Source organism: Streptomyces sp. NPDC059169, assembly GCF_042755225.1.
Taxonomy (GTDB): domain Bacteria; phylum Actinomycetota; class Actinomycetes; order Streptomycetales; family Streptomycetaceae; genus Streptomyces.
The window spans coordinates 114,341-169,408 of the sequence record NZ_JBHZCF010000010.1 but is presented as its reverse complement, the minus strand read 5'-3'; the positions used below and the strand labels follow the sequence as shown (position 1 = coordinate 169,408).

The window sequence follows — 55,068 nt, the reverse complement described above, 5'->3', positions numbered from 1 at the left end:
AAGCAGGGCCGCAAGCGCTGACGGACCACGCTCACGGACGCTCCGGGGCGTCCGTGAGCGTGTCCCCTGGGTGTGCCGGGGCTGCGAACCGTCGGACACGCCCCGGAGGCGGACCGGCACGGAGAGCACACCGGGGGACGGGACCGACGCCCCGCCGGACGCGGCCACGCGTTCCATGCGGCACTCCCCCCTTCTCCGACAGAGCACAACGCGAATACGCCCGTAATCTGGTGTTACGCGCATTTTCTGCGAGCCTGGGGGAGATCATGGAACTTGGTTTTCTCAAACCGCTCTTCGAACATCCGGGCCCATGGGCCTCTGTGTACATCGACACGTCACGTGCGACCGAGGACGCAGCGAAGCGGCAGGAGCTCCGCGAGCGGTCCGTCGCCTCGCAGTTGATCGAGGCGGGTGCCGACGGATACACGACCAGGGCGGTCATGGACCGACTCGCCCAGGAGCCGGTGTCGGGCGCACCCCCCGGCCGCGCGCTCTTCGCCGCGGGCGCCGAGGTGCTCCTGGACATCCCGCTCGCCGTCGGCCCGGCCGCGAGCGAGGCCACGTGGTCCGTGCTGCCCCACATCGCACCCCTCGCCGAACTGCGCGGCGACGCACCGCCGTGCATGGTCGCCTACATCGACCGCTCCGGCGCCGACCTCGAGCTCCGCGACGGGACGCACCGCCGGTCCCTGGGCCAGGCGAACGGCAGGGAATGGCAGGGCCGCGGCCACCGCAGCGTTCCGGAGGACCGCCAGGAGTGGCACTACCGCAACAAGGTCGAGAACGGCTGGAACGAGACCGCCGACGCCATCGCCGCCGAGCTCGCCCGACAGTGGCCGGGCAGCGGCGCCCGGTTGCTGGTACTGACCGGAGACGCGCGCGAGCGCAGGGCCGTCCACAACAAGCTGCCCGAACAGATCCGGGCCGTCGCCGTCGAGGCGGGCAGCGGCAGCAGATCCCCCGGCAGCTCCGCGACCGTGCTGGACCGGCAGATCGCCGATGCCTGCGAACAGTACGCGAACGACCGGCTCCAGTCCGCGCTCGAGCGGTTCCGCATGGGCCGCGGCAGACCGGGGGAGCACCGCGAGACCTCCGTGGACACCGGTCTCGGAGGCGCAGCGGAAGGGATCCCCGCGGTCGTCGACGCGGTGCGCAGCCATCAGGTGGCCACCCTGCTGGTGGCGCGTGGCGCGTCGGACGCGTCCCGCGAGGTGTGGATCGGTCCGGGCGCGGACGACGTGGCCGTACAACGCGGTCAGGCTCGGGCGATGGGTGTGGCGAAACCCGTCCCGGCACGCGCGGACGACGCCCTGCTGCGGTCGGCAGCGGCGGGGGACGGCGAGGTGCTGATGGTGCCCGCGGGGGCGGACGGCCCCGCCGGTGGGTTCGGGGCGGTGCTGCGCTGGAGCGTGTGAGCGAAGGACCGTGGCGGTCGCGGCGAAGGGCCGGCCGGCGGAAGCGGTGGTACGGGCCGCGTCCGTGCGGGCGCCGGCACCCCGCGGTGCCCTCCTGCCGGAGAGCGGGCGTCCCGCCCGGGGCCGGGTGGGACGGCTCCGGTCAGGTGGACTCCGTCACCTTCCCGTCCGCCACCTCCAGCCGGCGGGTCGTGCGCACGGCGTCCAGCATCCGCCGGTCATGGGTGACCAGGAGCAGGGTGCCGCCGTACGAGTCCAGGGCCGACTCCAGCTGCTCGATCGCCGGGAGGTCCAGGTGGTTCGTCGGCTCGTCGAGGACGAGCAGGTTGACACCCCTGCCCTGGAGCAGTGCCAGCGCGGCACGGGTCCGTTCTCCTGGGGAGAGGGTCACCGCAGGGCGCAAGACGTGCGCCGCCTTGAGGCCGAACTTGGCGAGGAGGGTGCGGACGTCGGCCGGCTCGGTGTCGGGGACCGCCGCGCAGAAGGCGTCCAGGAGCGAGTCCGTGCCGTGGAAGAGCCGGCGCGCCTGGTCGACCTCCCCGATGACCACTCCGGAGCCGAGCGCTGCCCGTCCCTCGTCCAGGGGCAGGCGGCCCAGGAGTGCGGCGAGCAGGGTGGACTTGCCGGAACCGTTGGCGCCGGTGATGGCGACCCTGTCGGCGCAGTCGATCTGCAGCGAGACCGGCCCGAGACGGAAATCGCCACGACGTACCGCGGCTTCGCTCAGGGTCGCCACGACGGAGCCTGAGCGTGGCGCGGCGGCGATCTCCATCCGCAGCTCCCACTCCTTGCGGGGTTCCTCGACGGCATCGAGCCGCTCGATCATGCGCTGGGTCTGGCGGGCCTTCGCAGCCTGCTTCTCGCTCGCTTCGCTGCGGAACTTGCGGCCGATCTTGTCGTTGTCGCCGGCCTTGCGCCGGGCGTTCTTCACTCCCTTGTCCATCCAGGAGCGCTGCATCTGGGCCCGGCCCTCCAGCGCCGCCCTCTTGTCGGCGTACTCCTCGTACTCCTCGCGGGCGTGCCGGCGGGCCGTCGCCCGCTCCTCCAGGTAGGCCTCGTAGCCGCCGCCGTAGAGGGTGGTCTGCTGTTGGGCGAGGTCGAGTTCGAGGACCTTGGTGGCGGTGCGGGTGAGGAACTCGCGGTCGTGGGAGACGAGGACGGTCCCGGCGCGCAGCCCCCGGACGAACGCCTCCAGCCGCTCCAACCCGTCCAGGTCGAGGTCGTTGGTCGGTTCGTCGAGCAGGAAGACGTCGTAGCGGGACAGCAGGAGCGACGCGAGTCCGGCGCGGGCGGCCTGGCCTCCGGAGAGCGAGGTCATCGCCTGGTCGAGGTCGGCGGTGAGTCCGAGTGAACCCGCCACCTCCTCCGCACGCTCGTCGAGGTCGGCTCCTCCGAGGGCCAGCCAGCGTTCGAGCGCCGTCGCGTACGCGTCGTCCGCGCCCGGCACGCCGTCGACGAGCCCCTGCGTGGCGTCGTCCATCGCGGCCTGGGCGGCGGCGACGCCGGTGCGCCGGGCGAGGAAGCACCGTACGGACTCGCCGTCGCGGCGCTCCGCCTCCTGCGGGAGGTGCCCGACGTTGGCGCCGGGTGGCGACAGCTTCCGCTGTCCCCGCTCGGGCCGGTCGAGGCCGGCGAGCAGCCGGAGCAGGGTGGACTTCCCGGCGCCGTTGACGCCGACCAGGCCGATCACGTCGCCGGGGGCGACGACGAGGTCGAGCCCGGAGAAGAGCGAGCGGCCGCCGTGTCCGGCGGCGAGGTCCTTGGCGACGAGGGTGGCAGTCATGAGACGGCGATCCTATCCGGGCTCCGGGCTCCGGGCTCCGGGCTCCGGGCTCCGGGCTCCGGGCTCCGGGCTCCGGGCCGCAGGGTGCCGGGCCGCAGGGTGCCGGGCCGCAGGGTGCCGGGCCGCAGGGTGCCGGGCCGCAGGGTGCCGGGTCGCAGGGTGCCGGGTCGCAGGGTGCCGGGTCGCAGGGTGCCGGGAGTCGCTCGCACCCGGCCCTGCCGACGCTGTCCGGCCCGATCGGCCCCGCGATGACGGGATCCGGATCGGTGTGCCTGCCGAAGGCCCTCCGCGGACGGCTCACCGCACCACGGCTGCGACCAGCACGCTCCCCACGGCTCGTGCCACCAGGAAGGACCGCCGCCTCGTCGGCTGACCGCCCAGGGGGATGCGGTGCGTGCCCGGCTCCAGGGTGCCGTCGAAGACGTCGTGGACGTGTGTGCGGTGGAGCAGGTCCAGGCGGTACGCCACGATGCGTACGCGGCAGGCGCAGGTGACGGTCACCGCGGCTGCCCCCTCGACGACCGTCAACTCCGCCAGTCGACGCCGCTCGGACGGTGCCCGGTCGAGGGCGTGCTCGATCTGCGCCACGAGGAGCGGAACGACCGGGGCCAGGCCCTCGACGTACGCGACGTCCACCCCCGCTCCGGCGAAGGCCGCGCGCACGGCCGCCCGCTCCGCTTCGCGGACGGCACCGCCGAAGGCGACGGCCCCGTAGGTGCGGAGCTCCTCTGCCGGGACCCCCGTCGCGTCCTGGGCGATCTCCGCGCCGACTCCGATGCCCCGCAGCGCGGCGGCGAGCCGTGCCAGGACGGCGGCGCGCGGCCCGATCAGCAGGACGCGGCGACGCGGCCGGGCCTGCTCGTCCACCAACAGCCGCTCCAACGCGGCACGGTACTGGTCCGCGCGGAAGCGGAACGGCCCGATCCCGTGGTAGCCGCCCCGCTCCAGATCTGCTTCCTCGTCGGTCTGCCAGGCGAAGTCCCGCCAAATGACGTCGCCACCGTCCCGCTCGATGACGGCGGTCACGGCCCCGCATGCGAGCGCCTCGCACTCGGGACAGCCGTAGATGACGTGCCGGCCGTCGGGGAGCGGCGGGTCGGCTTCCAGGAGGAGGCTCCGCACCTGGTGGACGAATATCGACGGTGGCACGTCGGAGGCCAACGGCGAGACGGCGTCGAGGTCGGCGAGCCGGAAGAGGAGCGGGCGGCCGTCGACGATGAAGTCCACGAAGTCCCGATGGACTTGGTAACCACCGTCGACGAGGACTCCCCCGGCTCGCACCGCGGGGGCCAAGGCGAAGGTCGCGTACTCGGCAGACATGTCTGGAGTATCCCCACCTGCGTCGTGTTGTGACCACGCGCCGGGGAATCGGCCGGGCTGCAACCGCAGTTCGACCCGACCTCCGAGGGCGGAGACGACCCCGCCCGCCCGGCGCCCACCGGCCGCCTCGGCCCCTCGATCCCGACATCGAGCTACGCTCGGTCTTCGTGAGCGATGTGATCGTGGTGGGCGGCGGGGTCATCGGGCTGACGACGGCGGTGGTGCTCGCCGAGCGGGGACGGCGCGTGCGGGTGTGGACCCGCGACCCCGCCCCCGCGACCCCCTCTGCGGTCGCGGGGGCACTCTGGTGGCCCTACCGGATCGAGCCGGAAGCGCTGGTCGGCGACTGGTCTCTCGATTCCCTGCGGGTCTACGAGGAACTCGCGTCGCAGCCCGAGACGACGGGGGTGCGCCTGGTGGACGGCATGCAGGCCGGGGTCATGCTCGATGAACTCGGTTGGTGGGCACGGGACCTGCCGAAGCTGCGGCAGTTGGCACCCGATGAGCTCCCGGCGGGGTGTTCCTCGGCGGTGGGCCTGCGGCTGCCGCTGATCGACATGCCGGTGCACCTGGCCTGGCTGCGGTCACGGCTGGCGGCGGCCGGCTCCGCGGTGGAGATCCGCGGGATCGTCTCCCTCGACGAGGCGGCCGCCCGAGCCCCCGTGGTGGTCAACTGCACCGGGATCGGGGCGCGCGACCTGGTGCCCGACGACGGGGTGACGCCCGTCCGCGGCCAGCTGGTGCTCGTCGAGAACCCGGGCGTCGACACCTGGTTCGTCGCTGCGGAGGGCACCGCAACCACGGCGACGTACTTCTTCCCCCAACCCGGACGGCTCGTCCTCGGTGGCACCGCGGACGAGGGCTGCTGGTCCCTAGCCCCGGACCCGGCGGCCGCGGCGGCGATCGTCGGACGCTGCGCCCGGATCCGCCCCGAGATCGCGGACGCCAAGGTCATCGGGCACCGGGTGGGGCTGCGCCCGGTCAGGACGTCGGGCGTCCGCCTCGAAGCGGGTACCGGCCCGTCCGGGAGCCGACTGGTCCACAACTACGGTCACGGCGGCGCCGGCGTCACCGTCGCCTGGGGCTGCGCCCGCGCCGCCGCGGATCTCGCCGGGTGAGCGGGCCGCTCAGCAGTCCGGCACGGCCCTCCCCTCCGTGAGGCGGTAAGCGGCCCGCTCGTCGAGGAGCAACGGGACGAGCGCCCGCTGGGACTGCCGCAGAGGGACGTAGGCGCCGTGCCGGTCCGGCCGGGAACGGACGCCGTGCAGGGCGAGTTCGTCCTGCACGTCCGCGTACTGCTCCGGGGTGAGGCGGTAGCCGCAGGGCGGGTCCTCGATGACCTCCGCCGGGTCCGCGGGATCGTTGTCGGCGCCGCCGAGGTGGATCGGTCCGCGGTCGAGGAGACCTGCCGTCCGGGCGGCGGACGTGGCGGCTTCGATCCGGTCGCGCCGTTCTTCCGTGAAGGCGAACGCCGCGTGCAGCGCGACCAGCTGGCTGGTCACCCGACGACGGTTGTTGACCGCTTCGTCGTTCCTCTCCTCATCGGTGAGGGGGTCGGTGCGCGTCTCGACGAGCAGTCCGACGGAGTGCTTGATCCCCGCCGCATTGCGCAGGATCCGTTCCTGACCGTCTCCGGCGACCTGCTTGACCGGCTCGCCGGTGACGGGGTCGGTCCAGATCCCGTAGACGCCCGTGCTGAATCCGGCGTCGTGGGCCGCGGGCCGGACGTAGCGCTCGGAGAGGGTGCGCGCTTCCCGGTGCACCGGGGAAGCGGTGTTGAGGTTGCGCGGCCAGAGCGACAGCAGGTCCTTGTCGTAGAAGCGGGGGGTGCCCCCGTACTCGTGCAGGTCGTAGATGACGTCGGGGCGGTGGTCGCGGATGACGGCGGCCACGGCCCGTCCCTCGGCCGTCTTGAGGGCGATGTGGTCGCGGTTGACGTCGACCCCGTCGGCGTTGCCGCGGGTGTCGGCGGCCCGCCCGTCGGGATTGGCGGTCGGGATGACGAAAACCGTCGTGCGGCTGAGGAGCCGCCGCGTCCCGGGGTCCGCCGCGTACGCCAGGTCCCGGACGGTGCTGAGGCATGCCTCGCGTCCGGACGGCTCGTCGCCGTGCTGGCTGCAGACGAGCAGGATCCTGCTGGTGGTCGTCCGGGAGCCGCCTACGCGGACGAGCCGCACGGGGCGACCCTGTCCGGTGGTGCCGATGGTGCTGACGCCGACCCGGTCCGTCGCCCGGTCGACGGCGGTCAGGAATTGCCGCTCCTCGGCCTGTGTGGTCCAGCGTGCGCCGTCGGAGAGCTCGAATCCGGTGCGCGGCGCACCCCCCACCGGGGCTGCCGCCCCCATCGGGACGGCACTCCCGGGAGCGGCGTGGACGGGTGCGCTCAGCAAGGACGCGGCGAGGGCCGCCGTCGCGACGGCGACCAGGCGTATGTGACGGCTCATCGGCTGCTGCCTCCCGGGACCGGACGGTTCGGACGTGGTGCGTCAACGCCTTGGAGTCGCTTGCCGTACGGGGTCTGCGCCGCCGAGCCGGTACCGGTCACGGCTTGTTGGAAGGCTCCCCAGCCCCCCACGAGGGGGAGCCGCGCCGCGGTGCGCGCCAGGTCGAGGGTGAGGCGCGGCCGGGTGGACGGCGGTTCGACGAGGTCCTTGTCGGTGCCGCCGACGATGAGTGCCAGCCGGTGCCCGGCGGGGATGACGTGGTCCGTGGCGTGCAGGCCGAGGGTGATGGTGTAGGCCTTGCCGGGGGTGAGCGGACGCCCCCTGGCCGCCGAGACGTAGGTACCGAGATCCGCCCAGCCCCGGCTGATCACGGTGTAGCCGACGGCGGTGGTGCGTGCCGCGGTCTCCTTGAAGCAGGAGCTGTCGCCGCTGGTACCGGCCCCCCAGCAGGTGCGCTCGGGAAGGGTGGTGATGCCCTCGCCGGTGGCGGAGTAGTCCCGGATGGTGTCGGGCCCGAGATCGACCAGCACCGCGGTCAGGTGTGCGGTCGTGGTCGACGGTGTGGCGGTGACGGTGACCGTGGAGGAACCGGAGAGCCGGAGGGCGCGGGTCAGGCGGGGTGTCCTGAAGGCGACCTTCGCGGGCGTGGTGCGGTCGACGTCCCCCGCCCAGGAGGTCTCACCGAGTGCCGGATCGTCGGTGAACGTCTCCGTGGTGCCCGGCCGGGCGGGCGCTGCGCCGAGCGTCCCCACGCCGGGGACGGCGCCCCTCCTCGGGCGCAGGGTGGTGGGACTCGTGGTGCGGGGCGGCCAGACCCGGTCCGTGGACCAACGGCCGGGGGCGCGCTCGACGTCGGCCACCGGTTCGCGGTCGATCCCGTTGTCGTAGCCGAGCAGGTAGTGGTCGAACCAGCGGTGCAGGGTGGCGACCCAGTCGGCGCGGCGGAAGTCGAAGGGGTCGACGTGACCGGTCTGCGAGAGCCACACCTTGCGCTCCACGCCGTTCCGGGCGAGTGCGTCCCACCACCGCCCGAAGTGACCGGGCCGAACGTTCAGGTCCTGCATGCCGTGGACGGCGAAGACACTGGCCCGGACCTTGGCGGCGCGACGGACGTAGTTGCGCTCGCTCCACAGCCGGGTCCAGTCTCCGCTGCGCGGGGCGCCGTCGATGAGTCGCTGCTGAACGCCGGCGCAGCGTGCCCGCGCCTCGGCACTGTTGACGTAGTCCCCTAGCCAGTCGGGTCCGGATCCGTAGAGGGGGGCTCCCTGGGCGAAGAAGTAGTCGTACCACGAGGAGATGGCGGCGATCGGGACGACGGTCCTCAGCCCCTCGACCCCGGTTGCGGCGACGCCGTTGGCGATGGTGCCGTCCCAGCTCTTGCCGATCATTCCGGTGTCGCCCGTGGTCCAGTCGGCCCGGACGCGTCGGGTGCCGGTACGCGTGGTGTAGCCACGTGCGCGGCCGTTGAGCCAGTCGACGACGGCCTTGGCGGAGGCGATGTCCGAGCGTCCGCCCACGTCGCTGCACCCGTCGGACCGGTTGGTGCCGGCGAGGTCGACCGCGGCGAACGCGTAGCCCCGCGGGACGAAGTAGTTGTCGTAGAACAACGGGAACTGGACGGGTCTGCCGTCGGGTCCGTATGTCTTCTTCTGGCTCTCGTTGCCGCGCCCGCAACAGGAGTAATACGGACTGGCATCCATGATGACCGGTACTTTCCGGCCATGTTGTGCGGGTTCGCGGGGCCGGACGATGTCGACGGCCACGCGGTCGGACCGTCCGTCGCCGTCACCGTCGAGGCGGGTGTCCACCCATACGGATTCGCGGATCGCGTCGTCGAACGAGTACACGGGACGGCTCTCGGCGGGTCCGGTGCCCGCGGCGCTGCCCGGCGGCCCCAGGACGGACACCAGGGCGGCTGCGGCCACGGCTGCGATCACTCTGCACAGGACGCGCGGGTGCCACGCGGGAATCGGCATGGGGCGGAAGGTACTCCGGACGACTACGTCAGGACAGAGGGCATGACGAGCCATCAGCAGAGCGGAGTAATGGGCGGGGTACACCGCGGCATCTCGGCCGAATGGCGATCGCGTGACGGCCGGGGCCATGGACACGGCTGAGCGGAGCGCGCGTCAATAGGCTCCGGAGAGATCATCCGCCCCGACCACTTGGAGCATTCGTGCACCGCAGAATCCTCGTCCCGAGCGTACTTGCGGCTTCTCTTCTGCTGGCGATCCCGGCATCGGCGGCCGACCACGTCCCCGGGGCACCCGGAATCGGTGATCCCTACTACCCGGCCAGCGGCAACGGCGGCTACGACGTCTCGCACTACGACCTGCGGCTGAAGTACCAGCCGAAGTCGGACTTGTTGGAGGGCACGGCGACGATCCTCGCCACCGCCAAGCAGAACCTCTCCCGGTTCAACCTCGATTTCGGCCTGCAGGTCAGCGAGGTACGGGTGAACGGGAGGAAGGCGGCGTTCGCCAAGGCGGGGAACCAGGAACTGGAGATCACCCCGGCTGCGCCGTTGGAGCGGGGCAGGGCGGTCTCGGTGGTCGTCCGGTACGCGGGCAAGCCCTCCGAATTGAAGATCGACGGCTGGTCGGCCTGGCACCGAACCCCCGACGGCGGGATCGCCGCCCAGGAGCCGGACTCCGCGGTGTGGTGGTTCCCTTCCAACGACCACCCGCTGGACAAGGCCACGTTCGACATCTCGGTCTCCGTGCCGGACGGTACCCAGGCGATCAGCAACGGAGTCCTGCAGTCGCAGACGTCGCGCCTCGGCTGGACCCGCTACAACTGGCGGTCGAACAAGCCGCAGGCGACGTATCTGGCCACGCTCGCCGTCGGCGCGTTCGACATCACGACCGACACGACGGCGAACGGCCTCCCCGTCCTCAACGCCTACAGCAAGGACCTGGGGGACAACGCGGGTGCCGCGCGCGCGAGCGTCGAACGGACGACCGAAGTGGCGGAGTGGCTCGAAACGGTCTTCGGACCGTACCCGTTCGCCGCGCTCGGCGGTTACGTCCCCAATGTGACCAGCGGCTACGCCTTGGAAACACAAACCCGTCCCTTCTACAGCCCGCGGCAGTTCGCGAACGGGGCGAACGTCTCGGTGGTCGTCCACGAATTGGCCCACCAGTGGTACGGGGACAGCGTCTCCGTCAAGGGCTGGAAGGACATCTGGGTCAATGAGGGCTTCGCCCGCTACAGCCAGTGGCTCTGGTCGGAGAAGGAGGGCGAAGGCACGGCACAGGAGCTGGCGGACTACGTCTACGCACAACACCCGGCCGACGACCCGTTCTGGACGGTGAAGCCCGGGGACCCCGGGCCCGACAAGCAGTTCGACATCGCGGTGTACGACCGGGGGGCGCTCGCCCTTCAGGTGCTGCGCAACCGCGTCGGGGAGAAGGACTTCTTCGCGATCCTCAAGGGCTGGCCGACGGCGAAGGCGGGTGGCAACGCCTCCGTGAGCGACTTCGTGCAGTACGCGGAGAAGGTCTCGGGCAAGCCGCTGGCCGCTCTCTTCGACACCTGGCTCTTCGAGACCGTGAAGCCTGCCCCCACCGGCCCGGCCGGAACGAGTGCGGGCCGCGCCCGCGTCGACACCCGGCCCGCACCGCCGGCGTCGTACCGGAAGATCGCCGAGACCGACACCATCCACGCGCAGGAACACCACGGCCGCTGACCCGTGGCCAGGCGCCGCCACCCGGACGGGGCGGCGGCGCTTGGCGTTACCCTGGCTCCCCGTAACCCATGTCACCCGCCCGGACACCGACGGTGAGGAGCGACCCGTGCCCGATCGGAGCAGGGAGACCAGGCCGACCCTCGAGGCCGTGGCCGCCCGGGCGGGCGTCTCCCGCGCGACCGCGTCCCGTGTCGTCAACGGCGGCGCCGGAGTGCGGGCACCGCTGGCGGACCGGGTGCGCGAAGCCGTAGCGGAACTCGGCTACGTACCGAACCTCGCGGCACGGAGCCTGGTCACCCGGCGCAGCGGAGCCGTCGCCGTGATCATCGCGGAGCCCGAGTTCCGGGTCTTTTCGGACCCCTTCTTCGAGCGACAGCTCCGCGGAATCAGCCGTGAACTCACCGTGCACGACAGCCAATTGGTGCTCCTGTGGGTGGAAGGTCAGGACGACCACGAACGGATCGCCCGCTACCTCGGCGGCGGTCACGTCGACGGTGCCCTCGCCTTCTCGCTGCACGACCACGACGATCTCCCCTCCGTCGTACGCGGTTCGGGCGTACCCGCCGTGTTCGGCGGTCGCCCCGGTGGACCGGGGGCCGGATCGCAGGGCGCGGTGCCCTTCGTGGACTGCGACAACCGGGGCGGCGCCCGCGTCGCCGTGCGTCATCTCGTCGCCCTCGGACGCAGCCGGATCGCCCACATAGCGGGACCGTCCGATCAGACCTCGGCGCGGGACCGCCTCGACGGCTATCGCGACGTACTGCCCACCGCCGACCCCTCGTTGACCGTGCACGGCGACTTCACTGCGGCGAGTGGAGCACGGGCGATGGCAGGGCTGCTCGACCGGGGTGCCGCGCCCGACGCGGTCTTCGCCTCGAACGACCTGATGGCTTCCGGAGCACTGACGGTGCTGCGTGAGCGTGGGCTGCGGGTGCCGGAGGACGTCGCGCTGGTCGGATTCGACGACATGACCCCGGTGGCCGAGGCCACCGATCCTCCCCTGACGACTGTCCGTCAGGACATCGAGGGCAACGGCAGGTTGATGGTGCGGTTGCTGATGCGCGCACTGGGCGACGGCGGTGGGGACGCCGCACCGGCATCGGTGATCACCCCGACGACGCTGGTGCACCGGGCTTCGGCGTGACTCGGGCCGCGCCCCGAACCCTGCGCCGGGCTTCCCTGGCGAGTGGCAGGTAGCGCCACCGCTCGGGCAGCAGCGGCACGGTTGCCCGCACCACGAGCCCGAAACGGCGCAGCCGACGCTCTTGAGGGGCACTCCACTCGAGTCCTATCGCCCGACGGGCGTCCGGCGGCATCAGGCCGACGGTGACGAAGCGCCGGAAGCGCGCGAGCGGCGGTAGGAGCACCGGCCAGAACGCCCGCAGCAGCAGCCGGATCGCCAGCGGGCCACGGTCCGGCGGAGGTACGCGGGCGTGGGTCTCGACCAGGTCCCGCACGACGGCGGTCGCCTCCAGCTCGTCTGCGAGGACCTTGTGGTAGTACGGCCAGAACTCTTCGACGGTCTGGGGCATGTCGCGGTCGCGGATGCCGAGCACGCGGCCGACCTGGAGCCATTCCGCGTACAACTGCCGCTCCTGTTGCGAGGTGAGCGGCCGGTGCAGGTACCGGGAGGCGTACTGGTACACCGGGAAGCCGGTGGCGTGCACCCAGGCGTAGTACTCCGGGGTCAGCGCGTGGTAGCGGCGGCCACGGGTGTCGGTGCCCTGGATCGTGCGGTGCAGCTGGCGCAGTCGGCGCCCCTCCTCGGCGGCGGCCTCACCGCCGTACACCCACAGCTGGAGCGAGCGCAGGGAACGCTCACCACGACCCCACGGGTCGGTGCGGAAGACGGAGTGCTCGTCGACACCGGCGCCGACGGCGGGGTGGGCGACCTGCATGGTGAGGGCAGCGGGCAACATCAGCAGCCCCCGGACGTCGCCGGCGAGGCTCCACAGCACACCGCCGGGCGGCGGAGGCGCGGGCTCGGACTGCCTGCTCATCGGTGCTCCCAGAGTCGGCGGGACGCGGGGCTCCGTCCCCTTCCCTCCGTCTCCAGTATGCGATCTCCGGGGACGGGACGATTCCCGGGGGGGGACCGCAGCGGCCCCGTTGGTGCGGCAGCGGCGGCCGACCGGACGTGTTCGCGTGATCGTGGACCTGCGGCAAGAAAACCGGCACCAAACGGTTACCCGAAGGTAACTGCCGCTGCTTTGATGTGCGCGCCGGACATCACCCCCCTCACATCCGGGAGTTCCAGTGCCGCACTCCACGCTCCGCCGTCTTTCCGGCGCCGCCCTGTCGACGGCCCTTGCCGCCGCCCTGGCGGTGGCCGCGCCCTCGGCGTCCGCCGCAACCACGCCACCGGTACCCGCCGCGCCCGCTCTGAAGGTGCTGACGTACAACGTGTTCCTGTTCAGCAAGACCCTGTACCCGAACTGGGGCCAGGATCACCGGGCCAAGGCGATCCCGGCCGCCGGCTTCTTCCAGGGCAACGACGTCGTCGTGCTCCAGGAGGCGTTCGACAACTCCTCCTCGGACGCTCTCCAGGCCAACGCCCGTGCCCAGTACCCGTACCAGACCCCGGTGATGGGCCGCAGCAAGAGCGGGTGGGACGCGACGAGCGGCGCCTACTCCGCCCTGACCCCGGAGGACGGCGGCGTCACGATCCTGAGCAGGTGGCCCATCGAGCGCAAGGAGCAGTACGTCTACAAGGACGCGTGCGGCGCCGACTGGTGGTCCAACAAGGGCTTCGTCTACGTGGTGCTGAACGTGAACGGCACCCGCGTGCACGTGGTCGGCACGCATACCCAGTCCACCGATCCGGGATGCGGGACCGGCGAGGCGGCTCGGATGCGCAGCCGCCAGTTCCGGGCGATCGACACGTTCCTCGACGCCAAGAACATCCCGTCCACGGAACAGGTCATGGTCGCGGGAGACTTCAACGTCGACTCGCGGACACCCGAGTACGCCACGATGCTGGCCGACGGCGGCCTGACGGCTGCCGACGCCCGCACCGGACATCCGTACTCGTTCGACACGCGCGAGAACTCGATCGCCTCCTACCGCTACCCGGACGATCCGCGCGAGGACCTCGACTACGTCCTGCACCGGGCGGGCCACGCCAAGCCGTCCGGCTGGACCAACGGTGTGGTCAAGGAGCAGAGCGCCCCGTGGACCGTCTCGAGCTGGGGCACCTCGTACACGTACACGAACCTGTCCGACCACTATCCGGTCACCGCAGGCGCGCAGTAGCACGACCGGAAGCCTCCGGGACGCACCGGCCGGTCGGGCCGGTCAGGGGTCGCCCTGCGACGGTGGCTCGAGGCCGTTCCGGTGACGTGGTGGTGCCCGTGACCCGTCATGGACACCACCACGGCGAGTCATTCCCCCTCACCCGGTGACCGCCTCCGCGCCGCACCGCATCGCCGCCGGCAGCCGCGAGCGGACCCGGCGGGAGCGCGCTACCGGTGGGCCCCTGCGACGTTGTACACGTAGAGGGCCACGAGCCCGGCGATGCCGAGGATGACCGTCCAGGCGGCGAGCCCCGTGTGGCGCGCGCGTCCGCTGCGGTGGGAACGGATCCTCCGCTCGCGCGGCCCACGGCCCCCGGGCCGCGACCGCCCCCGCGGCGTCCCCGGGGGTGCCGCATCGGCTGCCGCCTCGGCCAGCAGCCGGCGGCAGACAGCGGCCAGTTCGCCCTTACCCGCCCCCAGGCTCACCACCGACTCCGCCCGCGCCGGAGCCGTGGTCCCTCCGTGGAGGATGCGTCCGACGCGCACGAGAACCTCGTCCCGCCCACCGCTGGGGGCGAGACTGATCCAGCGTTGGACGTGCTCCCCCCGGATGACGACTCCCCCTGCCCGATCGCGATAGACGGTGTGCTCGCGCCACAGGACCTCAGCCAACTCGACCGCGGTTTCCCTGAGTTGCGTGTGCATGCGCTCCCCTTCGCCATGCTCCACATTCGAACAAACACCGCACTCTAGCGGCAGGTACACACCAAGGAAGACGGGGGGTCTAGCGACCGTGGTCGTACACCGTGACGGCCACCCCGCGCGCGACGAGCCGTTCGACCACCAGCGGCTCCACCCGCGACCACCGGCCTCCCGCCAGACCGCAGCCGATCCGGGGCATGTGCACCGACGCACCGAGCTCCAGGGCCTTGTCCCGCGACCGCAGCGTCGTCGGAGCCCCGTTCGTGTGCTCCTCCGGCGAAATCGCGACGGTACGCCCCATGCCGATCAGCCGGCCGGCGCTCTCCGTCGTACCCGTGCCACCGATGCGGCAATGGCTTTCACAACTCTGGTGAGACAGCAATACTGTTGCACTGGCACACAGCACGCGGGAGGCAAGGGAGACCATGGCGACGGAGGAGACCGACGAGCCGACACTGACGGTCGACGAACTGGCCGCCCGCGCGGGTGTCACCGTCCGCACCATCCGCTTCTACAGCACCCGGGGGCTCCTGCCTCCCCCGACGATCGGTCCGCGACGGGTCGGCCACTACGGCGCGTCCCACCTCTCCCGGCTGGCCCTCATCGAGGAGCTGCAGCGCCAGGGTATGACCCTCGCCGCGATCGAACGCTACCTGGAGCAGCTCCCGCCCGACCTGAGCGCCCACGACCTGGCGATCCACCGGGCTCTGGTGGCGTCCTGGGCCCCCGAGTCCGCTGAGGAGACCAGCAGGCAGGAACTGGAGCGCCGGGCCGGTCGACCGCTGTCGGACCAGGACGTCGACCGACTGGCCGCGATGGGCGTGGTCGACCGCGCGGGCGCGCCGGACGCGTACCGGCTGGACGGCGGCCTGCTGCGGCTCGGCGTGGAACTCCTGGACGTGCCCATCGCGCACGAGACGATCCTCGCCTCCCGCACCGTACTGCTGGAGCACGCACGGACCGCGGCCCACGAGCTCACCCGGCTGTTCCGCGACGAGGTGTGGGATCCGTACCGGCAACGCGAAGCCGACCCGGACCACGTGGCGGCCATGAAGTCCCTCTCCGCTCACATGCAGCCGATGGTGATCCAAGCCCTGGTGACCGCCTTCCAGCGGTCCTTGAGGGAGGAGCTGCGTGCGGCGTTCGGCGCGAGCCCGGCCGACTGACGGTGGGCCAACCCGCGGGCCAACCGAGCGGGGCCGGCCGGGCGCGCAGAAGCCCGCACCCGACACGGACCCGCGCCGCAGTCGGAACCGCTGGACGTGCGCGGTACGGGCGCAGCAGCCCCTGGACGCGGAGGGGCCGCCGGGACGGCCCCTCGCTCGCGGCGGGGCCGCCCGTGCCGTTGCCCCCTGTCAGTCGGTGAAGGTCTCGCCCTTCTCCGCCTTCTCCACCAGCAGCGCGGGCGGCTCGAAGCGCTCGCCGTACGCCGCCGCCAGCTCGCGCGCCCGGGCGACGAATCCGGGCAGACCGTTGCCCACTCCGGCGCCCCCCTCGTACCCGTTGATGTACTGGAGCACGCCGCCCGTCCAGGCGGGGAAGCCGATGCCCATGATGGAGCCGATGTTGGCGTCGGCGACGGAGGTCAACACGCCCTCCTCCACGCAGCGGACGGTGTCCAGGGCCTCCGAGAAGAGCATCCGCTCCTTCATGTCCTCGAAGGGGACGTGGACGTCGGGCTTCGCGAAGTGCTCGCGCAACCCCGGCCACAGACCGGCCCGCTGACCGTCCACGTAATCGTAGAAGCCCGCGCCCCCGCTGCGTCCGGTGCGTCCGAACTCGTCGACGAGACGGTCGATGACGGCGTCCGCGGGGTGGCCCGTCCAGGTGCCGCCGGCCTCCTCCACCGCCCGCCTCGACTCGCCGCGGATCTTCCGCGGGAGGGTGAGGGTCAGCTCGTCCATCAGGGAGAGCACCTTCGCCGGGTACCCCGCCTGGGCCGCCGCCTGCTCGATCGACGCGGGCTCGACGCCCTCGCCGACCATCGCGACCCCCTCGTTGATGAACTGGCCGATGACCCGCGAGGTGAAGAAGCCGCGCGAGTCATTCACCACGATCGGCGTCTTGTTGATCTGGCGCACGAGGTCGAAGGCGCGGGCCAACGCCTCGTCGCCGGTCCGCTCACCCTTGATGATCTCGACCAGCGGCATCTTGTCGACGGGCGAGAAGAAGTGCAGTCCGATGAAGTCGACGGGCCGTTCCACACCGTCGGCGAGGAGGGTGATCGGCAGGGTCGAGGTGTTGGAGCACAGCAGCGCGTCGGGCTCGATGACGTGCTGGATCTCCTGGAACACCTTGTGCTTGAGCGCCGCGTCCTCGAAGACCGCCTCGATGACGGCGTCGCAGCCCGCGAGGTCGGCAGGGTCGGCGGTCGGGGTGATGCGCGCGAGCAGCTCGGCCCGCTTGGCTTCGGTCGTGCGGCCCCTGCTCAGCGCCTTGTCCAGCAGCTTCTCGGAGTAGGCCTTGCCCCGCTCGGCGGCATCGACGCTGACGTCCTTCAGGACGACCTCGATCCCGGCCTTGGCACAGGAGTAGGCGATGCCAGCGCCCATCATGCCGGCACCCAGGACGGCGACCTTGCGCACGGGGCGCTGCTCGATGCCCCGGGGACGATTGGCGCCCGAGTTGACCGCCTGAAGGTCGAAGAAGAACGCCTGGATCATGTTCTTGGCCGTCTGCCCGGTGAGCAGCTCGGTGAAGTAGCGCGCCTCGATGACCTGGGCGTTCTCGAAGTCCACCTGCGAGCCCTCGACCGCGGTCGCGAGGATGTTGCGGGGCGCCGGGTAGGGGGCACCGTTCAGCTGCTTCTTCAGGGTGGCCGGGAAGGCGGGCAGGTTGGCGGCGAACTTGGGGTTCGACGGCGTACCGCCCGGGATCTTGTACCCCTTGACGTCCCAGGGCTGCTGCGACTCGGGGTTCGCGTCGATGAAGGCGCGCGCCTTGGCGAGCATCTCCTCCTCGGTCGCGGCGACGTCGTGGACCAGACCGTTCTCCAGGGCCCGCTGGGGGGTGTACTGGGTTCCCTGCAGGAGCACCTTGAGCAGGGCGTCCGCGATGCCCATGAGCCGCACCGTCCGGGTCACCCCACCGCCTGCCGGCAGCAGGCCCAGCGTCACCTCGGGCAGGCCGATCTTGGATCCGCGTACGTCGAGGGCGATGCGGTGGTGGCAGGCGAGGGCGATCTCGTAGCCGCCACCCAGCGCGGCACCGTTGATGGCGGCGACGACCGGCTTGCCGAGGGTCTCGATCCGGCGCAGCGCATGCTTGATGCCCATGCCCATGTCGAAGGCCTGCTGGGCGTTCTCCGGCCCGACCCTGATCATGTCCTTGAGGTCACCGCCGGCGAAGAACGTCTTCTTGGCGGAGGTGACGATGATGCCGCGGATCGTGTCCTTCTCGGCCTCGGCCCGGGCGGCGATCGCCGTGATGGACTCCCTGAAGGCCTGGTTCATGGTGTTGGCGGACTGGTTGGGGTCGTCGAGGACGAGGGTGACGACCCCGGTCTCGTCCTGCTCCCAGCGGATGGTGGTGCTCGTCGGCGTTGCGGTCATTGCTGCTTCTCCGTACGGGGGAAGAGGAGGGACGGGACGGTCAGAGACGCTCGACGACGGTGGCGATGCCCATGCCGCCGCCGACGCAGAGCGTGGCGAGGCCGTAGCGCTTGTCCTGACGCTCGAGCTCGTCGATGAGCGTGCCGAGGATCATCGCGCCGGTGGCGCCCAGCGGGTGGCCCATGGCGATGGCGCCGCCGTTGACGTTGACCTTGTCCAGGGAGATCCCCATGTCCCGCACGAAGCGGAGGACCACCGCGGCGAACGCCTCGTTGATCTCGACCAGGTCGATGTCGTCGATGGTGAGTCCGGCCTTGGCCAGCGCCTTGCGGGTGGCGGGCGCCGGGCCCGTGAGCATGATGGTCGGCTCGGATCCGGAAACGGCGGCCGAGACGATGCGGGCGCGGGGAGTGAGCCCGTAGCGTTCGCCGACCTCCTTGGAGCCGACCGCCACGAGCGAGGCACCGTCGACGATGCCGGAGGAGTTGCCCGCGTGGTGGACGTGGTCGATCTTCTCCACCCAGTGGTAGGTCTGCAGGGCCACGGCGTCGAAACCGCCCATCTCACCGATGGTCGCGAAGGACGGCTTCAGGGCCGCCAGCGAGTCGGCCGTGGTGCCCGGGCGCATGTGCTCGTCGTGGTCGAGGACGGTGAGACCGTTGCGGTCCTTGACGGGGACGACGGACCGTTCGAACCGGCCGTCCTTCCAGGCCGCGGCCGCACGCTCCTGGGAGAGCGCCGCGTACTCGTCCACGTCGCGGCGGGAGAAGCCCTCGACGGTGGCGATCAGGTCGGCGCCGATGCCCTGGGGTGCGAAGTTGGTGTCGAAGTTGGTCATGGGGTCGGCGAACCAGGCGCCACCGTCGGACGCCATCGGTACGCGCGACATCGACTCGACACCGCCGGCCAGCACCAGGTCCTCCCAACCGGAACGGACCTTCATCGCTGCCATGTTGACGGCTTCGAGACCGGACGCGCAGAAGCGGTTCTCCTGGACGCCCGCGACGGTGTCGGGCAGTCCGGCCGCGATGGCGGCGATACGGGCGATGTCAGAGCCCTGGTCACCGACCGGGCCCACGACGCCGAGCACGATGTCGTCGACCGCGGCCGGGTCCAGCCCGGGGAAACGGGCGCGGATCTCGTGGATCAGGCCGATGACGAGGTCGATCGGCTTGGTGCCGTGCAGGGCGCCGTTGGCCTTGCCTCGGCCGCGCGGGGTGCGGATCGCGTCGTACACATACGCTTCGGTACTCACAACAGAGCCTTTCGCATCACGAATGGGGGAGGAGCCGGTGGGGCGGGATCAGGAGAGCAGCGAGCGGCCGATGATCTCCTTCATGATCTCGGTGGTACCGCCGTAGATCGTCTGGATGCGGCCGTCGGTGAAGGCCCTGGCGACCGGGTACTCGGCCATGTAGCCGTAGCCGCCGTGCAACTGGAGGCAGCGGTCGGCGGCACGCTTTTGCAGCTCGGTCGCCCACCACTTGGCCATCGAGGCGTGCACCGCGTCGAGCTTCCCCTCGGAGTGGTCGACGATGCAGCGGTCGAGGAACGTGCGGGTGACAGCGCACTCCGTGGCCATTTCCGCTATCTCGAAGCGGATGTGCTGGAGCTTGGCGAGCGGGCGACCGAACGCCTCGCGCTCCTTGACGTACCGCGTGGTGATCTCCAGGAGGTGCTCGGCGGCAGCGATACCGGCCACGGCGATGTGGAGTCGCTCCTGGGCGAGGTTGGTCATCAGGTGGACGAACGCGCCGTTCAACTCGCCGAGGAGGTTCTCCTTCGGCACGCGGACGTCGGTGAAGAACAGCTCCGCCGTGTCCTGCGCCTTCTGCCCGATCTTGTCGAGGTTGCGGCCACGCTCGAAGCCTTCCGCTCCGCGTTCCACGACCAGGAGGGAAAGTCCCTTCGCCCCGCCTTCCGGGGTGGTCTTGGCCACGACGATCACCAGGTCGGCGAGTATGCCGTTGGAGATGAAGGTCTTGGAGCCGTTGAGCAGCCAGTGGTCGCCGCGGTCCTCAGCGGTGGTGCGGATGCCCTGGAGGTCCGAGCCGGCACCCGGCTCGGTCATGGCGATGGCCGTGATGGTCTCGCCGCTGCAGAAGCCGGGTAGCCAGCGCCGCTTCTGCTCCGGTGTGGCCAGCGAGGTGAGGTACGGGCCGATGATGTCGTTGTGGAGGCCGAGGGCGAGTCCGGCCACGCCGGCCCGGGTGAACTCCTCGGCGAGCACCGCGCTGTAGCGGAAGTCGGAGTTGCCGCCGCCTCCGTACTCCTCGGGGACGGCGAGGCCGAGCAGCCCTTGCCTGCCCGCCGCCAGCCAGGCTTCGCGCGCGACGATGCCGTCCTTCTCCCACTGCTCGTAGTGGGGCAGCACTTCCTTCGCGAGGAAGGCGCGGACGGTTTCGCGGAACACGTCGTGCTCGGTGTCGAAGATCTGCCGTTCCATGTCCCTGTCCCCTACGTCCGGCCGTTGGTGGTTTCGATCGGTTGGCCCTGGAAGGCGCGGGGTTCCACGACCCACGGCCCTCCGGTGCGGCCGGTGCTCCGGACCCCCGGGCGGTCCGGCGGCAGCGGTCCCATCAGCGCGCCCCTTCCTGATCGGCCCGGATGCCGGGCACGTCCCAGTCGCGGGCCACGTCCTCGGTGTCGGCCCCGGGCTGCGCCGGGGGCCTGCGCACGCTGCCCGGAGTGGCGGAGAAGCGCGGCGCGGGGGCCGGCTGGGTGATCCCCCCATGCTCGGTGAAGGTGCCTCGGGCCGCGAGATGCGGGTGGGCCGGGGCCTCGCGCAGCGACAGCACGGGCGCTACGCACGCGTCGGACCCCTCGAAGACCGCGGTCCATGCGTCGCGGGTCTTCGTCCGGAACCTGGCGGCGACGGCGGCACGCAGCTCGCCCCAGCGGGCGAAGTCCTTGCGGGTCGGGACCTCGTCCCGGATTCCCAACAATTCGATGAACTCGTCGTAGAAGGCTTGCTCGAGCGGCCCCACCGCCATGTACGCCCCGTCGGCGGTCTCGTAGTTCCCGTAGAAGGGGCAGCCGCCGTCGAGCAGGTTCGAGCCCCGGCGGTCCTGCCAGCCTCCGGCGGCCATCATCCCGTGGATCATCGTGGCGAGGTGCGCGGCGCCGTCGACGATCGCCGCGTCAACGACCTGTCCGCGGCCGCCCTCCGTACGGGCGTGCTGCAACGCGGCCAGAACGCCGACGACGAGGTAGAGCGAACCGCCCGCGTAGTCGCCGACGAGGTTGGCGGGCACGGCGGGCGCCTCGTCGGGCTTACCGATCATGCCGAGGGTGCCGGTGATCGCGATGTAGGCGATGTCGTGGCCGGCCCGCTGGGCGAGCGGTCCGGCCTGGCCCCAGCCGGTCATCCGGCCGTAGACCAGTTGGGGGTTACGGGCGTGGCAGTCCTGCGGCCCGACGCCGAGCCGCTCGGCCACGCCCGGTCGGTAGCCCTCGATGAGGATGTCTGCGCGTTCGACCAGATCGAGCACCCGCTGTGCCCCGCCGTCCGCCTTGAGGTCGACCATCACGGACCGTTTGTTCCGGTTCGTCAGGTCGTAGGCGGGATCGATCGCCAGCCCCGCGCCTCCGGGACGGTCGACGCGCACGACGTCCGCCCCGAGGTCCGCGAGCAGCATGGCGGCGAACGGGCCGGGCCCGATACCTGCCAGCTCGACCACGCGCACGCCGGTCAGCGGACCGCCCGGCGGACCGTTCCCTGTCGCTGCCATCAAGCCCCCAGCACTGTGACACAACTGATGTAACATCAGTGATGTTAAGAACGTGTTCCACTCCGCACAAGCCCTCCGGCGAGCAAGCGCTTAGTGTTTTTCGCCGCATTCTCGCGGGATCCGGGCGGCTGGCGCCGATCGGCGCGCCGCACCGGCACCGGGAGACCGCTCAGCGCGCGTCGAGCTCCGCGACCAGCTTCTTCGTCGCGATCGCCCGGTAGCTCTCCTCCACCCAGTCGCAGAGCACGTCCACCGCGGGAGCCCCCTCAACGGCCAGCGGAATCCGCACCCAGCCGGCCTTGCCGAGGCCGTAGCCGGACGGTTCGGCACCCGGGCTGGACAGGGCGTGGGCGTGCACCGCCTCGTCCCGGAGCTTCACCACCAGCCCCAGCGGGTAGCTGCCGTCGGCTACCCCCAGAAAGACGAAGATCTTCTTGTTGACCTTGACGACCGTCTCACCCCAGGGGAACTCCTCGCCCGCGGCCGGCAGGCCCAGGGCAAAGGACCGCACCCTCTCCCATTTCGCCAGGGCGCCTTTCGGCGGTGCCGCCATCCGTACCTCCCGGTAGCGCGCGCTGTTCCGTCTCACGCTAGCCTCGGCCACCGACATCGGCGTGGGGCAGTCGGGCGGAGGGGTCAGTGAACCGGAAGAACGGGCCACAGCGGGCGTACGACATCGTGCTCTTCGGAGCCACGGGCTTCGTCGGCACGCTCACCGCCGAGTACCTCGCCGCGCACGCCCCGGAGGACTGCCGCTGGGCCATCGCAGGGCGCAACGCGGACAAGCTGGAGCGGCTGCGCGAGCGGCTGGCCTCGGCGAACCCGGCGTGCGCCGACCTTCCGATCGTCGTCGCCGATGCGGCGGACCCCGAGTCGCTGCGCGGCCTGGCCGAGTCCACCCGTGTGGTCGCCACGACCGTGGGCCCGTACGTCTGGTACGGGGAAGCGCTGGTCGAGGCCTGCGCCGAAGCCGGGACGGACTACGCCGACCTCACGGGCGAGCCGGAGTTCGTGGACGACGTGTACGTCCGCTACGACGCACGCGCCCGTGAAACCGGCGCCCGGATCGTGCACGCCTGCGGCTTCGACTCCGTGCCGCACGACCTGGGGGTGTACTTCACGGTCCAGCAGTTGCCCGAGGACGCACCGCTGCGCGTCGACGGCTTCGTCCGGGCCGGCGGGATCTTCTCGGGCGGCACCTTCGCCTCCGCCGTCACCGCCATGGGACGACAGCGGCAGGCAGCCCGCGCGGCACGCGGACGACGGCTGCACGAGCCCCGACTGGTCGGCCGGCGAGCCAGGGCGCGGCTCGGTGCACCCCGGTTCAGCAGGGAGACCGGCGCCTGGGCCCTGCCGCTGCCCACCCTCGACCCGAGGATCGTGAGTCGCTCGGCCGCCGGTCTGAGGCGCTACGGCCCCGACTTCCAGTACCGGCACTACGCGTCGGTCAAGACGCTTCCGATGGCCCTCGGCGGCCCAGCGGCCCTCGCCGCCCTGACGGTGCTCGCCCAACTCCCGGCTGTCCGCGACTGGTTGATGGACCGGTACGAGCCGGGGCGGGGTCCGAGCGCCGAACGGCGCGAGAAGAGCTGGTTCCGGGTCCGGTTCGTCGGCGAGGGCGGCGGGCGACGCGTCTTCACGGAGGTGTCCGGTGGCGACCCCGGCTACGACGAGACCGCGAAGATGCTCGCCGAGTCGGCGCTCAGCCTCGCCCTCGACGAGCTGCCGCAGACCGCCGGCCAGGTGACCACGGCCGTCGCGATGGGCGATGCGCTCCTCTCACGGCTGCGTGCCGCCGGCATCACCTTCCGCGTCGCCTACTCCCGATAGGACGTTCGCCTACTCCCGCCGTTCGCCGACTCCCGACAGGTGGTTCGCCGACTCCCGGTAGGTCGGTCGTGAGCGTCGGACCTGCGCTGGGGCGCCCGGCCGGCGGGTTCCGCGCAGGGGCGCCCCGACCACCGGGGACGACCTGACGACGGTGGCGTGCGGCGCACGGGGCGCAGGGACGGGCGTCTGCCAGGATGCCCGGATGACCGAGCTTCCGATACCCGCCCCTCGCCCGCTGCTGCTCCGCCCCCAGGACGGTGAGTTGATCGACGTGGCCGGAGTGGCGCACTTCTTCCGGCTCACCGCTGAGCACACCGAGGGCCGGTTCGCCTTCGAGGAGTTCACCCTCGCGCCCGGTACCGTGGGTGCCCGCCCGCACGTCCACACCGCCCACGACGAGTACTTCTACGTCCTGGAGGGCGAGTTGACCCTCCACGACGGCGAGGGGGAAGTGGCGGTGGGCCCCGGGCACCTGATGGCTGCCGTGCGCGGCACTCCGCACGGCTTCCGCAACGCGGGCTCCCGCACCGTGCGCGCACTGTGCCTGTACACCCCGGCCGGCTACGAGGGGTACTTCCGGGAGGTCCACGCGGCGGTCGCCGCGGGTGCGGCGGTGACGGACGAACTCCTCACCGAGTTCCGCAGTCGCTACCGGACGGTCCCGCACGACCCGCACGAGACGTGACGGCGCCACCGGCCCGGCACGACGCCGTCCGGACGGGCTCCACGTCCCCGACCCTTCGCCGCAGCCACGCACCGGCCCCGGGGCCCTGCTCAGGTGATGGTCTCGCGCAGCACCCGACGGCAGAGCGCATCCGCCCGGCGCGTCGACTCCGGCAGCCGGAAGTTCGGGGACAGTGCGAGGGTGTGGGCGCAGGCGTTGTCCAGGGAGACCCGGTGACCGACCGAGACGAAGACCGGTTTGACCCCGTCCTGGGTGCGCAGGGCCCGGCCGACCTCCTCCCCTGCGTCCGCGAGCAGCGGTGAGGCGTCCCCCCGCCGCCCGCCCGGCTGGTCGTAGGTGAAGGTGAAGGGGTTCTTGGCGACGCCCACGACCGGCAGTCCCGTCACCACGCCGAGGTGGCTGGCGAGACCGAAGCGGCGGGGGTGGGCACGACCGTAGCCGTCGCAGACGACGAGCCCCGGGGCGGAGCGCAGCGACTCCAGGGCGGCGAGCACGGTCGGAACCTCGCGGAAGGCGAGGAGACCCGGTACATAGGGGAAGGCGACCTCGCCGACCGCCGTGGTCTCCTCGACGACGTCGAGGGTGCCGGCGTCGAGGACCACGGCGGCCGCGACGACGACATCGCGCTCGTCGTCGTAGGCCACGTCGACCCCGGTGACCAAGCCCGTGCCCGGCAGCGGCCCCGTTTCGTCGAGCACGACCCGGGCGCGCAGCTCGTCCTGGACGGCCCGGGCCGCGGTCTCGTCAGCAGGTGTCCTGATGGTGGTCATGGTGGAACCCACCCTAGACACCCCGGCTAACCTGACGATCATGTACGTACTGGAATTGACCTACACCGCGCCCGTGGAGCGCGTCGACGCGCTCCTCGACGCGCACGTGGCATGGCTGGACGCGCTGTACGAGCAGGGCGTCGTCATCGCCTCCGGACGCAAGAACCCGAGGGACGGCGGCGTGCTGCTGGCCGTGGGCGTCGACCGCGAGCGGGTCGAGGAGATCACCGCGTCCGACCCGTTCACGGCCGGCGGCGTGTGCGAGTACCGGATCACGGAGTTCATCGCGACCAAGACCGCACCCGCGCTCGCGGCGTACCGGGAGCAATCGCCGGCCTGACGAGGGACCCGGTCGGCGGTCCACGACCGGGGCCCGGCAGGTCAGCGGTCCCATCGCGCCACCCGGCCCTTCTCCCCCGAGGCCCAGCACGCGGGAGCCCTGTGTCCCCAGGGGACGCGGGCACCACGGCCCGGCGCGCAGTCGACCGTGTCGTAGGAGCCGGTGTCCACGGTGCGCCAGGTGCGGCCGCCGTCCGTGGTCAGGTCGGTGCCCGTGGGTCCGACCGCGAGCGCAGCGGCGCGGCCGTGCGGGAGCCAGGCGACACCGGAGCGGTACGCGGGCGGCGGGGTCGCCGCCTGCCGCCAGCTTCGGCCGCCGTCGTTGCTGGCTGCGGCCGCCTGCGGTGACGCCTGCCCCGTCCGGTAGTCGCCGCCGACCGCCAGGCCGCGGTGTCGGTCGCGGAAGGCGAGCGCGAAGACTCCACGGGCCGCGTCGCCCGCCGGGACCGTCGACTCCGCCGCGGTCCAGTGCCGCCCGCGGTCGGCGGAGTGCAGCACGCGCGCAGTGGCTCCGCCCCCGGTGGCCAGCCAGACGTCCCTGGGCCCGGCACTGACCAGGCACTGGCCGCTCGCCGCGAAACCCGCCTCGCCGGTCTGCGCGACCGGCATCCCCTCGCCCGGGAGGACCCGCCAGGACGTCCCCCCGTCAGCGGTGGAGAGGATGCGGTACTTGCCGTCGACCGGATCGCTCACGGCCAGTCCGTGCTCCGGGTCGAAGAAGGTCATGCAGTCGTAGAAGGCCCTCGGGTCGGTGTTGCGGAAGGACTCGCTCCAAGTCAGGCCGCCGTTCTCGGTGCGGAGCACGCGCGACGCCTCACCCTCCCCGATGGCCAGTACCACGGCCCGCCGGCCGTCGAAGGCCTCGATGTCGCGGAACTCCAGCTCACCCGCACCGGATGGGGAGACGTCACCCCAGCTCCGCCCTCCGTCCGTGGTCCGCAGTACGGTGCCGTGGGAACCGGCGGCCCACGCCGTCTCCCGGCTCACCGCGGCGAGGCCCCGTAACCGCGCGTCCGTGCCGGTCTGCTTGACGTCCCAGTGTGGTGTGGTGCGCGCCGTGTGCTGCGGCTCGGCCTGCGCCGGACCGGCCAGGGCGGCGACCAGTGCAGCCCCGCACAGCCCCAAGGACGTCCACCGTCTCGACTTCCCCTCACGTCTCATGGCGCGCGAACCTAGCCGAGACCCGGGGTCCGGTCCAGAGCGCCTCGATCGGTGACGCAACTCACCCTGTCCTCCGATGCACGCATCGGTCGGTTCTGCCGTCCTCCTCTGTGCAAGGAACACGTCGGCCGTGCCGCAGCGAAGTAAGGGAGCGGGCCTTGTCCAGCGTCATCGAGCAGGCCGTTCAGGCCCGTCTGGTCGCCTCGGCACCCCAGATGGAGACCGTGCCCGCGATCCTGCGTTACGACCGTCGCGACCCGTTTGCCGTGAGCATGGCATTCCCGCCGCCGGCGACGCTGGAAGGAACCGAAGTGGCGTGGTCCTTCGGCCGCGAACTGCTCGCGCGCGGCCTGGAGGAGCCTGCCGGGGTCGGTGACGTGCGGATCCGACCGTACGGCTACGACCGGACGGTCCTCGAGTTCCACGCTCCGGAGGGCACCGCCATGGTGCACATCCGCACGTCCGACCTGCGGCGCTTCCTCAAGCGCTCGCTGGAGCTCGTCCCGGTCGGCCGTGAGCACCTCCACCTGGACCTGGACGAGGACCTCGCCGAGCTGATGCGCAACATCTACTGAGCGTGTTCTTTGACCCGTCAACCGCTGTAGGGCGATGAGCGTCTTCTCGCGGCGGACGGTCTTGCCGACGTCGTAGCAGGGTGCCCGGCGCCTGTTCCTGGTGCCGGGTGGTCGTCCAGGCCCCGTCCGGTGGGGTTCGCTGCCCTGGCGGGACAGGGCGTGTGCTGGCGGAGGTTCCGAAACGCCCGTCGGACTCGGGCAGGCATGAGTCGGCTCGGGTGCGACCGGCCTCTCCCAGGGGTGCCGAAGGTCCCGGGCCGGCGGGCGGGCGAGCCGCAGCACGCGGTCGCCGCGGATCCGCCCGGTCGACTCGACGGGCAGATCCCGCAGGACCCGGGCCAGGCGGGTCACGTCGTATCCGGCGTCCGTGACGATGACGATGTCCAGCTCGCCGGGCTGCCACTGCCGCGCGGCGATGAGCCGTTATCAGACGGAGGCCGCCTCGACGTCCGGCACATGACCATGTGGGCGAAGCAGTTCGAGGCGCCGTTCGAGGCGTGAGGCCGCTCAGTCGGGCAGCGCGACGGTGAGGTCCACCTCGACCAGCTGCCCTGCGAAGCCCAGCTGTGCAACCCCCAAGAGCGTGCTGGCGGACGTGAAGGCCGGTCCGAGGGCGGAAGCGGTAAGCCGGTTCCAGGCGAGGCTCAGGTCCTCCCTGTCATTGCTCCGCACGTAGATCACCGAACGCACCACGTGCTGCGGCTGAGCATGTACCGCCGCAAGGGCAGCAATCGCGTTCACGACAACCTGATCAACTTGCACCTCGAGGGAGCCCGGGCCGACGAGAGAACCACCCGGGTCGAGGGGGCACTGCCCGGCAAGATAGGCAGTTCGGCCGGTCTCCACCACGGTGATGTGGTGGTAGCCCGGTGTCTCATGCAACTGATCGGGGTTGATGCGGCTAATCTTCGATGTCATGCCATGAGTCTGACCAGTCTGCCCCCGACACGCACCGAAAATTTGTCCTACTGCCGACCGTCCGACGCGGCGCGAGGTAAGAGAACAAGCTGAGACGGGGACCCCCACTGCGCCCCCGCTGGCTCGGCACGGGCGGTCGGACGGCGAAGTCGAACGTTCCGGGTCGGTCCCGTCGCCGAGCGGCGGCTGTCCGCAGGCCCCGGAACGCGGAGCCGACCCGCCCCCACGCCCAGAGGCGTCGGCCGTGCGAACGGGCCGGCGTCAGCTGCTGCTTGCCGATCGACGGAACACGGAAAAGCGATTGCCCGCCGACCGGCAAGGGCGTAATTTCTTCCTCGGCCCCACAGTCGTCGGATCGGAGAAGGACATTGCTCGTCTGAGGTCTTGAGACACCGCGCGACGCGGCTTTCCGCCCGCGTGCCCGTGTGCGACCTCGGCGTACGAGCCGTCCCGCTCCCACGCCCCGGGCCCCTCTGCCGTCCCGAACGGTGTCTCACCCGTTGCCCCAACCCTCCACCGCAACAGGGAGACCCTCATGTCTACCGTCCACACCCATGTCATGTGCTCGTCGCTGTCGTTCAGTTGGCCCGATGGCACCCAGGTCTTCGAGGACTTCCAGCTCGCCGTCGGACCGGGCAGGACCGGCCTGGTCGGCCTCAACGGCTGCGGCAAGTCGACGCTGCTGCGCCTGATCTCCGGAGATCTCAGCCCCACCGGAGGCTCCGTACGGACCGTGGGCGAGGTCTCCCGTCTGCCGCAGAACCTGGTGCTCGACACCGCATTGCGCGTCGACGAGGCGCTCGGGATCGCGGCCACGCGGGCCGCCCTGCACGCGATCGAGGGTGGTGACGTACACGAGCAGCACTTCACGCAGGTCGGCGACGACTGGGACGTGGAGGAGCGGGCGATCGCCACGCTCGACCAACTGGGGCTCGGGCACATCGGCCTCGACCGCACCGTCGGCGAGGTATCGGGCGGCGAGTGCGTCCTGCTGCGCCTCGCGGCACTGCTGCTGGCCCGTCCCGACGTGCTGCTGCTGGACGAACCGACCAACAACCTCGACCTGTACGCGCGTCGGCGGCTCTACGACGCCGTGGAGGCCTGGTCCGGGGTGATGGTCGTGGTCAGCCACGACCGGGACCTGCTGGAACGGGTCGACCAGATCGCCGATCTCCGGGACGGCGAGGTGACCTGGTTCGGCGGCACCTTCTCGGACTACGAGCACGCTCTGGCCGTGGAACAGGAAGCCGCCCAACGCATGGTGCGCGTCGCCGAGGCCGACGTCCAGCGACAGAAGCGTGAACTCGTGGATGCACAGGTCAAGTTGGCCAAGCGGAAGCGGTACGGCCAGAAGATGTACGACAACAAGCGAGAACCCAAGATCGTGATGGGTGCACGCAAGCGACAGGCGCAGGTCTCGGCGGGCAAACACCGCATCATGCACACGGAGAAACTGGGCGAGGCCAAGGAGCGGCTCGCCGAGGCCGCCGACGCGGTGCGGGACGACGACGAGATCCGCATCGAACTCCCCCGTACGAAGGTGCATCCGGGCCAAGGCGTGCTGCGGCTGTCCGAAGTGGCGTTGGCGCACGGGCCGCGGATGGAGGGCGAGTTCGACCTGTGCGGACCCGAGCGGATCGCCCTCGTCGGACGCAACGGGGCCGGCAAGACGACGCTGTTGCGGACGATCGCGGGTGAACTGGTGCCGCAGGAGGGGGAGGTGACGGTGCACGTGCCGATGCGCTTCCTGCCGCAGCGGCTCGACACGCTCGACGACGGACTGAGCGTCGTGGAGAACGCGGCCCGGTTCGCACCCGCCGCGACGGACAACGCCGTCCGGGCGCGGCTCGCACGCTTCCTCTTCAAGGGCGCGCGCGCCGACCGGACGGCCGGGTCCCTCTCGGGGGGCGAGCGGTTCCGTGCCGCGCTGGCGGCGCTCCTGCTGGCGGAACCCTCACCGCAACTGCTCATGCTGGACGAGCCGACGAACAACCTGGACATGGCGAGCGTCCGCGGACTCACGGCGGCACTGGAGGCGTACGAGGGAGCACTGGTCGTGGCGAGCCACGACGTGCGGTTCCTGGAGACCCTCGGCATCACCCGCTGGCTACTGCTGGACGGCGAGCTCCGGGCCACGACGGCCGCCGAGGTCCGTGCGGTCCTCGGCGAGGAGTGAGGGGCGGCCCTGACGCGGGAGCCTCCATGCCTTTCGTCAAAAGCGTGGGGTTCCGGGTTCGTAGGAGGTGCCGGCGCGGAGCATCGCGAACAGCACCTCGATGCGTTGTCGGGCGAGCGGGAGGAGGGCTCGTGTGCGGGTCCTTCCCCCGGCTCGGCAGCGGTCGTAGTAGGTGCGGGAGGCGGATTCGTGCAGGGCGGCGAACGCGGACAGGATCATCGCGCGTCCGAGCTGCCGGTTCCCTCCTCGCGGGGGACGTGCAGCGCTCTGCTGGACGGTGTGGTCGAGCAGACCGACACGATGCACAAAGTCCTGGTCGACCAGGGGTTCCAGAAGAGCGTCGTCGAGCACGGCAAACGGCACGACGAGATCGTCGAACGCAATCCGGCCGGCAAGGGCTTCGACCCGCAGGCCGAGGGGTGGATCGTGGAGCGGACGAACGGGAAACGCCCTACGTCTCGTGGAGCCCCGGCCCGGCGGACCAGCCCACAGCACCGTGACGAACGGAGTGTTCACTACCTTTGCGAAAGAACCGCTGCACCCCGAGCGTTCTGAAGACTCCGCCAGGAAGGAACCGGCAACCATGGCTTTCATGCCCGGTGCACCCCACACACACGGGATGCACGGCACCTCTCAATCACCTGACACACCGCTCGCCTCGATCACTCAGGAGATCCTCGACCGCTACGCAGACGACCCGGCAGCCGAGGACTGGACGTACGAGGCAGACTCGCTCGCGCCACTGCTCTGGCACGGTTCCCGCGCCGATGCCGAGGCACTGCTTCAGGCATTTCTCCAGGACCCCGAACGACGTGGTGGTCTGGTGCCCGTCGTCGCCGCGCACGGGGACAGCGCCATGGCCTCTCGTCTGATGGACGCCTGCGCCGACGGGGATCGGCTGCGCGACGGATTCCCGGGCACGGTCCTGCACGCCCTTGGGTACCTGGGTTTCGAGCCCGCCGAGCGCCTGCTGTGGACGTACGCCAGAGAACGGACCGCGGAGGCTGCCGACGCCTGCCTCGGTCTGCTGCATCTCCCCTGCTACGACCTGCGGGACGAGATCGCGGAGGAACTGGAAAAGATCTGCGGTTCCGGCCTTTTCAACGAAATGCTCCCCGCCCTCGCTACGAAGACGGGAGATCCGTCCTGGCTGCCACGGCTCATCGACTGGGGACGGACATACGCCTCCGTCGACTGCAACGCCGGGCTGATCGTGGGCATCGCGCTTCATGGCCCCGAAGCCCGCTCCGATTTCCTGGACTTGCTCTGGAGCCCGGCGTGGGAGGCGTACGACGCCGGGACCGGGGTTGCGCCCTTTACGTACGCGGGCACCCGCGTCTTGGGACTCGACATGCGGGAGATCTACACCCACATGTCGAGCCGCTCCGATGGCGATCCCTGGCCCCGCTTCAGAACGATGATCACGCTCCTCAAGATGTGGATCTGTCGGCCTTGGCCCGGCATTCGCGCTGCGCTTCCGCGGCGGGAGAGTGCCGCCGAACTTCTTGACCTCCTCTACCACTCCTACGGTCCGGACGACGAGGACCTTTCTCTCCTCGCCCGCGCCCACCGAGCGTTGCCCGGGGAACTCGACCTCATCGCCGAGTTGACAACCCTGAAGGCCGTCCTCGAAGCCACGGTTCGCCATGAGCGCGAACTCCGCGTGTTCGCGGCACGACCGACTCAGTCACGTGAGGCGAAACGGCGAGGCTAGTCGATCCAGAAGAACAGCAGTTCGTGCACGTCCTGCTCTCTTGCCCCTCCGATGGCGGAAACGTGCAGGCCGTCGACGAAGACGGATCCGGCAGCGGAATCGATCCAGAGGAAGCCGGCCGATTCCAGTGCCTGACGGATCGCGGGACCAAGGCGGTCGGGGTGTTCGCAGGCGACGTACGGTCCGAGGGTGCTGACGAGGAGGCGATTGCGGCCGTCCTCGAACCCGATCGCGTGGTAGGTGAAGAAGCCGTTTCCCCCGTGGTCCTGTGCAGCGGATACGGGAGGATCAGCCGACAGGCCCGCCGCGATCAGCGCCTGTGTCGCCCTGCGCAGTTGTCCAACCTCGTCGACGACGGCGGGTGGCTCGGTGAAGAAGGATTCTAGGCGCCAGCGGGGATCGGTCTGCATGCTGGTCCTGTCGGGCAGGTACTCGTGCAGGATCGCCCGGCGGACCTCCTCATCGAGGCCGGCGACCTCGACCCGCCCCAAGGCGTTGTACAACTCCTCCGCGTCCTCCTCGCCGTCGGCGTCGCCGCTCCAGTACAACGCGCACACAGCCCAGAGCTTCGCTTCGACAGTCGGGGCCCTGTCGAGGTAGGCGCGGAGCCGGTCCTCGTCGTGCCTGAGGAACGCGACGGTGCAGGCGACCGTCCGCTCGGGGTCGGCCAGGGCGTCGGTCACGTCCTCACCGGCGTGATGGCGCACTCGGAGGGCGTCGATCCGGTCCTGGACGTTCCCCTCGTCGAGGCCGACGAGGAGAGTCACCAGTCCGTATCGTGCCAACAGCGCGTCCAGCCCTGCTTTGCAGGGCCGTGCCACGCGCTCGTCCGGCCAACCCGCTCGGCTCGACAGCCCTGGCAGTGCCGAGCGGTCGCCGAGAGTCGCACGTGCCTTGAGGACCGCCGCGTACACACGGTGACTCTCCTTCCGCCGGTCCTCGTGCATGAGCCACGGCAGTAGTTCCACCCGGCCGGAGAGGGCCTCGATGAGCGCTTCGCGCACATCGTTTTCGACGGATGCGTCGTGGATGCTGCCGATCAGTTCAGGAACGCGCGCCTCAGGCACCCGCCCGGCCAGCGCGGTCGCACAGGGCTCGCGTCTCCACCATGGAGTCTCCCGGTCCAGTACGAGTGGGAGGAGCTCGCCGACGTCTACCTCCCGAAGGCCGGACCTGTCCGCCCGCGCCGGTTCCGGTATCAGCTGTTCGATCTTGGTCATCGGGGAAGACTACGGCCCGCCGCGAGACGGACTCCAACGGTTTCAGGGTGCTCGTGCGGATTGCTCCGCGGGGACCGACGGAGGCTCCGGAGATGCCTCCCTGGGGTGCGGTCGGGCTCAGGCGCATCGCCTCACCCGCAAAGGCATACGCCGACAGCAACGTCGGGACCGTAGCGGCGAAGGTCGGGTAGCCCGGGTCTGAGACGCCCCGGGCTGCGAACAGTTGCCGAAGCTTCGGGTGACACGTACCCATCACGAGAGACCAAGGGCGTGTCCCACGTGGCGTTGTGAGGGTGCTGCTCACGGCGCCGCGTCTCACCGTGCGCCGCTATGCTCGCTCTCGTGGGCGAGATCGTGGTGGTGCGCGACGGCTCGGGGCCGGAGGTCCTGCTGGTACATGGCGGTGCCGGCCCGCGGACGACGTGGGGCGCTATCGCTCCGCTGGCCGCCCGGTGGACGCTCGGATACGTCCATCGCCGAGGCTATCCGCCGAGTCCCCCGCCGCAGGAGCGTCAGGACTTCCAGGTGGACGCCCTGGATCTGGCGCCGCTGCTCGTCGGGCGCCCGCACGTCGTCGCCCACTCCTACGGCGTTCTCGGGACGTTGATCGCGGCCGCTGCCGCGCCGGGCAGCGTGCGCTCGCTCACGTTGATCGAGCCACCCCTCAACTACCTTGTCCCTGACGATCTCGAGGTGGCGCGGCTTGGGCGCATCGGCGATGCGGTCCTCACTCACGGGATGGATGTGGACCCGACCGAGCTGCGCGAGTTCCTCCATCTCGCGGGCGCACCCATCGGGGACGGACCGCTCCCCGAGAACGTGGTTGCCGGCGTTCGGCGGGCGCACGGTGGTCGGCCGACCAGTGAGGCGCGCCCGCAGCTCGACACGATCCGGGACGCCGGAGTCCCGGTACTCGTCGCGTCCGGGGACCACGCGGACGCGCTCGAGCGGATCTGCGACGCTCTCGCGGATGCGCTCGGTGGCACACGCAGCGTGCATCCGGGCGCTGGTCACTTCGTCGCCGCAGCACCGGGCTTCGCCGAACAGCTGGAGACCTTCCTTCGCAGGGACGTCACGCGGTGAGGTTCTTCCAGCGCCTCATGCGGGCGAAGGCATGCTCGACGCGGGCCCGGGCCTTGCGGTGCAAGGTGTTGTGCTCTTCCTTCCAGTCGGACGGTTCGCTCTGCCCGCGTTCGCGGCGGTGCGGGAGGGGCTACCCAGTCCCTCCACAGCCGCCGTCGGCGACCACCGTGGTGTTCCCGACCGTTCCTTCGCACCGGACAGGACCCACGCGCCGAACGGCGGGGCGAGCTGCCGTTCCGCCTCCTCGCGCCGCAGCGCCGTCACCAGTGCCGCATCAGACAACGTTCGCCCTCTTGTGGCGAGGAGGCCGGGTGCTGCGGCCGGCTGTTCCGGGCGGTCAGAACGACCACGTGGCTGATCGCGTACAAGTCCGGGAGACCGATGACGACGAGGGGCAGCGGCTGCTGCGGTTCATCCGCAGGGGCACGGGTTCGGTGGTCGGGACCTGGGCCGCGGCGGACGATGTCGAGATCGCCTGACACCCCGACCAACACCTCCTGGCTCAACCGGATCGAGGCCCGATTCACCGCACTGCGGTACTTCGCCCTCAACGGCACCGACCACGCCAGCCACAAGAAGCAGGGCATCACGATCCGCCGCTACATCATCCGGCGGGACGAGCACGCCGCCGACGAACGGCTACGCAAGCTCGTCACCAGGGCGAACGTCGCCTGATGAGCACCAGGTGTCCGTGCGACCAGCCCCGCCGAGGTCGACTCACCCGCGTCCTGTGCGCGGGCGTGTCCTGCGTTCAGGCCGCGGCGCGGAAGACGTACGCCGTCATCGCGGCGGTGACCGGCCCCGGGCCCAGACGGGCTGTCATCTCTTCGACGACGGTGGCCCGGGCGGCGGGTCCGTCGCCGCGCTCCTCGACAGCCGCACGCACCGGTGTCCCGGTGAGGTACCCGGTGGCAAGGTCGGCGGTCGACGCGGCCCGGCCCTGAAGTGTCAGCTCCTGCACGTCCTCGACAGCGAACCCGGCGGCCGCCAGGTCAGCGGCCACGACAGCGGGGTCGGCATAGCCGTGCGGAACCGTCTGGAAGAACCGCGGCGGGTCGACCGGAAAGGCCCGCTCCAACCCGGCCTGCAGCGCGACTTCGAAGGCGTGCGTCCCGAGCGGGCCCCAGGTGTTGAACAGGAACCGGCCGCCCGGGGCCAGCACCCGGCGGACCTCGGTGAAGGCCTCGATGCGGTCGGGAAAGAACATCACGCCGAACTGGCAGACCACCAGGTCGAAGTCTCCGACCGGGAACGGCAGCCGCTGCGCGTCGGCCTGCCGCCACACCGCGCCAGGGGCCCGGGTCGACCCGAAAGCGACCATGGCCTCGTTCAGGTCGGTGGCCGTCACCTCGGCCGAGGGTGCCGCCGCGACCAGGCGGGATGTCAACACGCCGGTTCCCGCGGCGAGTTCGAGGATCCGCCGAGGGTGGAGTGCCGCCGCCCGGGCAGTCAGGTCCTCGGCGAAGGGCCGGAAGACCACCGGCACGAGGTACTGCTCATAGGCCACCGGCATGGATTCGGACCATCGCCGGTCGGCATTGGTTCCTGTCACCCTCATGACGGTAGCGCCGCGTCAGGAAACCTCTTCCTTGCCGCGCCGCCATGCACCCTGGAGCCAGACCCACCTGACGAAGCCGCAGGGCGAACGCTCCCTGACACGGCACCGGCTTCCCGAACTGCCGCGGGCTCAGCCCGGTGAACGGACGTGTCCAGGGCGGCTGCAACGCCGCGGTCACACCAGACGCCGAGTGATCACGTCACCGGTGACGGGCATCGACGCGGTGTCGTCAACCGATCCCGGTGATCACCGACGCCAACGAGGAGGAACACCCCCAGCACCCCCACGGCACCGTAGGGTCGCGCCTCACCCCGGGCATGTGCAGCAGGTTGACCGGCACGTAGTCCGTGCCGTCGGTGACGTGCACGGCCCCGACCACGTCCTCGCCCAGCTCCAGGACGTCGGCGGTGAGCTTCGGCAGTTCCGGCTCGTCGCTGACCACCCTCCGCGAGAGCAGCACCTCCCCCTCGCCGTTCAGGACAACGGCGTGATGGTGGACCCTGCCGATGTCGGTAACCGCCCGGTTCCAGGCCGTGGCTCCTGTGGTCGTTCGACGTCCGTGGGGGGGTCTTTACGGGATGGGGCTGGGGGGACTAATGATGGGCGCGGTTACCCCCGAGCCCGCCCCTGGAGAACCCGTGCCGAGCAGAAAAGCCCTGATCCGACGCCCGAGTCCGCGCCTGGCCCAAGGGCTGGTCACCCATGCGGAGCGCATCCCCGTCGACGCCGACGCGGCGCTCGTCCAGTGGGAGGCGTACGCGGAGGCGCTGCGCGCCAACGGCTGGGAGACCGTCGAGGCCGAACCTGCGGACGACTGTCCGGACGGGGTCTTCGTCGAGGACACGGTGGTGATGTTCCGCAACGTGGCGCTCATCGCCCGCCCGGGCGCGGAGTCCCGCCAGCCGGAGACCGCCACGGTCGAGGAAGCCCTGGCGAGGCTCGGCTGCTCGGTGAACTGGGTGTGGGAGCCAGGCACCCTCGACGGTGGGGACGTCCTCAAGATCGGCGACACCGTGTATGTGGGCCGCGGCGGGCGGACGAATGCGGCGGGCGTCCGGCAGTTGCGGGCCGCGTTCGAACCGCTCGGCGCCCGCGTCGTCCCCGTGCCCGTCACACGCGTCCTGCACTTGAAGTCGGCCGTGACGGCACTGCCCGACGGGACCGTGATCGGGTACGAGCCCCTGGTGGATCAGCCGTCGCTGTTCCCCCGCTTCATGCCCGTGCCGGAGGAATCGGGAGCGCACGTCGTGCTCCTCGGCGGCCAGAGGCTGCTGATGGCAGCGAGTGCTCCCAGGACTGCGGAGCTGTTCGCCGAGCTCGGATATGAACCCGTTCAGGTAGACATCGGCGAATTCGAGAAGCTCGAAGGATGCGTGACCTGTCTCTCGGTGAGGCTGCGGGACCTGCACACATAGCGGTGCGTAATCGGATGTAACAACCCCAGGCTTGGCCGACGGCCGGCCGGGCTTTAACCTACGGTTTCGTAACCTACGAGGCCGTAGGTACTTCGCATGCCCTCGTTCGTCCAGCGGCTTGCCCACGGCCGCGTGGGTCGCCGTTCACCCGCACATCCGTCCCAGGAGCCCCCGTGACCCTCACCTCTCCCCACCTCGGCAGTTCGGAAGCGTGGACCGACGCCCGGCTGCTGTACGCGCTGGAAGAGGTGGTCGAGAAGGAACTCAACCGCCATCTCAAGATCGCCAAGGATTGGATGCCGCACGAGTACGTGCCGTGGACGGAGGGACGGAACTTCCCCGGCCTCTTCGAGGACGGCGAGGCGTGGGAGCCCGGCCACTCCAAGGTGACCGACGTCGGCAGGACCGCCCTCGTCGTGAACCTGCTGACCGAGGACAACCTGCCCAGCTACCACCACGAGATCGCCACCCTGTTCGGCCGGGACGGCGCCTGGGGCACCTGGGTGCATCGGTGGACCGCCGAGGAGGGTAGGCACGGCATCGTGATGCGCGACTACCTGCTGACGTCGCGCGCCGTCGACCCGGACAAGCTCGAGCAGTTCCGTATGGCGCACATGTCAGAGGGCTTCGAGTCGGACAACCGCCACTCGATGCTGCACTCGGTGGCGTACGTCGCGTTCCAGGAGCTCGCGACGCGCATCTCGCACCGCAACACCGGCCACCAGTCGGGCGACCCGGTCTGCGACCGCATGCTGGCCCGCATCGCCACCGACGAGAACCTGCACATGGTGTTCTACCGGAACCTGCTGGGCGCCGCGTTCCACATCGCCCCGGACCTGACCATGCAGGCCGTGCGGGACGTCGTGGTCGACTTCCGCATGCCGGGGCACGGCATACCGGGGTTCGAGCGAGCGGCGGCCCAAATGGCGATCGGGGAGATCTACAACCTGCGGATCCACCACGACGACGTCCTCCAGCCCGTGCTGCGCTTCCTGAAGGTCATGGAGATCGACGGACTCGGCCCCGAAGGCAGGAAGGCACAGGAGGAACTGGGGCTCTACATGGACGGGCTGGACTCCGAGGCCCGGAAGTTCGACGAGCGCCTCGCGGCACGCAAGGCGCGCCTGGCGGCACGCGCCAAGGACTGATCCGGCAGCAGCCGCAGAGGAGCGCACCGGGACCGCGGCACCCACGCGTCGTCCCGCACCCGCCCGGTGCACGCCCGGGTGCGGGACGGTCGCCCGCGCTCGGGCCGTCGGACCGCGGGGCCCGGGCGCCTCAGCCCTGCGCCCTGCGCAGCCTCAGTCGCTCCTTCTCCGACAGCCCGCCCCACACGCCGAACCGCTCGTCGTTCGCCAGCGCGTACTCCAGGCACGCCACCCGCCCCTCGCACGCACCGCACAGCTTCTTCGCCTCGCGGGTGGAGGCTCCGGGAGCCGGGAAGAAGAACTCGGGGCCAGCCTGGGCGCACAACGCCGTCTCCTGCCAGGAGAGTTCGTGATCGGTGGTCGAGACAGTGGTGTTGATCGGCATGAAACACAGGTTGCCCCGTGCCGATAAACACCATGTCAATGAATGATCAATGAGAACGTGCCTCACCGTTGCGGCGGCCGGCACGTTGTCCGTGCGAGCCGCAGGAACGAGCCCGGACCGCGCCTCAGGACGGGGACTGTGCCGCGCTCTTGATCACAGCGAAGCGTGCGCCGTACGGGTCGGCGAGCTTCGCGATGCGTCCGACGTCCTCCAGGTCCGTCGGCACCATGCGGACCGTGCCGCCCAGTTGCTCCGCCTGGGCCACCGTCGCGTCCGGATCCGTGACCTCGAAGTACGGGAGCCAGTAGGGACCATCGGCAGCCTCGGCCGGGTCCGCCCCCAGGGGTACGAGCCCGCCGAACATGCCTTCCTTGCCCGCCCCCGCCGGGTTGACCGTCGTGTACGTCTCGTCGCCACCGCCCGGGATAGGGACTCCGTACTCCTCCCAGCCGAAGACGGAGCGGTAGAACTCCATGGCGGCGCGGGTGTCCGGGGTGTAGAGCTCCGCCCAGCAGAGCGTGCCGGTCTCGTTCACGACGTCGAGACCCTTGTTCGTCCCAGGCTGCCAGGTCGAGAACACGACGCCCGCGGGGTCGGAGAACACCGCCATGCGACCCAGGTCCCAGACATCCATCGGCCCCGACTCGACCGTGCCGCCGCCCTCGCGCACCCGTTTGGCAGTGTCATCGGCGTCGGTCGACTGGAAGTAGACGTTCCAGGCGGACACGCCCTGCTCCGGCGGTACGGTCATGCCCCCGGCCGCCGTCTTCCCACCCAACTGGAACATTCTGTAGCCGCCGGCGTCCGGGCCCGCCGACCGGAAGGTCCAGCCGAACAGCCCTCCGTAGAAGCTGCTGGCGCCCTCGATGTCCGGTGTTCCGAGGTCGATCCAGTTCGGGGAGCCGGTGAGATAACGGGTGGTGAGCATGGTGCGTCGCTCCTTCGTGGAGGGGGCCCGTCGATCCGCGTGGTCCTGCCCCCACGAGTCTGCTACCGATCCCGGCCTGCCGCACGCAGTGCGGCAGGCGCGGCGTGGTGCCCGCGGGTTCCGCGACGCCGGTGCCCGGTGGGGACGCGGCGGAACACGGGTGGACCGCCCGATTGCCGCCGCCGACGACGCCGACGCCGAGCCGGTTGGCATACGCCCACGCGTGCCCGAGTGAGCCTCCCCGGGAGATCGCCGGACGTGCGGTCCGCGTTGGGTCCGTGCAGGAGGTGTCGTCCACCTGTTGGCCGGTGCCGGGACTCGGCGCGGCGTCGCGGCGTGTCCTGTGCGATCACTCGTCACGGTGGTCCGGGCGCGCGTCGCCCTCCTGTGCCCGGTCACTCGGGCAAGGTGGGCAGATGCACCACCGGATCAGGCCCCTGGCCCTTGTCGTCCTCCTCGCCGCGACCGGCTGCGTCTCCGTTCCGGCCGCGCCGACGCCTACGGCACCGGGACGCGTCCCGGCCGGATCCCGCCCCCCGGCCCCGGTCGGATCCGACGAGCCGTCCAGGCCCCCGGCGCAGGGGGAGCTCGCGCCGGGTGGCGAGGCGCCGGGCTCGGAGCCGACGCAGGCGCCGCAGACGAGGAGCGGGGACGTGCGGGGACCGGGCCGGCGGGAGGAGGGGCCCCTCCGTGCGGAGTTCCCGGGTCCGGCACGGGAGCCAGGGGCGCGTGCGCACGCGACGCGGACCGAGGGGGCGCAGCAGGAAGCGGTCGGACCCCGCAGAAGGGGCTCCCGTCCGGTCGTCCGCCCGACTCGCCCAAGGGCGGGGTACGACATGCGGGACGTGTGCGAGGCCGCCTACGGGGTCGCGGATCCTTCGCTCGTCGAAATGTGCCGCGCCCACTACGGTCGCTGACCGCCCGCACCGGGGCGGACCCGTCCGTCACCCGGGGCGTGTGCGGTCGGCGTCCGGCGGGCGACGCCCTCCGCCACAGGAACGCGCGGCGGAGGGCGATCCGGTCGCCGACTACGGGTGCCCGGGGCGCGGGTCGGGCGCTCCCGTCGGTTGCCACGGCCCAGGGTGCTCGACACCAGGTCGCCGGGGGCGTCCAGTTGCAGGAGGGTGCCACGGGCCGCGGGACACGACCACGGTCGTGCCCGGCGGGAGGTGCACCGTCTCCCCCGCCGTCCCCGGGCCTGCGGGGCGGGAGCGGAGGCGCAGGCCCCGTCCAGTCAACGCACCGCCTCCTCGGCCCCGGAGGCATCTCCCCGTGGTCGGCGTGCACGTCGGCGTCGGTCTCGGCGTGGAACGTCGCCGTCTGCCAGGCTCCGGTGTCGCTGCTCGTCCACGACTCCCGACGGGCCTCGCGCCGGGCCGCAAGGGCCTTCGGCCGCCCGGGTGACGGGAGTGTCAGTGGCACCGGGCACACTGACCGAGGACCGGGCGGTCCGGGAAGGCGAAGGCTACCGATGGGACGGGACGGGACCACGATGCTGACCAGCGGATCCACTGCGGCGGCCGATGCCGCCGATCACCGCCACCGGCCGGGCGGGGGACGGCTCCCCGCCGACCTCCTCGCCTTGAAGAACCGGGTTTACGACCCGTGCGGGTTCGTCTGGTCGCACCCGGTACCGGAGGAGGAAGGGGCCGCCTATGCGGCGCACGGTTTCACGCTCGACGGCGCCTCCGTGAGGTTCCGGGTGGCCGGGACGACCCCGACGAAGGCGGGCCACTTCGTCACGGTGTGGAAGAGGTCGCCGGACGGCCCCATCCGGCCGTTCGACTCCGATGACCCCGTCGACCTCTTCGTCATCAGCGCGCGCGACGGCGACCGGCACGGCGCCTTCGTCTTCCCCCGCGCCGTGCTGCGCGAACAGGGCATCGTGGCGGGCGGCGGTTCCGTGGGGAAGCGGGCGTTCCGCGTGTACGCACCGTGGGTGGCTCCAACGAGCCGTCAGGCCCTCAGGACCCAGGCATGGCAAGTGGAGCACTTCCTCCACATCCCCGGGAAGGAGCCGGTCGACGCGGACCGGGCCCGGGCGCTCCACCGCCCACCGGCCCGGGAGTGACCGTCCGTCCACTGCGCCGCCGGCATCCGGGTATGCGCCGCGCCGGACTTCCTCGCCCGCCCGCCCCGCGGGGGCGGCGGCCTCCGTACGGCCTCGGCCCGTTCCGCCCCTCCGGCCGTCACCCGATCGCCCGGTCAGTCCTCGCGCCGCGCCCGGCTGGGTTGGACCCGCTTGGGCTCGCCCGGCATCTTGGGGTACTCCGGCGGGTAGGGCAGATCGCCCAGGCCGTGCTCGGCCTCGTCCCTCCGCGCGAGCTCAAGCAGGCTCTCCAGGCTGAAACGATGGTCATCCATGTCGGCGTGCACGTCCCCCACCTCGGCGTACCGGCGGGGCATCGTCGTGATGTCGAAATCCTCGGGCACGGCGTCATCGACCTCGTCCCAGCGCAGCGGAGCGGAGACCGGAGCGTGCGGACGGGGACGCACGGAGTAGGCGGAGGCGATCGTGCGATCACGGGCGGTCTGGTTGTAGTCGACGAAGATCCGCTCACCGCGTTCCTCCTTCCACCACTTGATGGTGACCCGGTCCGGCATCCGGCGCTCCAACTGCCGCCCACAGGCGATGGCGGCCCTTCGGACCTGCGTGAAGGTCCAGCGCGGCTCGATGGGCACGAACACGTGCAGCCCACGTCCGCCCGAGGTCTTGGGCCAGCCGCGCAGCCCCGCACCGTCCAGCACCTCGCGCAGTTCGTGGGCCGCACGCACCGCATCGGCGTAGTCGGTTCCGGGCTGAGGGTCGAGGTCGATCCGCAGCTCGTCGGGGTGGTCGGTGTCATCCCGGCGCACCGGCCAGGGGTGGAAGGTGACGGCGCCGAGATTGGCGGCCCAGACCACCGCGGCAGGTTCCGTGGGGCACATCTCGTCCGCGGACCGCCCGCTGGGAAAGGTGATGTGCGCGGTGGGGATCCAGTCGGGCAGGTACTTGGGTGCGCGCTTCTGGAAGAAGGACTCCCCGGTCACTCCGTCGGGGTAGCGCTCCAGAGTGGTGGGCCGTTCCCTGAGTGCGCGGGTGATGCCGTCGCCGACGGCGAGGTAGTACTGGACCACGTCGAGCTTGGTGTAACCGCACGCGGGGAAGTACACCTTGTCGGGATTGGACACGCGCACGGTGCGCCCGTCCACTTCCAGTTCCACCGCTCCCGCCATGCCCGCCAGCGTAGGCCGTGCCCCAATCCCTCGCATACCGGACAATTCACCTATGGATCTCCCGGTGATGCCTCCTGTGAAGCCGATGCTCGCGAAGTCCGTGGCGAAGATCCCACCCGGGATGCAGTACGAAGCCAAATGGGACGGCTTCCGCGCCATCGTCCACCGGGACGGCGACGAAGTGGTGATCGGAAGCCGCACCGGCAAACCCCTCACCCGCTACTTCCCTGAGCTGGTCGCGGCACTGCGCGCCAACCTGCCCGGCCGGTGCGTCGTCGACGGGGAGATCGTCATCGCGCACGGCGGACGGCTGGACTTCGACCGGCTCACCGAGCGCATCCATCCGGCCGAGTCGCGGGTACGGAAGCTCGCCGAGAAGACACCTGCGAGCTTCGTCGCGTTCGACCTGCTCGCGCTCGACGACACGGCGCTGCTGGACGCTCCGCTGGCCGAGCGGCGGGCCGCGCTCGCCGATGCCCTGCGGCACGCACGTGAACCGGTCCACATCGCGCCGGCCACGACGGACGCCGCGCTCGCCCACGAGTGGTTCGAGCGGTACGAGGGAGCCGGCCTCGACGGGGTGATCGCCAAACCGCTCGACCTTCCCTACCGCCCGGACGCCCGACTGATGTACAAGATCAAGCACGAGCGGACGGCAGACGTCGTCGTCGCCGGCTACCGCTTCCACAAGAGCGGACCGGTGGTCGGCTCGCTGCTCCTCGGCCTGTACGACGACGGGGGCGACCTCCAGCACGTCGGCGTATGCGCCGCGTTCCCCATGCGGCGCCGCGCGGAACTGGTCGCCGAGCTGGAACCGTTGCGCCTGGTCGACGCGTCGGACCATCCGTGGGCGAGGTGGTCCGACGAGACAGCGCACGCGTCCGCCCGGCTGCCCGGCGCGCCGAGCCGCTGGTCGGGGAAGAAGGACCTGTCGTGGGTGGCACTGCGGCCGGAACGGGTCCTGGAGGTGGCCTACGACCACATGGAGGGCGACCGCTTCCGGCACACCGCCCAGTTCCGCAGGTGGCGCCCCGACCGCACTCCCGGGAGCTGCCGCTACGCCCAGTTGGAGGAGCCGGTGCGGTACGACCTCTCCGAGGTGCTGGCACCGCCGCCGCCCCCCGGATGACCGGTCGGGTACCGGAAGCGGCCGCTTGCTCCCGCGGGGCAGAAGCGACCGGTCGATCGCGAACGGTTGCAGCACAGAGACGGACCCGCCGACGAACCGTGAATCCCATCCGGTACGTATAGAAGGAGAACACTTCCGATGCCCGGCGCCCCCGGGGCACATCAGCAAAGGACTTCACGTGACCGCGTCGAACATCGTCCCCGTCCCGATCCCCGACAGTGTCGCAGCACTGATCGGGTCCTGCATGCCGACGGGCGTGCTGCAGGCGGAGATCGACGCCGAGTGCGCGGCGCGCGAGGCGCTGCGCTTCCGGGCCCCGTTCTGCAGCGAGGACCAGGCCGACCGCGAGCACGCACTGTCGGTCCTGGCCAGGGCGAACAAGGTTCTGGCGGCGTACAACCCCCGGCTGGTGCTGCGACCCGGCGGCAGGCGCTGACTCCAGGCTGCCCTGCCGCCGTGCGGCGGGGCACCGGGCAGTCCGCGCCAGGCCCGGCAGGTGCCGGGCTCAGTCGACGAACGTGCCGTCCACGTACACCCAGGCACCGTCGTGGCGCTCGAAGTGGCTGCGCTCGTGGAGTTCTCCGGGCTCGTTCCCCACGGTGTAGCGGGCGATGAACGTCACGGTGCCCGTGGTGTGGAACATGCTGCCGTCGGTCGCCTCCCGGACTTCCAGCCCGGCCCATCGCACCGCGGGGTCGAACTCGACCGACGCTGGACGCTTCTCCGGGTGCCAGGTGCGCAGCAGGTACGCCTGGTCGCGGACGACGAAGGCGCTGTAACGGGAACGCATCAACAGTTCGGCGGTCTGGGCGACGGACTGCCCGGAGTGGAACCTTCCGCAGCAGGAGCCGTAGACGGCGGGCAGACCGCAGGGGCAGGGGGACTGGGCGGTGACGGCGGACGGCCGCCGGGGGGTGGTGGTGCGTCGGGCCATGGACCCATTGTGTCGGGCGATGTGCGTCCGCCGTGACGCGCATCCCGATCTCTTCCTCTCCGGCGGCTGCGTCGGCGTCGATGACGGGTCTGACCGCGATCGAAGGGGCCAACGCATCGGCCCGCGCGGCGGCGAACGCACCCCTGGACCGCATCGGATCACCCGCCTCGCACTGCACGGTCCGGTGGCCGGCTGTCCCGGGGCCGCTCCCGCGCTTCGGCGCACCACGGGCCGCAGACGGTGCCGGACGCCCGTCGGTTCTCGCGGGAACGTCGCGAAGGTGACAGCGTGGGGACTGCCGACCGACGGCCGGAGCGCGGCCTGATTCCCGGAATGCGCCGGGGAACGAGGAGGGTCACCGGATGAAGCTGACGATTCTCGGCGGCGGGGGGTTCCGCGTGCCGCTGGTGTACGGCGCGCTCCTCGGCGACCAGGCCGAAGGCCGGGTCACCCGCGTCACCCTCCACGACGTGGACGCCGGCCGGCTCGACGCCGTCTCCACCGTGCTCGCGGAGCAGGCGGCAGGGCTGCCGAACGCTCCGGAGGTCACGGTCACCACGGACCTCGACGAGGCCGTGCGCGGCACCGACTTCGTCTTCTCCGCGATCCGGGTGGGTGGGCTGGAGGGCAGGGCCGCCGACGAGCGGATCGCGCTCGCCGAGGGCGTGCTCGGGCAGGAGACGGTCGGCGCCGGCGGCGTCGCCTACGGCCTACGGACCGTTCCGGTCGCGCTGGACGTCGCCGGACGGATCGCACGGCTCGCGCCGGAAGCCTGGGTCATCAACTTCACCAATCCGGCGGGCTTGGTCACCGAAGCCATGTCGCGACTGCTCGGCGACCGGGTCATCGGGATCTGCGACTCGCCCGTCGGGCTTGTCCGGCGCGTCGCCGGAGTCCTCGGCATCGACCCGACCGCGGCGCGCGTCGACTACGTCGGCCTCAACCACCTCGGCTGGCTGCACGGGCTGCACGTGTCCGGACGCGACCACCTGCCGGGGCTGCTGGCCGACTCGGACGCCCTCGGCTCCTTCGAGGAGGGCAGGCTCTTCGGTGCCGACTGGCTGCGCTCGCTCGGCGCCGTCCCGAACGAGTACCTGCACTACTACTACTTCCACCGCGAGATGCTGCAGGCGTACCGCAGCAACGACCGGACGCGCGGTGCGTTCCTGCGCGAGCAGCAGGCAGGGTTCTACGCGCGACCTTCGCTGGCGAGCTGGGAGTCGACCCGCGCCGAACGCGAGGCCACGTACATGGCCCACAGCCGTGCGGCGTCCGGCGCGGGCGAGCGCGCCGCGGCGGACCTCTGCTCCGGTGGCTACGAGCAGGTCGCCCTCGCCCTGATGCGTGCCGTAGCCGGGGACGAGCCGACCACCCTGATCCTCAACGTCCGCAACCGGGGCACCCTTTCGGCACTGGACGAGGACGCCGTGATCGAAGTGCCGTGCCTCGTCGATGGATCGGGCGCGCGCCCGTGCAGGGTTGCCCCGCTGCCGTACCACGCAGTCGGTCTGGTCGCCTCGGTCAAGGCGGTCGAACGGGAAGTCCTCGCCGCGGCGAGGACCGGTTCGCGCGCGTCCGCCGTGAAGGCGTTCGCTCTGCACCCCTTGATCGATTCGGTCACCGTCGCCCGCCGTCTCCTCGACGCGTACACGGACGAGCACCCCGGCCTCGCCTATCTCAACCGGAAGTAGGTGTCAGTCAGATGCACGACGAACGTCGGAGGATCGAGGATCGTGTCAGGCGGGTGCTGGAACAGCGGATCTGGCCGCTGGTCCACTCCGCAACCGTGCCGCTCGCGGTCGAGGCCTGGCAGGTTCCAGACGAGCCGGTGCCGTTCGAGGAGGCCCTCCTCGCCCCGTACGAGCCGTTCGCCGTAGGCAGTCCGTGGGGACCCTGCTGGGGCACCACCTGGTTCCGGGTGCGGGGCGAGGTCCCGGCGGACTGGGCCGGACGGCGTGTGGAGGCCGTCTTCGACCTGGGCTTCTCGGGCGGACGGCCGGGCCAGCAGGCCGAGGCACTGGTGCACCTGCCCGACGGCACACCGGTGAAGGCGGTCCAGCCGGAGAACCAGTACGTCCCCGTCTCCCCCTGCGCGGCCGGCGGGGAGCAGGTCGCGTTCCTCATCGAGGCCGCGTCCAACCCCGACATCCTCGGCCGCGGCTTCCTGCCCACCCGCCTCGGGGACGAACGCTCCGCGGGCGGGGAGCCGCTCTACACGTTCACGCGGGCCGATCTCGCCGTCCTCGACGAGGACGTCTGGCACCTGACGCTCGATCTGCAGGTGCTGGGGGAACTGATGGCGGAACTCGGGGACCACGAGCCGCGTCGCCACGAGATCATGCTCGCACTGGACCGTGCGCTGGACGCGCTGGACCCGGACGACGTGTCCGGGACGGCCTGCGCGGCACGTGCCGTGCTGTCCGGGCCCCTGTCCTGCCCCGCGCACGCCAGCGCCCACACCGTCTCGGCGGTCGGCCACGCCCACATCGACAGCGCGTGGCTGTGGCCCCTGCGCGAGTCCCGGCGCAAGGCGGCCCGCACCTTCGCCAACGTGACGGCGCTGGCCGCGGAGTACCCGGAGTTCGTCTTCGCCTGCTCGCAGGCGCAGCAGTACGCCTGGGTGCGGGACGAACATCCGCAGGTGTGGGCGAGGATCCAGGAGGCGGTGCGCAACGGCCAGTGGGTGCCGGTCGGCGGCATGTGGGTGGAAGCCGACGGCAACCTGCCGGGCGGTGAGGCACTCGCCCGACAGTTCGTGCACGGCAAGCGTTTCTTCCTCGACGCCTTCGGGATCGAGACCGAAGGCGTCTGGCTGCCGGATTCGTTCGGGTACACGGCTTCCTATCCGCAATTGGCGAAGCTCGCCGGGATGAAGTGGTTCCTGACGCAGAAGCTGTCCTGGAACCGGACCGACAAGCTGCCGCACCACACCTTCTGGTGGGAGGGCATCGACGGCTCCCGGATCTTCACGCACTTCCCGCCGGTCGACACGTACAACGCGGTCTTCTCCGGGCGGGAGATGGCGCACGCGGTGCGCAACTACCGGGAGAAGGGCCGGGGGACGCGCTCGCTCCTGCCCTTCGGGCACGGTGACGGCGGCGGCGGGCCGACCCGCGAGATGCTGGAACGCGCACGGCGGCTGTCCGACCTGGAAGGATCGGCGAAGGTCGTGATCGAACATCCGGACGCCTTCTTCGCGGCCGCGCAGGCGGAGTACCCGGACGCGCCCGTCTGGTCGGGCGAGCTGTACCTGGAGCTGCACCGGGGGACGTACACCTCGCAGGCCCGCACCAAGCAGGGCAACCGCCGCAGCGAACACGCTCTGCGCGAGGCCGAGTTGTGGGCGACCGCCGCCGCCCTGCACGTCCCGGGGTACGCCTACCCGTACGAGGCGCTCGACCGGTTGTGGAAATCGGTGCTGCTCCACCAGTTCCACGACATCCTGCCGGGCTCGTCGATCACCTGGGTGCACCGGGAGGCGGAGGCCGAGTACGCCCGGATCGCCGCCGAGTCGGAAGCACTGACCGCACAGGCGCTGGAAGCGGTGAGCGGCGCCGGTCCCGTCGAGGCGTGGGTGTACAACGCCGGCCCGGTGGACCGTGCGGAGGTCGTGCGACTGCCCGGAGCGCTGGCCGTGGTGCTGGATCCGGGGCTACCCCGACTGTCGGACGGGTCGGCGGCGGTGTTCGTCACGGCACCGGCGTGCGGCTCGGCGCGGGTCACCGCCGACGCGCACGTTCCGCACCGGGTCACGGTCACCAACCGCGTCCTGGACAACGGACTCGTGCGGGTCGAGTTGGCCGACGACGGCACCTTCCGTTCCGTGCATGACCTGGTCGCGGATCGCGAGGTCCTCGCGCCCGGCGGTCGGGGCAATCTGCTGCGGCTCCACGACGACCTGCCCAACCGCTGGGACGCCTGGGACATCGACGAGCACTACCGGCACCGCTGGACCGACCTGCTGGACGGCGCGGTGATCAGGATCGCGGACGACGACGGTCTCCTCGGCGCACTACGGGTGGAGCGCGCCTTCGGCGCGTCCGGCCGCTCCCGGATCGTGCAGACCGTCACGGTCCGGGCGGGCAGCCGTCGGGTGGACGTCGAGACCGAGCTCGACTGGCACGAGACGGAGAAGATCCTCAAGGCCGGGTTCCCGCTCGACGTCCGTGCGGACCGCTCCACCGCCGAGATCCAGTTCGGGCACGTCCACCGGCCGACCCACACCAACACCAGCTGGGACGCCGCACGCTTCGAGGTGTACGGGCACCGCTGGGTGCACGTCGGTGAGACGGCGTACGGGGTGGCGGTCGTCAACGACTCGACCTACGGGCACGACGTGACGCGCACCACCCGTGTGGAGGACGGCGGGACGACCACCACCGTCCGACTCAGCCTGGTCCGTGCCCCGCGCGTACCCGATCCGCAGGCGGACCAGGGGCTGCACCACTTCACCTACTCCCTGCTGCCCGGCGCGACAGTCGAAGAAGCGATCAGGGAGGGCTACGCACTGAACCTGCCGCTGCGCATCGGCCCCTGCGGCAGGGAACTGCCGCCCGTGGTGTCCACGGACGGCCCCGCCGTGCTGGTGGAGGCGGTGAAGCTCGCCGACGACGGATCCGGCGACGTGGTCGTACGTCTCTACGAGTCGCTGGGTGGCCGGGGGACGACGACGCTGCGCACCGGTTTCCGAACCACGGGGGTGGTGTTCGCGGACCTGCTCGAGCGACCACTGCCGGGACCCGTGCCCGTGCTGGAGTCGAACACGGTGCGCCTTTCCCTGCGCCCGTTCCAGATCGTGACGCTGCGACTGTCCCGGAATTAGTCCTTACGGACCCATGACGGCGCGGCGTCGGACCGGGGCATCCGGTGATCCGCGCCGTAGCGTCAGTGACATGCGAGTTCTCGTCACTGGAGGCGCGGGATTCATCGGCACGCACGTCGTGGCCGCCCTCGCCGCGCGCGGCCACGACCCGGTCGTCCTCGATGCCCTGCTGCCCGCCGCCCACCCCGGTCCCCCTTCCCCCGCCCTCGGGTCGGTCCCCGGGGTCGTCCACGCGGACGTCCGCGACCGTACGGCCGTCGTCCATGCGTTGCGGGGTGTGGACGCCGTCTGCCACCAGGCGGCGATGGTCGGCCTCGGCCGGGACTTCGCCGACGCGCCCGAGTACGTGTCCTGCAACGACCTGGGCACCGCCGTGCTCCTCGCCGCGATGGCCGAGGCCGGCGTGCACGACCTGGTGCTCGCCGGGTCGATGGTGGTGTACGGGGAGGGGCGCTACGACTGCCCGGCCCACGGCGGGGTCCGGCCGGGGCCACGGCCGGTGACCGCCCTCGACGCGGGCAGGTTCGAACCGGACTGCCCACGCTGCGGAAAGGAATTGACGCCCGGCCTGGTGGACGAGGACGCGCCGGTCGATCCACGCAGCGTGTACGCGGCGACCAAGCTCGCGCAGGAGCACCTGGCGGCGGCCTGGGCACGAGCCACCGGCGGCCGGGCCGTCTCGCTGCGCTACCACAACGTGTACGGGCCGGGGATGCCACAGAACACTCCGTACGCGGGTGTCGCCTCCTTCTTCCGTTCGGCGCTGGAGCGCGGCGAAGCCCCGCGCGTCTTCGAGGACGGCTGCCAGCGCAGGGACTTCGTGCACGTGCGGGACGTGGCGGAGGCCAACGTCGTGGCCCTGGAGGCGTTGCACGGGAGAGAGCCCGGTGTGCTCACCCCGTTCAACACGGGTAGCGGGACCCCGCACACCGTCGGAGAGATGGCCGCGGTGCTGGCCGCCGCGCACGGCGGCCCCGCTCCGACGGTAACCGGGGAGTTCCGGCTGGGGGACGTCCGCCACATCACCGCCGACTCCCGTCGGCTCATGGCCGAGCTGGGCTGGGCCCCGGCGGTCGGATTCGCCGACGGCATGGCCGAGTTCGCAACCGCGGGAATGCGGGGTGCGGGCGCGTGAGCACCACCGTGGACGTGGTCCTGCCCTGCCTCGACGAGGTGGAGGCGCTCCCGTGGGTCCTGGAGCGGATCCCCGCCGGGTGGCGGGCGATCGTGGTCGACAACGGTTCGACGGACGGCTCGGCCGAACGCGCCGCCTCCTTGGGTGCGACCGTGGTCCGTGAACCGCGCCGCGGGTTCGGGGCGGCCTGTCACGCCGGCCTGCTCGCCTCGCGGGCCGCGTACGTGTGCTTCTGCGATTGCGACGCGTCGCTGGACCCGGGACTGCTGCCGGGCATGGTCGAACGGGTGGCTGACGGCGAGGCCGACCTGGTGCTGGGGCGGCGCAGGCCGCAGAAGCGCGGGGTGTGGCCGCTGCACGCCCGCACCGGGAACGTGGCCCTGACGCACCTGCTGCGCCGCCGCACCGGCCTCGCCCTGCACGACCTGGGGCCGATGCGCGCGGCACGGCGCACGGACCTGCTGCACCTCGGCCTGACGGACCGGCGCAGCGGCTACCCGCTGCAGATGGTGGTCCGGGCCGCGGACGCCGGATGGCGGATCGCCGAGGTGGACGTGCCGTACCTGCCGAGGACGGGGAAGTCGAAGGTCACCGGAACGTGGCGGGGGACCTGGCAGGCGGTGCACGACATGCGAGCGGTGCTCGCGCAGACGCCCTCGGGGAGGACGGCATGAGCACCCTGCTCGTCATCGCGAAGGAGCCCGTGCCGGGACGGGTCAAGACCCGGCTCACGCCCTGGTACACGGCCGGGGAAGCCGCCCTCCTCGCCGAGGCGGCGCTGGTCGACACCCTGGAGGCCGTACGGGAAGCGGAGGCGGACCGCCGGGTACTGGTGTTGGACGGCGCGCCAGGACCCTGGCTGCCGCCCGGGTTCGAGGTCGTTCCGCAGGTCCCGGGGGGACTGGACCGGCGGCTGGCCGGGGCGTTCGCGGACGTTTCGGGACCTGCGCTCCTGGTCGGCATGGACACCCCGCAGGTGTCCCCCGCGCTGCTGACCCACGGGCTGCGCCTCGCTGCGGCCGGGGCCGTGTTCGGGCCCGCCGCGGACGGCGGCTTCTGGGCGCTCGGGCTGACCGAACCGGATCCCGCGCTGTTCCCCGGCGTGCCGATGTCCGTGCCCGAGACCGGCGCACTGCAGCGGCGGCGGCTGACCGAGGCTGGGCTGACGGTGCATCACCTGCCGGTGCTGCGTGACGTCGACACTCCCGAGGACGCGCGGCTGGTCGCGGACGCCGCACCCGGCAGCAGGTTCGCCGCGGCGGTGGCACGCCTGACACGGGCGGGGGCACGATGACGACGACGATACCGGTGGACACGAGCTGCACCACGGCGTGGCGGGCGGACCCGTACGCCGATGCGCTGCGCAGCGGTCGCGGCCCGCTGTACCTCCGCCGCCCCGACGGATGGCTCCTGCCGCTGGAGGTCGAGCGCTGGTGCGCGGCGCCGGACGAGGCCGACCGCACCGTACTGGACCGGTGCCGGGGTGCCGTGCTGGACATCGGCTGCGGCCCGGGCCGGCTGGTCGCCGCGCTCGCCGCCCCGGAGCGACGGACGCTCGGGGTCGACGTCAGCCCGGCCGCGGTCGCCCGCGTGGTGCGCTCCGGCGGCAGTGCGCTGTGCCGCTCCGTCTTCGATGCACTGCCGTACGAGGGCTCGTGGGGCACTGCCCTGCTGATCGACGGCAACATCGGCATCGGCGGAGACCCCCGCGCGCTGCTGTCGCGCATCGGCGAACTCGTCGCCCCGGACGGGTTGCTGATCGCCGAAACGGCACCGGTGGAGGTCGACGAGCGGGTGGACGTCAGGGTCCTGGACGGCAGCGGCGCACTCGGGGCGCCCTTCCCGTGGGCGAGGGTGGGGGTGCGTGCCCTGCTCGACCACGGCATGGCGACCGGCTGGGCGAGCACGGCCACCTGGACCGCCTCGGGACGCAGCTTCGTCTCGTTGTCCCGGGAGTAGTCCGCGCTGCAGCCCCTTCGGGCGACGGGAGCACCGAGCCCGGTGCTCCCGTCGTCGTGTGTCGGCGGGATGTGCGAGCATCCGATCCGTGACGCACACGCATGAGCATCCCGGCCTGACGCCGCTGCGCGACGGCGACTTCCCGATCTACACGGTGACGTTCGTGCGGGACCTGGAACCGGCCGAGGTGCTCGCCCGCATGGGCGTGGACCCGGAGACACTCGCCCTGCGCGACAGCACGGGCCTGGCGGACGAACTCGGCGACGACTTCTACGACGACGAGGAGCCGGTCGTCACCACCGGCGTCCAGGGACGCTGGACCTGGGCCTGGGAGCGGGGCGGTGTGCACGGGCTCGACGCGCGGATCCTGGGGCCGGTCTCCCGCGGCACGGAGGCCGTCGTGGTGCATTTCAACGAGAAGCCGGTCCACTGGTTCGCGTATGCCGTCGACGGCAGGGTCGTCGTCGACTTCCACACGCTGTCGCCGATCGAGCCGGTCGGGGACGACCCGACCCGGCTCGATGCTCACATGCGGCCGTTGGGGCTGGTTCCCGGGCGGGTGGCACCACTGCACAGTGTGCTGTCCCTGGTGGAGAACGCCTTCGGCATCGGGCTCGTGCTTCCCGGAGACGACGATCTGAGCCTGAGCGGCCGGTTGTACCCGCTGCCCGAGTGACCGCGGGCGGTTCTACCGCGCAGCCGGCTACGGCGCGGGCTCACCTGCGGTGGTCCCGTCGCCGGTGCCCCCGTCCTCCTTCCGAGCGGCCGACCACCGCTGCCACCGTTCGTGCACCGTGCGCACCGCCCGGGGAAGCAGCAGCCCTGCGGCGGCCAGCACAACGACCGCACCGGACGCCAGCAGCCAGTTGGCGAAGTAGTCCAGCGGCAGGACCGACGGGTTCTTCGGCGTCCCGGGGCGCAGCAGCGCCGGCAGCGCGACCAGGGTCAGCGCACCGACCGTGATGAGGGTCGCGCGCAGGATGCGACGGCCGGGACGCGCGGCGATCAGGGCACCGACCGCGAACACCACGGGCGCGATGAGGGCGTCGTGCAGCACGACCGCCCCGACGAGCCAGACCACCACGTCCCACGGGTTGCGCACCTCTCCCCCGCCGAACAGCAACCACGCCCCGAAGCCCATGACCGCGACCCCGACGCCGCCCACCAGGAACCGCATCACAGCACCTCCAACCGTGCGACCCACTTGGTCTGCAGCACACCGGGGCGGTTCGGTGCGATGATGCGAGCCGGGAAGCCGTGGTCCGGTGAGAGGACCTCGCCGTTGATCCGCAGCGCCAGCAGGGTCAGCGGATCGCGTGCGTAGCCCTGACCCATCTCCATGACGCGGTAGGCCCCGTGCCCCTCCAGGGACACGACGCGCAGACGCGCTCCCGGCGGCGCACCGGCCCTGTCCAGCAGGTCACGGATCCGCACCCCCGTCCACTCGGCGGACCTGCTCCAGCCTTCGACGCAGGCGATCGGCAGGGTCACCGTGTGCTGCGGCATGGCTCGGAGTTCGGCGAGGCCGATCTCGTACGGCCGGGGGCCGGTCACCGCCAACCGCCAACGGCCCGCGGACACCCCCGTCACGCCTGCTGCCGCGGCCGTCCGGTTGACCGGCAGCGCCTGCGGTCCACGGTCCGGATGGCGTGGGGCCAGCAGGTCGAAGCGCTTCAGCGGGGTGAACGACTGCCCCACCGTGACGAGGGTGACCGCGCCGACCGCCGCCGCGAGTCCCGCGAGCAACGAGCGCCGGTCCGGCCCGTCCGCAGCGGCGAGTGCGCGCACCTCGGGTGAGCGACGTGACCAATGCGCCGTGATGTCGGGCGCCTTGACCGCGACGTGCACCAGCAGTGCGCCCACCAGCACCCAGGCAACGGCGAAGTGCACCGGAACGAAGGAGAACGGCCACGGGTACCACTGCACGATGTTCAACAGCCCGCTGAACAGCTCGAAGACCGCTGCGGCGACCATCGCTGCGACCGAGAGCCGCTCCAGTGCGTGCCGGACGGAACGCACCACCGGCTGGGCGAAGAGCTTCGGGTACACGGTCCACAGCTTCGCCACGAGCAACGGGATCGCGGCCGTCCCGCTCGCTACG

At 71.4% G+C, this 55,068-nt stretch carries 50 protein-coding genes and 6 pseudogenes (2 of these 56 only partly in view); 27 read left to right on the top strand and 29 right to left on the bottom strand.

Features of this window, described 5'->3' with window-relative positions; translation table 11 throughout:
• Both ACFXOM_RS20265 and ACFXOM_RS20260 read left to right on the top strand, forming a co-directional pair.
• Positions 1-21, top strand: the 3' end of a protein-coding gene (locus ACFXOM_RS20265) for a Tex family protein (RefSeq protein ID WP_384945756.1). The gene continues 2,358 nt to the left of window position 1, outside the view; only the last 21 of its 2,379 coding nucleotides appear in the window; the start codon falls outside the window, past its left edge; it ends in the stop codon at positions 19-21.
• Between the two features lie 245 nt (positions 22-266).
• On the top strand, positions 267-1,415 hold the full coding sequence (locus tag ACFXOM_RS20260) for a hypothetical protein (RefSeq protein ID WP_384930644.1): 1,149 nt from the start codon (positions 267-269) through the stop codon (positions 1,413-1,415).
• A gap of 142 nt (positions 1,416-1,557) precedes the next feature.
• Here ACFXOM_RS20260 and ACFXOM_RS20255 read toward each other — a convergent pair whose 3' ends face one another.
• Positions 1,558-3,198 carry an ABC-F family ATP-binding cassette domain-containing protein gene (locus tag ACFXOM_RS20255; protein WP_384930646.1) on the bottom strand — a complete coding sequence of 547 codons (1,641 nt, stop codon included), beginning with the start codon at positions 3,196-3,198 and terminating at the stop codon, positions 1,558-1,560.
• Positions 3,199-3,495: 297 nt separating this feature from the next.
• On the bottom strand, positions 3,496-4,518 hold the full coding sequence (locus ACFXOM_RS20250) for an oxidoreductase (protein WP_384945759.1): 1,023 nt from the start codon (positions 4,516-4,518) through the stop codon (positions 3,496-3,498).
• 167 nt (positions 4,519-4,685) lie between these two features.
• On the opposite strand from ACFXOM_RS20250, the gene ACFXOM_RS20245 reads away from it, so the two are divergent.
• Positions 4,686-5,636 carry an FAD-dependent oxidoreductase gene (locus ACFXOM_RS20245; RefSeq protein WP_385038644.1) on the top strand — a complete coding sequence of 317 codons (951 nt, stop codon included), beginning with the start codon at positions 4,686-4,688 and terminating at the stop codon, positions 5,634-5,636.
• Between the two features lie 9 nt (positions 5,637-5,645).
• On the opposite strand, the gene ACFXOM_RS20240 is transcribed toward ACFXOM_RS20245, so the two are convergent.
• Together ACFXOM_RS20240 and ACFXOM_RS20235 are read right to left on the bottom strand one after the other, a co-directional pair.
• Positions 5,646-6,962, bottom strand: a complete 1,317-nt coding sequence (locus ACFXOM_RS20240) for a M14 family metallocarboxypeptidase (protein ID WP_384945763.1) — start codon at positions 6,960-6,962, stop codon at positions 5,646-5,648.
• The gene (locus ACFXOM_RS20235; RefSeq protein ID WP_384930656.1) at positions 6,959-8,938 is read right to left on the bottom strand and encodes a Xaa-Pro dipeptidyl-peptidase; all 1,980 of its coding nucleotides are present in this window, start codon (positions 8,936-8,938) and stop codon (positions 6,959-6,961) included. The genes ACFXOM_RS20240 and ACFXOM_RS20235 overlap by 4 nt, the downstream gene beginning before the upstream one ends.
• A 200-nt stretch (positions 8,939-9,138) precedes the next feature.
• Here ACFXOM_RS20235 and ACFXOM_RS20230 point away from each other — a divergent pair, with 200 nt between their 5' ends.
• On the top strand, positions 9,139-10,650 hold the full coding sequence (locus ACFXOM_RS20230; RefSeq protein ID WP_384945766.1) for a M1 family metallopeptidase: 1,512 nt from the start codon (positions 9,139-9,141) through the stop codon (positions 10,648-10,650).
• A gap of 106 nt (positions 10,651-10,756) precedes the next feature.
• A complete protein-coding gene (locus tag ACFXOM_RS20225; RefSeq protein WP_384945767.1) occupies positions 10,757-11,794 on the top strand; it encodes a LacI family DNA-binding transcriptional regulator in 1,038 nt (345 codons plus the stop codon).
• Here ACFXOM_RS20225 and ACFXOM_RS20220 read toward each other — a convergent pair.
• Entirely contained in the window at positions 11,757-12,650 is an 894-nt protein-coding gene (locus tag ACFXOM_RS20220; RefSeq protein ID WP_384930663.1) for an oxygenase MpaB family protein, read from the bottom strand. The two genes, ACFXOM_RS20225 and ACFXOM_RS20220, sit on opposite strands and share 38 nt — an antisense overlap.
• Positions 12,651-12,906: 256 nt before the next feature.
• Between ACFXOM_RS20220 and sph the strand changes: the two genes are divergently transcribed.
• On the top strand, positions 12,907-13,902 hold the full coding sequence (gene sph, locus ACFXOM_RS20215) for a sphingomyelin phosphodiesterase (protein ID WP_384930665.1): 996 nt from the start codon (positions 12,907-12,909) through the stop codon (positions 13,900-13,902).
• A gap of 209 nt (positions 13,903-14,111) precedes the next feature.
• On the opposite strand, the gene ACFXOM_RS20210 is transcribed toward sph, so the two are convergent.
• Together ACFXOM_RS20210 and ACFXOM_RS20205 are read right to left on the bottom strand one after the other, a co-directional pair.
• Positions 14,112-14,588, bottom strand: coding sequence for a hypothetical protein (locus ACFXOM_RS20210; protein WP_384945770.1), 477 nt, complete (start codon positions 14,586-14,588; stop codon positions 14,112-14,114).
• A 79-nt stretch (positions 14,589-14,667) separates the two neighbouring features.
• Entirely contained in the window at positions 14,668-14,886 is a 219-nt protein-coding gene (locus tag ACFXOM_RS20205) for a hypothetical protein (protein ID WP_384945886.1), read from the bottom strand.
• A 124-nt stretch (positions 14,887-15,010) separates the two neighbouring features.
• Between ACFXOM_RS20205 and ACFXOM_RS20200 the strand changes: the two genes are divergently transcribed.
• On the top strand, positions 15,011-15,751 hold the full coding sequence (locus tag ACFXOM_RS20200) for a MerR family transcriptional regulator (RefSeq protein ID WP_384945773.1): 741 nt from the start codon (positions 15,011-15,013) through the stop codon (positions 15,749-15,751).
• Between the two features lie 189 nt (positions 15,752-15,940).
• Here ACFXOM_RS20200 and ACFXOM_RS20195 read toward each other — a convergent pair whose 3' ends face one another.
• The 5 genes from ACFXOM_RS20195 to ACFXOM_RS20175 form a co-directional block, all read right to left on the bottom strand.
• Positions 15,941-18,136 carry a 3-hydroxyacyl-CoA dehydrogenase NAD-binding domain-containing protein gene (locus ACFXOM_RS20195; protein ID WP_384945775.1) on the bottom strand — a complete coding sequence of 732 codons (2,196 nt, stop codon included), beginning with the start codon at positions 18,134-18,136 and terminating at the stop codon, positions 15,941-15,943.
• Between the two features lie 40 nt (positions 18,137-18,176).
• Positions 18,177-19,391: an acetyl-CoA C-acetyltransferase gene (locus tag ACFXOM_RS20190; RefSeq protein WP_384945778.1), complete on the bottom strand. Its 1,215-nt coding sequence runs from the start codon at positions 19,389-19,391 to the stop codon at positions 18,177-18,179.
• A gap of 48 nt (positions 19,392-19,439) precedes the next feature.
• Positions 19,440-20,582: an acyl-CoA dehydrogenase family protein gene (locus tag ACFXOM_RS20185; protein WP_384945781.1), complete on the bottom strand. Its 1,143-nt coding sequence runs from the start codon at positions 20,580-20,582 to the stop codon at positions 19,440-19,442.
• Positions 20,583-20,715: 133 nt separating this feature from the next.
• Positions 20,716-21,867: a CaiB/BaiF CoA transferase family protein gene (locus tag ACFXOM_RS20180; protein ID WP_384930682.1), complete on the bottom strand. Its 1,152-nt coding sequence runs from the start codon at positions 21,865-21,867 to the stop codon at positions 20,716-20,718.
• 169 nt (positions 21,868-22,036) lie between these two features.
• A complete protein-coding gene (locus tag ACFXOM_RS20175) occupies positions 22,037-22,420 on the bottom strand; it encodes an MmcQ/YjbR family DNA-binding protein (protein WP_384930685.1) in 384 nt (127 codons plus the stop codon).
• A gap of 86 nt (positions 22,421-22,506) precedes the next feature.
• On the opposite strand from ACFXOM_RS20175, the gene ACFXOM_RS20170 reads away from it, so the two are divergent.
• Positions 22,507-23,697: a saccharopine dehydrogenase family protein gene (locus ACFXOM_RS20170; protein WP_384945783.1), complete on the top strand. Its 1,191-nt coding sequence runs from the start codon at positions 22,507-22,509 to the stop codon at positions 23,695-23,697.
• Positions 23,698-23,899: 202 nt separating this feature from the next.
• Positions 23,900-24,382, top strand: coding sequence for a cupin domain-containing protein (locus tag ACFXOM_RS20165; protein ID WP_384930691.1), 483 nt, complete (start codon positions 23,900-23,902; stop codon positions 24,380-24,382).
• An 89-nt stretch (positions 24,383-24,471) separates the two neighbouring features.
• Here the strand turns inward: ACFXOM_RS20165 and ACFXOM_RS20160 are convergent, their stop codons facing one another.
• Positions 24,472-25,152 carry an endonuclease V gene (locus tag ACFXOM_RS20160; protein WP_384930694.1) on the bottom strand — a complete coding sequence of 227 codons (681 nt, stop codon included), beginning with the start codon at positions 25,150-25,152 and terminating at the stop codon, positions 24,472-24,474.
• Between the two features lie 40 nt (positions 25,153-25,192).
• Between ACFXOM_RS20160 and ACFXOM_RS20155 the strand changes: the two genes are divergently transcribed.
• Positions 25,193-25,492, top strand: a complete 300-nt coding sequence (locus ACFXOM_RS20155) for a YciI family protein (RefSeq protein WP_384945785.1) — start codon at positions 25,193-25,195, stop codon at positions 25,490-25,492.
• Positions 25,493-25,533: 41 nt separating this feature from the next.
• On the opposite strand, the gene ACFXOM_RS20150 is transcribed toward ACFXOM_RS20155, so the two are convergent.
• Complete coding sequence (locus ACFXOM_RS20150) at positions 25,534-26,652, bottom strand: WD40/YVTN/BNR-like repeat-containing protein (RefSeq protein WP_384945787.1); 1,119 nt, start codon at positions 26,650-26,652, stop codon at positions 25,534-25,536.
• A gap of 158 nt (positions 26,653-26,810) precedes the next feature.
• Between ACFXOM_RS20150 and ACFXOM_RS20145 the strand changes: the two genes are divergently transcribed.
• Positions 26,811-27,227, top strand: coding sequence for an SsgA family sporulation/cell division regulator (locus tag ACFXOM_RS20145; protein WP_384930702.1), 417 nt, complete (start codon positions 26,811-26,813; stop codon positions 27,225-27,227).
• A gap of 36 nt (positions 27,228-27,263) precedes the next feature.
• On the opposite strand, the pseudogene ACFXOM_RS20140 reads toward ACFXOM_RS20145, so the two are convergent.
• The 3 genes and pseudogenes from ACFXOM_RS20140 to ACFXOM_RS20130 form a co-directional block, all read right to left on the bottom strand.
• Positions 27,264-27,506: pseudogene (locus ACFXOM_RS20140) on the bottom strand (transposase); the annotation flags it as partial.
• A 27-nt stretch (positions 27,507-27,533) separates the two neighbouring features.
• Positions 27,534-27,578, bottom strand: a pseudogene (locus ACFXOM_RS20135) (hypothetical protein); the annotation flags it as partial.
• 156 nt (positions 27,579-27,734) lie between these two features.
• Complete coding sequence (locus tag ACFXOM_RS20130) at positions 27,735-28,145, bottom strand: RidA family protein (RefSeq protein WP_384930705.1); 411 nt, start codon at positions 28,143-28,145, stop codon at positions 27,735-27,737.
• Between the two features lie 535 nt (positions 28,146-28,680).
• Here ACFXOM_RS20130 and ACFXOM_RS20125 point away from each other — a divergent pair.
• Complete coding sequence (locus tag ACFXOM_RS20125; RefSeq protein WP_384930708.1) at positions 28,681-30,321, top strand: ABC-F family ATP-binding cassette domain-containing protein; 1,641 nt, start codon at positions 28,681-28,683, stop codon at positions 30,319-30,321.
• Positions 30,322-30,357: 36 nt separating this feature from the next.
• Here the strand turns inward: ACFXOM_RS20125 and ACFXOM_RS20120 are convergent.
• A pseudogene (locus ACFXOM_RS20120) lies at positions 30,358-30,573 on the bottom strand (IS110 family transposase); the annotation flags it as partial.
• Positions 30,574-30,904: 331 nt separating this feature from the next.
• On the opposite strand from ACFXOM_RS20120, the gene ACFXOM_RS20115 reads away from it, so the two are divergent.
• Positions 30,905-32,035: a hypothetical protein gene (locus ACFXOM_RS20115; RefSeq protein ID WP_384945789.1), complete on the top strand. Its 1,131-nt coding sequence runs from the start codon at positions 30,905-30,907 to the stop codon at positions 32,033-32,035.
• Here the strand turns inward: ACFXOM_RS20115 and ACFXOM_RS20110 are convergent.
• On the bottom strand, positions 32,032-33,255 hold the full coding sequence (locus ACFXOM_RS20110) for a hypothetical protein (RefSeq protein WP_384945790.1): 1,224 nt from the start codon (positions 33,253-33,255) through the stop codon (positions 32,032-32,034). The two genes, ACFXOM_RS20115 and ACFXOM_RS20110, sit on opposite strands and share 4 nt — an antisense overlap.
• Before the next feature lie 330 nt (positions 33,256-33,585).
• On the opposite strand from ACFXOM_RS20110, the gene ACFXOM_RS20105 reads away from it, so the two are divergent.
• A complete protein-coding gene (locus ACFXOM_RS20105) occupies positions 33,586-34,338 on the top strand; it encodes an alpha/beta fold hydrolase (RefSeq protein ID WP_384945792.1) in 753 nt (250 codons plus the stop codon).
• Here ACFXOM_RS20105 and ACFXOM_RS20100 read toward each other — a convergent pair.
• Positions 34,337-34,548, bottom strand: a pseudogene (locus ACFXOM_RS20100) (IS5/IS1182 family transposase); the annotation flags it as partial. The gene ACFXOM_RS20105 and the pseudogene ACFXOM_RS20100 sit on opposite strands and share 2 nt — an antisense overlap.
• A 227-nt stretch (positions 34,549-34,775) precedes the next feature.
• On the opposite strand from ACFXOM_RS20100, the pseudogene ACFXOM_RS20095 reads away from it, so the two are divergent.
• Positions 34,776-35,013, top strand: a pseudogene (locus tag ACFXOM_RS20095) (transposase); the annotation flags it as partial.
• A 76-nt stretch (positions 35,014-35,089) separates the two neighbouring features.
• On the opposite strand, the gene ACFXOM_RS20090 reads toward ACFXOM_RS20095, so the two are convergent.
• The 3 genes and pseudogenes from ACFXOM_RS20090 to ACFXOM_RS20080 form a co-directional block, all read right to left on the bottom strand.
• Entirely contained in the window at positions 35,090-35,896 is an 807-nt protein-coding gene (locus tag ACFXOM_RS20090) for a class I SAM-dependent methyltransferase (RefSeq protein WP_384945794.1), read from the bottom strand.
• A gap of 76 nt (positions 35,897-35,972) precedes the next feature.
• Positions 35,973-36,074, bottom strand: a pseudogene (locus ACFXOM_RS20085) (IS5/IS1182 family transposase); the annotation flags it as partial.
• A gap of 51 nt (positions 36,075-36,125) precedes the next feature.
• Positions 36,126-36,404 carry a transposase gene (locus ACFXOM_RS20080; RefSeq protein WP_384930963.1) on the bottom strand — a complete coding sequence of 93 codons (279 nt, stop codon included), beginning with the start codon at positions 36,402-36,404 and terminating at the stop codon, positions 36,126-36,128.
• 130 nt (positions 36,405-36,534) lie between these two features.
• On the opposite strand from ACFXOM_RS20080, the gene ddaH reads away from it, so the two are divergent.
• A complete protein-coding gene (gene ddaH / locus ACFXOM_RS20075) occupies positions 36,535-37,311 on the top strand; it encodes a dimethylargininase (RefSeq protein ID WP_384930723.1) in 777 nt (258 codons plus the stop codon).
• Positions 37,312-37,484: 173 nt separating this feature from the next.
• Complete coding sequence (locus ACFXOM_RS20070; protein ID WP_384930726.1) at positions 37,485-38,459, top strand: acyl-ACP desaturase; 975 nt, start codon at positions 37,485-37,487, stop codon at positions 38,457-38,459.
• A 130-nt stretch (positions 38,460-38,589) separates the two neighbouring features.
• On the opposite strand, the gene ACFXOM_RS20065 is transcribed toward ACFXOM_RS20070, so the two are convergent.
• Both ACFXOM_RS20065 and ACFXOM_RS20060 read right to left on the bottom strand, forming a co-directional pair.
• Positions 38,590-38,844 (bottom strand): WhiB family transcriptional regulator, encoded by a 255-nt coding sequence (locus tag ACFXOM_RS20065; protein ID WP_384930728.1) that lies wholly within the window; start codon positions 38,842-38,844, stop codon positions 38,590-38,592.
• Positions 38,845-38,968: 124 nt separating this feature from the next.
• On the bottom strand, positions 38,969-39,772 hold the full coding sequence (locus ACFXOM_RS20060; protein WP_384945797.1) for a VOC family protein: 804 nt from the start codon (positions 39,770-39,772) through the stop codon (positions 38,969-38,971).
• Between the two features lie 1,471 nt (positions 39,773-41,243).
• On the opposite strand from ACFXOM_RS20060, the gene ACFXOM_RS20055 reads away from it, so the two are divergent.
• Positions 41,244-41,843: a MepB family protein gene (locus tag ACFXOM_RS20055; RefSeq protein ID WP_384930732.1), complete on the top strand. Its 600-nt coding sequence runs from the start codon at positions 41,244-41,246 to the stop codon at positions 41,841-41,843.
• Positions 41,844-41,977: 134 nt separating this feature from the next.
• On the opposite strand, the gene ligD is transcribed toward ACFXOM_RS20055, so the two are convergent.
• The gene (ligD, locus tag ACFXOM_RS20050; protein WP_384930735.1) at positions 41,978-42,988 is read right to left on the bottom strand and encodes a non-homologous end-joining DNA ligase; all 1,011 of its coding nucleotides are present in this window, start codon (positions 42,986-42,988) and stop codon (positions 41,978-41,980) included.
• Positions 42,989-43,040: 52 nt separating this feature from the next.
• Between ligD and ACFXOM_RS20045 the strand changes: the two genes are divergently transcribed.
• Both ACFXOM_RS20045 and ACFXOM_RS20040 read left to right on the top strand, forming a co-directional pair.
• Positions 43,041-44,117, top strand: coding sequence for an ATP-dependent DNA ligase (locus tag ACFXOM_RS20045; RefSeq protein WP_384945799.1), 1,077 nt, complete (start codon positions 43,041-43,043; stop codon positions 44,115-44,117).
• A gap of 178 nt (positions 44,118-44,295) precedes the next feature.
• Complete coding sequence (locus ACFXOM_RS20040; RefSeq protein ID WP_384930740.1) at positions 44,296-44,553, top strand: hypothetical protein; 258 nt, start codon at positions 44,296-44,298, stop codon at positions 44,551-44,553.
• 69 nt (positions 44,554-44,622) lie between these two features.
• On the opposite strand, the gene ACFXOM_RS20035 is transcribed toward ACFXOM_RS20040, so the two are convergent.
• Positions 44,623-45,051, bottom strand: a complete 429-nt coding sequence (locus ACFXOM_RS20035) for a YchJ family protein (protein ID WP_384930743.1) — start codon at positions 45,049-45,051, stop codon at positions 44,623-44,625.
• 362 nt (positions 45,052-45,413) lie between these two features.
• Here ACFXOM_RS20035 and ACFXOM_RS20030 point away from each other — a divergent pair, with 362 nt between their 5' ends.
• The 7 genes from ACFXOM_RS20030 to ACFXOM_RS20000 all read left to right on the top strand — a co-directional run bounded on the left by ACFXOM_RS20030 (position 45,414) and on the right by ACFXOM_RS20000 (position 53,643).
• Complete coding sequence (locus tag ACFXOM_RS20030; protein WP_384945802.1) at positions 45,414-46,742, top strand: 6-phospho-beta-glucosidase; 1,329 nt, start codon at positions 45,414-45,416, stop codon at positions 46,740-46,742.
• An 11-nt stretch (positions 46,743-46,753) separates the two neighbouring features.
• A complete protein-coding gene (locus ACFXOM_RS20025; protein ID WP_384945805.1) occupies positions 46,754-49,873 on the top strand; it encodes an alpha-mannosidase in 3,120 nt (1,039 codons plus the stop codon).
• A 70-nt stretch (positions 49,874-49,943) separates the two neighbouring features.
• A complete protein-coding gene (locus tag ACFXOM_RS20020) occupies positions 49,944-51,008 on the top strand; it encodes an NAD-dependent epimerase/dehydratase family protein (protein WP_384930750.1) in 1,065 nt (354 codons plus the stop codon).
• Positions 51,005-51,682 carry a glycosyltransferase family 2 protein gene (locus tag ACFXOM_RS20015; protein WP_384930753.1) on the top strand — a complete coding sequence of 226 codons (678 nt, stop codon included), beginning with the start codon at positions 51,005-51,007 and terminating at the stop codon, positions 51,680-51,682. Before ACFXOM_RS20020 ends, ACFXOM_RS20015 begins: the two co-directional genes overlap by 4 nt.
• Complete coding sequence (locus ACFXOM_RS20010; protein WP_384930756.1) at positions 51,679-52,302, top strand: DUF2064 domain-containing protein; 624 nt, start codon at positions 51,679-51,681, stop codon at positions 52,300-52,302. The genes ACFXOM_RS20015 and ACFXOM_RS20010 overlap by 4 nt, the downstream gene beginning before the upstream one ends.
• A complete protein-coding gene (locus ACFXOM_RS20005) occupies positions 52,299-52,967 on the top strand; it encodes a methyltransferase domain-containing protein (protein WP_384930759.1) in 669 nt (222 codons plus the stop codon). Before ACFXOM_RS20010 ends, ACFXOM_RS20005 begins: the two co-directional genes overlap by 4 nt.
• 88 nt (positions 52,968-53,055) lie before the next feature.
• Positions 53,056-53,643, top strand: coding sequence for a DUF6461 domain-containing protein (locus ACFXOM_RS20000; RefSeq protein WP_384930761.1), 588 nt, complete (start codon positions 53,056-53,058; stop codon positions 53,641-53,643).
• Positions 53,644-53,670: 27 nt separating this feature from the next.
• Here ACFXOM_RS20000 and ACFXOM_RS19995 read toward each other — a convergent pair whose 3' ends face one another.
• Positions 53,671-54,144 carry a hypothetical protein gene (locus ACFXOM_RS19995; protein WP_384945808.1) on the bottom strand — a complete coding sequence of 158 codons (474 nt, stop codon included), beginning with the start codon at positions 54,142-54,144 and terminating at the stop codon, positions 53,671-53,673.
• On the bottom strand, positions 54,144-55,068 hold the 3' portion of the coding sequence (locus ACFXOM_RS19990; protein ID WP_384945810.1) for a molybdopterin-dependent oxidoreductase. 221 nt of this gene lie beyond the right edge of the window; the window shows 925 of its 1,146 coding nt (coding positions 222-1,146); the start codon falls outside the window, past its right edge; the stop codon is at positions 54,144-54,146. The genes ACFXOM_RS19995 and ACFXOM_RS19990 overlap by 1 nt, the downstream gene beginning before the upstream one ends.

Excerpts from the sequence above, each read along its gene's own strand:
- ACFXOM_RS20260 (WP_384930644.1), top strand. The coding sequence starts at position 267 with ATGGAACTTGGTTTTCTCAAACCGCTCTTCGAACATCCGGGCCCATGG.
- ACFXOM_RS20255 (WP_384930646.1), bottom strand. The coding sequence starts at position 3,198 with ATGACTGCCACCCTCGTCGCCAAGGACCTCGCCGCCGGACACGGCGGC.
- ACFXOM_RS20250 (WP_384945759.1), bottom strand. The coding sequence starts at position 4,518 with ATGTCTGCCGAGTACGCGACCTTCGCCTTGGCCCCCGCGGTGCGAGCC.
- ACFXOM_RS20240 (WP_384945763.1), bottom strand. The coding sequence starts at position 6,962 with ATGAGCCGTCACATACGCCTGGTCGCCGTCGCGACGGCGGCCCTCGCC.
- ACFXOM_RS20235 (WP_384930656.1), bottom strand. The coding sequence starts at position 8,938 with ATGCCGATTCCCGCGTGGCACCCGCGCGTCCTGTGCAGAGTGATCGCA.
- ACFXOM_RS20220 (WP_384930663.1), bottom strand. The coding sequence starts at position 12,650 with ATGAGCAGGCAGTCCGAGCCCGCGCCTCCGCCGCCCGGCGGTGTGCTG.
- ACFXOM_RS20210 (WP_384945770.1), bottom strand. The coding sequence starts at position 14,588 with ATGCACACGCAACTCAGGGAAACCGCGGTCGAGTTGGCTGAGGTCCTG.
- ACFXOM_RS20205 (WP_384945886.1), bottom strand. The coding sequence starts at position 14,886 with ATGGGGCGTACCGTCGCGATTTCGCCGGAGGAGCACACGAACGGGGCT.
- ACFXOM_RS20200 (WP_384945773.1), top strand. The coding sequence starts at position 15,011 with ATGGCGACGGAGGAGACCGACGAGCCGACACTGACGGTCGACGAACTG.
- ACFXOM_RS20195 (WP_384945775.1), bottom strand. The coding sequence starts at position 18,136 with ATGACCGCAACGCCGACGAGCACCACCATCCGCTGGGAGCAGGACGAG.
- ACFXOM_RS20185 (WP_384945781.1), bottom strand. The coding sequence starts at position 20,582 with ATGGAACGGCAGATCTTCGACACCGAGCACGACGTGTTCCGCGAAACC.
- ACFXOM_RS20180 (WP_384930682.1), bottom strand. The coding sequence starts at position 21,867 with ATGGCAGCGACAGGGAACGGTCCGCCGGGCGGTCCGCTGACCGGCGTG.
- ACFXOM_RS20175 (WP_384930685.1), bottom strand. The coding sequence starts at position 22,420 with ATGGCGGCACCGCCGAAAGGCGCCCTGGCGAAATGGGAGAGGGTGCGG.
- ACFXOM_RS20165 (WP_384930691.1), top strand. The coding sequence starts at position 23,900 with ATGACCGAGCTTCCGATACCCGCCCCTCGCCCGCTGCTGCTCCGCCCC.
- ACFXOM_RS20160 (WP_384930694.1), bottom strand. The coding sequence starts at position 25,152 with ATGACCACCATCAGGACACCTGCTGACGAGACCGCGGCCCGGGCCGTC.
- ACFXOM_RS20155 (WP_384945785.1), top strand. The coding sequence starts at position 25,193 with ATGTACGTACTGGAATTGACCTACACCGCGCCCGTGGAGCGCGTCGAC.
- ACFXOM_RS20150 (WP_384945787.1), bottom strand. The coding sequence starts at position 26,652 with ATGAGACGTGAGGGGAAGTCGAGACGGTGGACGTCCTTGGGGCTGTGC.
- ACFXOM_RS20130 (WP_384930705.1), bottom strand. The coding sequence starts at position 28,145 with ATGACATCGAAGATTAGCCGCATCAACCCCGATCAGTTGCATGAGACA.
- ACFXOM_RS20125 (WP_384930708.1), top strand. The coding sequence starts at position 28,681 with ATGTCTACCGTCCACACCCATGTCATGTGCTCGTCGCTGTCGTTCAGT.
- ACFXOM_RS20115 (WP_384945789.1), top strand. The coding sequence starts at position 30,905 with ATGGCTTTCATGCCCGGTGCACCCCACACACACGGGATGCACGGCACC.
- ACFXOM_RS20110 (WP_384945790.1), bottom strand. The coding sequence starts at position 33,255 with ATGACCAAGATCGAACAGCTGATACCGGAACCGGCGCGGGCGGACAGG.
- ACFXOM_RS20105 (WP_384945792.1), top strand. The coding sequence starts at position 33,586 with ATGCTCGCTCTCGTGGGCGAGATCGTGGTGGTGCGCGACGGCTCGGGG.
- ACFXOM_RS20090 (WP_384945794.1), bottom strand. The coding sequence starts at position 35,896 with ATGAGGGTGACAGGAACCAATGCCGACCGGCGATGGTCCGAATCCATG.
- ACFXOM_RS20065 (WP_384930728.1), bottom strand. The coding sequence starts at position 38,844 with ATGCCGATCAACACCACTGTCTCGACCACCGATCACGAACTCTCCTGG.
- ACFXOM_RS20060 (WP_384945797.1), bottom strand. The coding sequence starts at position 39,772 with ATGCTCACCACCCGTTATCTCACCGGCTCCCCGAACTGGATCGACCTC.
- ACFXOM_RS20055 (WP_384930732.1), top strand. The coding sequence starts at position 41,244 with ATGGGACGGGACGGGACCACGATGCTGACCAGCGGATCCACTGCGGCG.
- ligD (WP_384930735.1), bottom strand. The coding sequence starts at position 42,988 with ATGGCGGGAGCGGTGGAACTGGAAGTGGACGGGCGCACCGTGCGCGTG.
- ACFXOM_RS20045 (WP_384945799.1), top strand. The coding sequence starts at position 43,041 with ATGGATCTCCCGGTGATGCCTCCTGTGAAGCCGATGCTCGCGAAGTCC.
- ACFXOM_RS20035 (WP_384930743.1), bottom strand. The coding sequence starts at position 45,051 with ATGGCCCGACGCACCACCACCCCCCGGCGGCCGTCCGCCGTCACCGCC.
- ACFXOM_RS20030 (WP_384945802.1), top strand. The coding sequence starts at position 45,414 with ATGAAGCTGACGATTCTCGGCGGCGGGGGGTTCCGCGTGCCGCTGGTG.
- ACFXOM_RS20025 (WP_384945805.1), top strand. The coding sequence starts at position 46,754 with ATGCACGACGAACGTCGGAGGATCGAGGATCGTGTCAGGCGGGTGCTG.
- ACFXOM_RS20020 (WP_384930750.1), top strand. The coding sequence starts at position 49,944 with ATGCGAGTTCTCGTCACTGGAGGCGCGGGATTCATCGGCACGCACGTC.
- ACFXOM_RS20010 (WP_384930756.1), top strand. The coding sequence starts at position 51,679 with ATGAGCACCCTGCTCGTCATCGCGAAGGAGCCCGTGCCGGGACGGGTC.
- ACFXOM_RS20005 (WP_384930759.1), top strand. The coding sequence starts at position 52,299 with ATGACGACGACGATACCGGTGGACACGAGCTGCACCACGGCGTGGCGG.
- ACFXOM_RS19995 (WP_384945808.1), bottom strand. The coding sequence starts at position 54,144 with ATGCGGTTCCTGGTGGGCGGCGTCGGGGTCGCGGTCATGGGCTTCGGG.